A 56,034-nucleotide genomic window follows, 5' to 3' on the forward strand; every position below is an offset into this window, starting at 1 on the left:
CGAGAGCTTCGGCACCGACTGGTAACCGCCTTCCGTGATGGCGCGGGCGCCATAGGAAAGACGCTTGCCGCCCTCGAAGGTGCCCCGGATCGCCGGATGCTTGACCTTGCCCCGTTGAAATAATCCATTTTGAAGTAAGCTCTGGCCCATTGAGAGGACCAGAGAATGAAGCGCACACGTTTCCCGGACGAACAGATTATCGGCCTTCTGAAGGAGCACGAGGCCGGCACGCCGGTCTCGGAACTTTGCCGCAAGCACGGCGTCAGCGATGCCAGCATCTATAAATGGAAGGCCAAGTTCGGCGGCATGGACGTATCCGAAGCCAAGCGGCTGAAGACACTTGAAGACGAGAACACGAAGCTGAAGCGGCTCTTGGCGGACGCGATGCTCGACAATGCTGCTTTGAAAGACCTTTTGGAAAAGAAGTGGTGACGCCCGCAGCAAGGCGGAAAGCTGTTGCGCATCTGATGGGTCACCACGAGATGAGCGAACGGCAGGCGTGTAAAGCCATGGGCTTTTGCCGAATGACGATCCGCTACGAAACCAGACGCAGCGATGACCATGACCTTCGCGAGCGGATGAAGGGGCTGGCGCATGAGCGCCGTCGCTTTGGATATCGACGCCTTCATGTGCTGCTCAGGCGTGAAGGTCATCTTGTGAATCACAAGCGGCTCTTTCGGCTCTATCGAGAGGAGAGGCTGACAGTGCGCAAACGTGGTGGCCGGAAGCGAGCGATCGGCACACGCGCGCCGATGCTGATCCCAATGGCAGCCAATGATCGTTGGTCGCTGGACTTCGTCTCGGATCAATTGACCGATGGCCGCAGGTTCCGGATTTTGGCGGTCGTCGACGACTGCACCAGAGAATGCGTGGCACTCGTCGCCGATACCTCACTTTCCGGTCTGCAGGTTGCTCGTGAGCTGGAGCGGATCATCGAGGGGCGTGGCAAGCCGAAGATGATTGTCAGCGACAATGGCAGCGAGTTTACTAGCAACGCGATCCTGCAATGGACGGACCGGGCCAAGGTGGACTGGCACTACATCGCGCCGGGCAAGCCGATCCAGAACGCCTTCATCGAAAGCTTCAATGGGCGGCTGCGAGACGAGCTCCTGAATGAAACTCTCTTCTCGTCACTGACCCATGCTCGATCATCGCTTTCAAACCGGCGCAGCGATTACAACGATCGTCGACCACACTCAGGGCTCGGATGGCTGACACCTGCCGAGTTCGCTCAGACAATCAACGCGCGACGTGATGCGGTGCTGCGCAGCCGGAATGGCTCCGCACCGCAACACGCCGCTACTGCCGCGAATACAACAACCCAAAACCGCCGGAGCGAACTCAAAACTGGATGAAACTTGGGGGCAAGGTCAAGGATCATCCCCTTTTCGTCGGCCAAAGCCTTGCCCAGCTTGGTATCGATCATCTTGGCAGGCTCGGCTGCGAACGCCGACCCGCCCAGAGCAGATAGCAAGCCGATCGCAATCGACATCGTTCTCATGACATTCTCCAATTCGGGAGCGCCGGCGGAATGCCAGTAGCGCCCGATCTAACGAGGAGAAGCCCTCCTGAACGGAAGATGTTCCATTGGATATTACGCAATCGGAACGATCGAAGAAGCACCGGATGGTGAAGGGCGAACCGGCCCGGACGCCGTCACCTCGCAGCCGTCTCACGCCACGCCGCGATGCCAAAAAGGAAGATTGGCGCTCGCATGCCGAAGCTCGATCCACTCGAGAGCGAGGCCGAGCCCGGCATCCTGCTGGGTTTCCTGGACTTCGTAGAGGCCGGTTTGCGAACAAAACGCGTCGGGCACCGGAACAATATCGTCCATTCAACATTGCATTGATGTGGATTGACATCCGTCCTCAGCGTGCCACCCACGGTAAAGCGGCGAACCGGTTGCGAGCATCCACAGGAGCCTGCCATGAGTATTACAACCCTTCTCGTCATCGTCCTTATCGTTCTTCTGTTGGGCGGCGGCTTTTATGGCCGTGGGCGCTGGTATTAAGCCACACGTTCTCGTTGCTTGGCCAACGGCAAGCCGATCCCGGCAACCGTGACGTCCATCTCTACGGACCATTCGCAGCGTTTGACAGGAATGGCCGCAGCGTAACGCTACGGCCAAAAACTGACACGTGACAATGTCCGCGGCGTAGGAGGAACGGCCGACGGGCTTTGACGGGGACCAAGAATACAAAGCCATCTTCTGCTCAAAATGCAGCGGGGCCGCCTTCATCTGTTGTCCTATCCGACGCGTTCCGACACCAACGGGAGATGCGACCATGTTGTCCAAGACGTCATCGGTTTCGAAACGCCCGGCCGCAGCAATATCCGAGACCCCTTACTGGTCCCAGCCGGCATCTTCGCTTCTGACGAAGCTGAATGCCACCGCACAGGGCCTGTCGGCATGCGACGCCGCTGGACGGCTGGCGCGATCGGGCGCCAACAGCATTAGCGCTCAGGCGCGAACCACCGCTTTCGGGACATTTGCCCGGCAGTTCCGCAACCCGCTCGTCGTTATCCTGATTTTCGCGGCGGGCGTCTCGGCCCTGGTGGGAGACGGCAACGAGGCCGTGATCATCGGCCTGATCGTGCTGGCCAGCTGCATTCTCAGCTTCACCCAGGAATACGGCGCCTCCAAAGCGATGGACGGTCTGCGCAAGCAGATCTCGACACGGGTGACGCTTCTGCGAAACGGCGGCGAGACAAGCGTGCCTGCCGAGGAAATCGTGCCGGGCGACATCGTCAGGCTGTCCGCTGGCAATCTGATTCCTGCCGACGGGCTGATCCTCGAAGCGCGTGATTTCAACGTCAGCGAAGCTGCCCTGACGGGCGAAACATTCCCGGTCGTCAAGTCTCCCGGTCTTTCCGCTGCCGATGCCCCCCTCGCCCAACGCAACAATATGGTGTTCACGGGCACGTCCGTGCGCAGCGGAACGGCAACTGTCCTGATCGCCGGAACCGGAAGCCGGACGGAATTTGCCAGGATCGCCGACGCACTCGCCCGCCGCATTCCCGAAACAGGCTTCGCAAAGGGCATTCGCCGGTTCGGAACGCTGATGACAGAGATCATGCTGGCCATCGTCATCGTGGTCTTTGTGGCCAATCTGCTGTTGCACAGGCCGCTGATCGATTCTCTGCTGTTTTCGCTGGCGCTGGCGGTTGGACTGACGCCCGAACTCCTGCCGGCCATCATCAGTGTCACGCTCGCTCGCGGCGCACGCGCAATGGCTGCGAATGGCGTCATAGTGCGCCGCCTCGAGGCCATCGAAAACCTCGGCAGCATGAACATCCTGTGCACGGACAAGACCGGGACGCTCACGGAAGGCGTCATCCATCTGGACGGTTGCTTCGCCGCGGACGGAAAACCGTCCGTCGATATCTCCGTGTGGGCGCGACTGAATGCGACATTGCAGACGGGCCTCAGGAACCCGCTCGACGAGGCGATCACATCAGCATCTCCAAACGACGTTAGCCTTGCCTCATGGTCTAAGATCGATGAAATCCCCTACGACTTCATCCGCAAGCGCCTGACCGTCGTCGTGCGGGAAGCCGGCTCCTCATCCGACCTCATGATCTGCAAGGGTGCGGTCAGCAACGTCATGAGCGGATGCACCACCGTCCTCGTCGAAGGCGGCCCCGAAACGCTCGAAGACACGCACCGTCAGCGCCTTGAGGACATGTTCAAGGCGTGGAGCGCACAAGGGTTCCGGGTGCTGGGCCTCGCGATCCGGCTCATCGAGCGCAAGCCGGCCTCCAGCCGTGACGACGAAGTCCAGATGTGCTTCGCCGGTTTCCTGCTCTTTCTCGACCCACCTAAAACCGGTGTCACGGACGCACTCTCCAGTCTTTCCGAGCGGGGCGTCGCCATCAAGATGATCACCGGGGACAATCGCTATGTCGCGCGGCATCTGGCCGAAGCAGTCGGCCTGAAAAGCGAGCATGTCGTGACGGGCGAAGACCTGGATCGCATGACCAAGAGCGCACTGTTCGGTCGAGCACCGAAAACGGACCTGTTCGTCGAAATCGATCCCAACCAGAAGGAGCGGATCATCGCCGCACTGCGCTCGCATGGCCATGTGGTCGGCTATATGGGCGATGGCATCAATGACGCACCGGCGCTGCACGAAGCGGATATCGGCATTTCTGTTGACGGCGCCGTCGATGTCGCGCGCGAGGCCGCCGACATGATCTTGCTGAAACAGGATCTCGGCGTGCTCCAGCGCGGCATAGACGACGGTCGGCGGACTTTCGCCAACACTCTAAAATACGTGTCAATCACCACAAGCGCTAATTTCGGCAACATGATCAGCATGGCCTGCGCCTCGCTTTTTCTGCCGTTCCTGCCGCTGCTTGCCAAACAGATCCTGCTCAACAATCTCCTGTCCTCGATACCCTCGCTCGCCATCGCCGGCGACAATGTCGATCGGGAGCAAATTGAAACGCCGCGGCAATGGGATATCGGCGCGGTGCGACGGTTCATGATCAGCTTCGGCCTTGTCAGCACCGCCTTCGACTTCCTGACCTTCGGCTTTCTTCTCCTGGTCATGCACGCAACACCGGATACCTTCAGAACCGCCTGGTTCGTCGAATCCCTGATCACCCAGCTTGCCATCGTGCTGGTGGTGCGCACGCATGTTGCATTCTGGAAGAGCCGCCCGAGCTCCCTGCTGGCCGGCATTACACTGGCCATCGCCGTGCTGGCTGTCGCAATCCCCTATCTGCCCTATGCCGGCTGGTTCGGCTTCGTGCCGCTGCCCCTGTCGGTCATGCTGGGGCTGGTGGCGATTACGGGGGTGTATCTCGTCGTCTCGGAGGCAACGAAGCGCTGGTTCTTCGACCATGAGAAATACAGTTCCACCAGCGGGGGGAAGCCGAAACATCTACCGGCCACCGCCAAGATCATGCCTGGCTTGCGGCGCTGAAGAGCGAGGCATGCTATTCAGGCCGCGCGTAGGGCCATTTCCAATCTAGGATTTCCGGCATGTCCTCCCCGTACTCGCGCACATAGGCGTGGTGTTCGGCTAATTTACCCTTGAACACCGCGACGATATCCGAAGCATTCCCAGGCATAGCCGGCAGACGTTCGATCGCCTCGATGGCAAGATGATAGCGGTCCAACTCATTCATTACGGCCATGTCGAAGGGCGTGGTCGTCGTGCCCTCCTCAATGAAGCCACGGACGTGAAAGTTCGGATGGTTGGTGCGTTTGTAAACCAGCCGGTGAATGAGATAGGGGTAGCCGTGATGGGCAAAGACCACTGGCCGGTCGCGGGTGAAGATACGGTTGAAGGCCTCATCCTCTATGCCATGCGGATGGTTCCAGGGCGATTGCAATGCCATGAGGTCGATGACGTTGACGACGCGGATGCGCAGATGTGGCAACGCTTCGCGCAGGAGACCGACGGCGGCGAGCGTCTCGAGGGTCGGCACATCGCCGGCGCAGGCCATCACAATGTCGGGGCCAAGCCCGTCCTCCGTGCCCGCCCAGTCCCAGATGCCGAGCCCGGCCTCGCAATGGCGCGCCGCCTCCTCCATCGTCAGCCATTGCGGCGCTGGCTGTTTGCCGACGACGATGACGTTGATGCGGTTCCACGTCTTCAGGCAGTGATCACCAACCCAGAGCAGCGTGTTGGCATCCGGCGGCAGGTAAACGCGCACGATGTCCGCGCCCTTGTTGGCCACAAGGTCGATGAAGCCGGGGTCCTGATGGGAAAAACCGTTGTGGTCCTGCCGCCAGACATGGGAGGTCAGCAGGTAGTTGAGCGAAGAGACCGGCTTGCGCCAGGGCAATTCACTCGCCACCTTCAGCCACTTGGCATGCTGGTTGAACATCGAATCGACGATGTGGATAAAGGCCTCGTAGCAAGAAAAGAAGCCGTGGCGGCCGGTGAGCACGTAGCCCTCCAGCCAACCCTGGCAAAGATGCTCGCTCAACACTTCCATGACGCGGCCCTGTGGCGCGAGATGGTCATCCGTCGGCAGCGTTTCGGCCATCCACACCCGGTCGGTCGCCTCGAAGACGCTGCCGAGCCGGTTCGAGGCCGTCTCGTCCGGCCCGAAGAGGCGAAAATTGCTTTCAGCGGCATTCAGTCGGATCACGTCACGCAGATAATCGCCCAGAATTTTTGTCGCCTGCGCCTCGACGGCGCCGGGCACGCCGACCGCAACCGCATAATCGCGAATGCCCGGCGTGTGCAGGTCCTTGCGCAGTAACCCTCCATTGGCGTGCGGACTGGCGCCCATGCGGCGCGAGCCGGTGGGAGCTAGCGCGCTCAGCTCTGGCTTGAGGCAACCGTCCGCGTCAAAAAGGTCTCCCGGATCGTAGCTGCGCATCCAGGCTTCGAGGATGTCGCGGTGGGCAGCGTTGGAGCGGCATTCGGAGACGGGGACTTGGTGCGAGCGCCAAGAGTTCTCGACCATCTTGCCGTCCACCTCCTTCGGCCCCGTCCAGCCCTTGGGGCTGCGCAGCACGATCATCGGCCATCGTGGCCTGCGGGCGGGATCGTCCTTCGCCATGGCCCGGATGGCCGCGATGCGGTCGAAGGCCTTGTCGAGCGCGGCCGCCATGTCCCGGTGCATGGCCTGCGGCTCATTGCCTTCAACGAAGATCGGGTCGTAGCCGTAGCCGGTGAAGAGATGGCCAAGCTCCTCATCCGGCATGCGCGCCAGAATGGTCGGGTTGGCGATCTTGTAGCCGTTGAGATGCAGGATCGGCAGCACCGTGCCGTCGCTGACCGGGCTCAGGAACTTGTTGGAATGCCAGGCGGCGGCGAGCGGGCCGGTCTCGGCCTCACCATCGCCCACCACGCAGGCGACGACGAGGTCCGAATTGTCGAAGGCCGCGCCATAGGCGTGCACAAGCGCATAGCCGAGTTCGCCGCCCTCGTGGATCGAGCCGGGCGTTTCAGGGGCCGCATGGCTCGGAATGCCGCCGGGAAAGGAGAACTGCCGGAAGAGCTTTTTCAGACCCGCCTCGTTCTGGCCGATTTCCGGGTAGATTTCCGAATAGGTACCTTCCAGATAGGTATTGGCCACCATACCAGGCCCGCCATGACCCGGGCCGCAGATATAGAGGACGTTGATATCCCGTGCCCGGATGATGCGGTTGAGATGGGCATAGATGAAATTGAGCCCCGGCGTCGTGCCCCAGTGGCCGAGAAGGCGCGGCTTGACGTGCTCCGCCTTCAGCGGTTCGCGCAGCAGCGGGTTGTCCATCAGGTAGATTTGGCCGATGGACAGATAATTGGCCGCCCGCCAGTAGCGATCGACCAACGCCAGGTCCTCGGTATTCGGATCGTTCGCCATCTGATTTCTCCTTGGCCGTCTGTTCGAGGGGTCAACGTGCGCGCAGCCGGTTTGCTCCGAAGAACGGAAATCTATTGCGGCAGCGTCCGGTCCGTGGCTACGCCGATCTCGAACGGCATGCGGAAAGCGGGGCAGCAAAAGCCGAAGCTATCGGTCAGTGGAAGGCGGCGGGAACCCGCACATCCGTCACATTGCCACCGGTATCACAAACTCTCGCTCCACCGTTCGTGTTGGAGTTCACAGTAGGCGGTTTCGCGCAGTGAAACTTGATCTGCGTCAACGGACATCGAGTCTGCCTTCGGCGGGGTGTTTGTCTTTTGCACGGGCACGCTGTGGACGATTTTTTTCCGTTGCAGTCTCTTGGGCCAGTCTCTTGGGCCAATCGCAGCCGGACAGTGAAAAAGGTTGAGAGTAGCAGCAGTGAATTATGCGCGCCCCGAAAAACAGACTCAAAAGCGGGCCGGCCATATCAAAGCGCGCTTTGGGTGCTTTGATGTTTGACGAATGTCCTACCGACAGTCGACGTCACGTGACGTATCCGGGAAACGACCGTCTCGCGCGTATCAAAGGAGGAGCTTGCATGAACATTCAGGAAATGACGCATAACGAATGCGTCACGATGGTTGCCGAGCACCACATGGCTCGACTGGCGTGCGCGAAAGACAACGTGCCATACGTCGTGCCGATACACTATGCGCATTCGGGAACCCGGCTTTATGCGTTCTCGATGCCGGGAAAGAAGCTCGATATTCTGCGAGCCAATCCCCGCGCCTGCGTGCTGATCGAGGCTTTCGAAAACAAACATCGATGGAAGAGCGTGGTGGTGGATGCCGTATTTCACGAGCTTCCCGACACCGGTGAGCAACACAACGAGCGTTTGAAGGCCTGGTCGCTCCTTTCAGATGACTTCGACTGGTGGGAGCCGGGAGCGCTCAAGCCGCGGCCGCAACCCACCGTCGCGGTTTCGTCCCATGTCTTCTTCGCTCTTGAAATTGAAACGTTGAGCGGGCGTGAAGCCAAGGCCGATAAGTCGTAGGCCCCTTCAAGAGCCGTCCAAGCGCTGGCGTCCATCCCGACGAAGAGGTACTTCAGCGAAGCGCTCTGAGCGCATTGAGGATCACGGCAACGTCGATCACTTCCTGGAGGATCGCGCCTTCGACGGGCTGCAGATATCCGAACGCAGCCCCGATCATTGCCCCGATCGAAAGCGCCAGTCCGGCCGATACGCTCTGAAGCGCAATTCGACGGCTGCGTCGCGCGATCGCGACGGCTTTGGCGAGCGGGCCGAGCTCATCGACGAGAAGTACGACCCCGGCGGCCTCCGACGATGAAGCTGTACCGCGTGCGCCCATGGCAACGCCGATATCGGCTGCGGCAAGCGCCGGAGCGTCGTTGACGCCATCACCCACCATCATCACCGTGCCATTGCGCGCCTCCGCCCTGACGGCGGCCACCTTGCCTTCCGGCGTCAGGTCTCCAAGGACGGCGTCCATGCCAAGTTCTGCCCCGACAGCCTGAGCGATTTCCGCGCGATCGCCCGATGCCAGCACGATCTTCCGGATGCCGGCGGCCCGGAAGGCATTGAGAACGGATCTTGCGTCGGCGCGGACCTGATCCTGCAGAACGATCACGCCGGCGAGCTTTCCGTCAATCGCGACGGCCACAGTCAGGGATGTTCGCATGGCGGGCGTCACCAGGGATCGAGGATCGTCGCCGCCGGATGTTCGCCGCACGAAACCGCTACCACCCACGACGACCTTTTTTCCATCCACGCATCCCTCGATCCCGGTTCCAGGCGTTTCCGCCACCTTTTCCGGCTTCGAAAGCCGCAGACCCTTGCCGGTTGCAGCACGAACCAGCGCGGCGGCGACCACATGCCCGGAAGCCTGATCCAGGCTCGCAGCAGCCTCAAGAACCTCGTCCGCCGTGAAAGTCGCCGTGGTCCTGATGTCGATGACCGCTGCCTGGCCATGGGTCAGCGTACCGGTTTTATCCAGTATAGCCGTCTGCACGCGGGCCAGCGTTTCAAGCATCCCGCCGTTTTTCACGAGGACGCCGATCTTTGCCGCGCGTGACATTCCGGAAATGATGGCAACCGGCACGGCAAGGATAAGCGGACAGGGTGTGGCGACGACAAGGACCGCGAGCGCACGGATCGGATCGGCCGACAGATACCAGGCGCTACCGGCCATTGCGATCGTCAGGAGGAGAAAGCCCATGGCAAAGCGGTCGGCCATGCGGACCATCGGCGCCTTGCTGGCTTGCGCGGCCTCGACCAGACGTACGATGCCGGCATAGGTGCTCTCGGCTGCAATCCGGTTGGCGACAAGATCGAAGGCCGCCCCGATGCAGGTTGAACCGCTCAGGGCCTCGGCACCCGGCGAAACCGGCTGCGGCAGCGACTCTCCCGTCAATGCCGCCATATCGAGTGTTGCCGCATCGCCTGACACGATCCCGTCCACAGGCAGAACCTCGCCCTGCCGGATGAGCAGCCGGTCGCCGGGCCGTATCAGCGAGATCACGATCTCTTCCAGCCCCGATGCGTCGTAACGCATCGCAGAATGCGAGACGCGCCCCATCAGAGCTGTCATTTCCCGGCGCGCGCGCCCTTCTGCAAATGCCTCCAGGAGCTGGCCGCTGGCATACATCAAGCCGACGACGTTTCCGGCAAGGGGCTCGCCGAAAGCGATCGCCGCGGACATCGACAGGGCAGCGACGATATCGAGCCCGACATCGCCCCTGCGCAAGGCGCCGAAAACCTGAACGAGCAGGCTGCCAAGAACCGCAAGCGTTGCGACCGTCCAGACAAGACCGGAATAACGAGTATCCTGCCATAGCAGGACAAGCCCGATCAGAAGTCCACCCGATGCGACCGCGACCAGAATTATGCTGGAATGTCGCTGCCAGACTCCTAGCCTCGTTTGGGGCACTTTGTCGTCTCCGTTGGCAGAACGCCGGATGAAGGCATTTGATGTCATCGAAAGCGTCCTTGCACTCTACAGGAAGCAGGCCGCAGTTCCATTACATAAGCCATAAATGATCATGCACACGTTGCGCAGGATCAATTCCGTTAACGGCCCGTTGTTTACATTGGGTTCCGTCCCGCCAATCGCCCATTGCAAGCCGATGCGCTGCCGGATCAGCCCTTACGAAAGCCGCGATGGATACGATCATAGCCAGATTTGGAATTGCCCTTTCGATCGGCCTCCTGGTTGGGCTCGAACGCGGATGGCAGGAGCGTCAGGCGCCCGCCGGCAGCAGAACGGCCGGCATCCGCACATTCGGGATTTCGGGTCTTCTCGGCGGGGTGCTGGCAGCGATCGCCGATGCCCTGCAATATCCCATGGTGTTCCCGATCGCATTCCTCGCCTTCGCCGCCACATTGGGCGTGTTCAAACTGCGCGAGGCACGATCGGACTTGAACTATAGCGTTACCACCGTGATGGCCGGCCTCGGCGTTTTCGCGCTCGGCGGCCTGGCTGTAGCGGGCGATGCGCAGGCTGCCGCTGCGGGAGGGGCGGCCCTTGCAGCCACACTCGCGAGCCGGGAAGTGCTGCACGGCTTCCTGAAGCGCCTGACCTGGGTGGAGCTGCGCTCCGCACTGGTGCTGGCCGTCATGACGGCCGTGATCCTGCCGATCTTGCCAAACGAGGCCGTGGATCCGTGGGGCGGCCTCAATCCCTGGAAGGTGTGGTTCTTCACCGTCCTGACTGCAAGCCTCTCGTTCCTCGGCTACATTGCCGTCAGGATGCTCGGGGCAAGAAAGGGCCTCATCGTGAGCGCGATCGCCGGCTCATTGGTGTCGTCGACCGCCGTCACCATGGTTCTGGCACGAACCGCCAGATTGGCCGGCGGGTCGCTTCCTCTGGCCGGCGCAGCAGCACTCGGCGCAGCCGTATCCATCTTGCGTGTGATGGTGCTGATCCTTGTGATCGACCCTGGTGCGATCGTCCCCGTCGGGCCGGCGGGTTCCATGGCCGCGATCCTGTTCGCCGGATGTGGGCTCGCCATGTTCTATTGGCCGCAGGACAAGCCCCTCACGCAAGTGCCGGCGAGCAATCCGTTCGAGATCGGCCCACTCCTAATCTTCGCCGCCATTTTCGCGGCCGCGGCCGTGGCCAGTGCTGTCATGGTCTCGCAATTCGGCAGCGTCGGCTTTTTGGCAACGGTTGCCTTGACAGGTACGGTCGATGTGGATGTCGCGGTACTCAGCGCGCTGCAAACGCCGAGAGACGTGTTGCCGCTTGATGTCATCGCAAGAGCGATCCTGATCGCGGCGGCGGCGAACGCCCTGTGCCGCGCGGGAATCGCGGCAGCGGTCGGGCCTCTGTCTTACAGCATACCTCTCGCCGTCGTCACGGTCGTCGCTGTCGCCGCGGCGTATGCCGCCTACGCCACTACTGCGCTGCTCTGGTAGCGTTGCGCCATCGCCAGCCGTGCACAGACCAAAGGTCAACCAACCGTCATGCGCCGAAGCACGTTCGTCTTCCAGTAGAACTGGTGGGCGAGCGCACCGAGGACATGGGCCGCGACCACAACCCACAGAATAGCCTTGAGGACATCGGCATGGAGGCCGCCGGCTCCCTCATATCCGAGATAGTAGGCCGCCATGCCGGTAACTGGCATCGCGACAAGAAGAAAGTAGAGGGTTCCCTCGGCAATCTTCGCTGCGAGCCTCAGGAGCGCCGGCTCCTGCGGCGGGGCTTCCGGAACGCCGTGGACGAGCCGAAGGAGAAGACGGAGCGCGACAAGAACCAGGATCGCGATACCGGCATAGGCATGGATGTTGGCGCTTGCTACCTGGTCAGTGGTCGCTGCGCCGGTTTGCTTGATACTGCGGTTCCACGCATTCATTCCATCGGGAAACAGCAGATTGAAGAAGACGAGCGCTGCCGTCAGCCAATGCAGCACCCGTTGCGGGAGGGAAAACGAAGAGGGAGCGGTCGTTGCCAAGGGATTGTGCCTTCTGTCAAACGCCATGCGCGACGGCCACTGCGTCGTGGCCGTCGTAAGATCGGCGTCGTTATTTCGTAACCGTCAGCATGGCATGCATGCCGGCCTCGTAGTGCCCCTTGATATTGCAGAGCAAAAGATAGGCGCCGGGCACAAGCTTCGCCTTCAATTGGCCATCGGCGCCGGGCTTCAGCTCGGAGACCTCGCCGAGGCTCTTCAACTGCTTTTCATCGATCCGGTGTTTGGCGGCGACCACATCGATTTTCTGGTCGGCCGACTTCAGCTTGACCAGAACCATCTCATGCTCTTCCGTCATGGCATCGTTGTGAACGAGAAACGTCGTTTCGCCTGCCTTTATCTTGGATTGATCGAGCGTCAGTGTCATCGGCCCACCACCTTCACCGCCTTCCACCACCTTGACGGTAGTCGCGGCAGATGCGGACGATGCGAGTGCGATGAGGGCAAATGCGGTGATCGTGTTCCGAAAGAGCTGCATGTCGAGTTCCCTTTTGCTGGAGTTTCACAGCGGGGGTAGGCACGGGTACTGACAGTCAGCTGAACGAAGGCGTGTGCTTCGATGAAAACATTCGCCGTTCGCGAGTTGCGCGACCAAGCCTTGGCTTGCATGTCAGGACAAACAAACACGAAGTACATTTGGTCCGTGACGTTTCTTCATGCACGAGGTCAGGCTCGATCGTAGGTGAAGGATGTCAGCAAGGTCGTCACGAAATTGCTCGCCCTTTCCTTGACAAGCACCTCGGTCCATTCGTCGCTTTCTCGAAGTCTCAGATCGGTATAGATGCTGTCGACGGCGGCCTCTTCGATGCGTTTGATATGTGCCTTGAAATTTGCCTCGCCGCCAGCGTGGTACATGTCACGAATGACCATGCGCAGGATTTCCTGGATTGCGATTTGCCACGCCGTGTTGATCGCCTGGAGCTCGGTCGCATTCGGTGCCATTGAGGGCTCCTTTCTTTGAAGTGGAGCCCCCATAAGGGCGTCATGGATTAGGTCGGTACAAGCAAAGGCTAGGCTTGCCTTGCCTTGCGGTTGGCGTAGCGCCTGTCGCGTTCGGCCTTTCGCAGCGCCTCATCGTCGACCACCCTTGCTATGCGGGCTTTTTCGGCGCGCTCCCGCGCTTCGGTTTCAGCGGCCACCGCGGCCTCAGCGGCTGCCTGCCGCTCCGCCGCCTCGGTCTCGATACGCGTCTGCTCCTCAAGCTTAACGCGCTCGCGTTCAACACGTCGTTCTTCACGAGCGTTGGAAATGGCTGTGCGTTCCGCCTGTCTTGCGATTCTGGCAGGTTCTGCCGCGGTCTTTGCCGCACGGTAAGCATTGAGCAGAGCGGCTTTGGCCTCAGCGGATGAGGAGCGGCGGTCGGCGACTTCGTTGTTTCTGGCGTTCTTCATTCTTATCCCGATAGCGAGTGGTGTGGCGATCAGCACGACTTGGCGCGTTTGGCGATGAGATTGGATGTCGCCGACATGCGGTCGGCCAACTCCTTGGCAAGACGCGCCTCTCGCAGCCTGAGGGTCTTGGCATCCCGCGCCTGAGCAACGGAATCCAGTTCTTCCACCGCATTGTTTTTGGCAAAGAACTGCGTCTGCTCGTTGCTAAAGGCGATCTCGGCCTGCTGGCGGGATTTGCTGTGTGCTTGTGTCATGGAACCTCAATGAATTCGGTTGGCAACCGAAACGAAAAAGGCCAGGCAAAACGCCTGGCCTTGATGAAATAGCTTCCGGCAGTGCCAGTACATCCGTGGTCAAAGGGAAGCGAATCTCAATTATGCCGACTGCAGATTGGTCGCCGACATCTTGCCCGACTTGTTGTCGCGCTCGAGTTCGAAGCCGATCTTCTGGCCTTCGACGAGTTCGCGCATTCCGGCGCGTTCGACGGCCGAGATGTGAACGAACGCGTCAGCGCCGCCGTTGTCGGGCTGGATGAAGCCGAAGCCTTTGGTGGAATTAAACCATTTTACTGTGCCAGTGGTCATGATGAACCCTTTCAAAGCATAGAGTGAGGGTCCGCGGAAGCAATGCTTTGCGGACGGTGATACGACTATTTTTGAGAGAGAAGGTTCGAATAGAGCGCGGTGCCAATCGCGCGGTAGACAAAGCTCGGCAAGCAAAAGATCGATGACGCATCTATAGGGCACTGAGATCGTCGCGTCAACGGTTAGTTTTTGCCGGGTGCCGTTTCACCCATGGATTGCATCCGTCTGACGGCATGTAAGATGTGAAAAGAACGCGGGTGCCGGTTAAGCGTATCAAAGCGCCCGCGTTCTCACTGACGTTTGGGATTTGCGGTCTTTGATGGAAGCGAACACTTAGTTTGTATCCCTAAAAGGATACGAACCATCGTCGAAAACGCCTGCTGTAAGCACGGCAGCGAACAAGAGACCCACAGGGCATGCTCATCACCGATCAATCGCTCGAGATTGGGATGGTGGTCACACTGCTCGAATTGCGATGTCAAGTCTTCTGTTCGCCGGCAGAATGAATACGGCGGGCATTTCCGTCGCCACGGCGCATCGCCATTTGCGGGCTGTACTGGTCGAGATCGCGCTTCGCATCGGCGATGCCGCGTCGTGACGCGGCCTTGTGAAAAAAAACTGCCAGTAAATCGTCCCTACGCGCATAATTATTCGGCTAAAACCGGCTGTACGGTAGAGGGAGCCGGGGCACAGGTAGTATTTTGACCAGGGATGATACAGACAGGCGGCGCGCGATGGAGGAAGCCATGGACTGGCTTCTGCGCCTCAAGGACGAGCCGCAATGTCAGGACGCCGCGCGCGGCCTCCATGCATGGTTGGCGCATTCGGACGGCAATCGCGCGGCCTGGCAATCCGCCCTGCGCACCTGGGAGCTGCTCGGCGAGGTCACGCCGAAATACAGGGAGCTCTGGCCTGCAAAGTCTGACATCAACGTGGTGGCTCATCCGACGCTGCGCCGCCGCCGCTGGACTGTGGGGATTGCGCTTGCTGCGGCTGCGGCGATCGCTGCCGTGCTCGCCGGCCCTGCCCTGCTTCTCCGCCTTCAGGCGGATGTGATGACGGCGACCGGAGAAAGCCGCGTGGTGACGCTGGCGGATGGATCCCAGGTCAATCTTTCAGGCGGAAGCGCGATCGGCGTGGATATCACGGCCGAAGGGCGTCGGGTGCGCCTGCTCTCGGGAGAAGCCTTCTTCGACGTGGCACATGATGCTGCTCGTCCCTTCACGGTAGAGGCCGGTGGCGCCAAAGTGGTCGTGCTGGGCACGGCCTTCGACGTGGCGCTGGACCCCTCCACGACGACGGTGCAGCTTGCACGCGGCGTTGTCGGTGTTTCCGCCGCCAGCGCTGCCGCCATCACCGAAATGGCGCCGGGCGACATGGCGACGGTCGATCACGACAGCGGGGAAATCCTGCGCGAGACCGTGCCTCAAGGCGAAATCGGCGCCTGGCGCAACGGATTGCTCTTCGTCAACGACGTTCCGGTGGAAAACGTCATTGCGCGCCTGCAACGTTACCATTCCGCCTGGATCAGCCTGCCGGACGGGACGCTTGCCCGGCAGCGGGTGACGGGCCTCTATGATTTACGCGATCCCGACCGAGCTTTGCGAGCCCTCGTGCAGCCGCTCGGCGGCAAGGTCCGGACGGTCTCGGATTATGTGCGCGTCGTGTCGCGTTTCTAGGAAAAAGTGGGGGCCTGTTCCAGGCTTACGAAAAGTTTCCCGAAAAAATCAAGAAATTCATCCCGGAGGTGAAAAAGATTCCGGAGTCGGTCGTCCTTGCACCGGGAATGCGCGCCGGGGCGGCGCGTCTCAAGGCATGACACCGGGGGTAAAATGCGTTTGCATATCGATCGAATGAACGGAACGCGTGCAGGGGTGCGGGTTCGCAATGTCTTCTTCGCCAGACTGATGGTTTCCACGGCTGCGGCGCTTCTCTTCAGCCTGCCGCAGGCCGCATTTCAGCCGGCTGCCGCGCAGGAAAAGACCGACCGCGTCGGCGCCATGGCCTTCGACATTCCGGCCCAATCCCTGGCAAGCGCACTGAATGCATTCGGCCGCCAGTCGGGCTTGCAGGTTTCACTTGCCGCTGCCACCTCGCGCGGGGTCACCTCGACGGCGATCAAGGGGAGTTACACGCCGGAACAGGCGCTCGCCGCCCTGCTTCGGGGCACGGATGTGCGCCACTCGATCACGCCCGAGGGCACGGCGATCGTGACGCCGAAACATGTGTCGCCGCTCGTCACCGGCTCGGTCGAGGATGGCTCGACGACGCTGCAGCAGGTGACGGTGGAAGGCGACGGCGTTGGCCAGGGCGATGTCGGCGAGGTCAATATCACCGCCAAGGATCTCGAGCGCAAGAACCCGGCGAACCTTCAGGACGTCTTCCGCGAGGAGCCGAGCGTCAAGGTTGGTTCGTCCCTCCCGATGTCGCAGAAGGTCTACGTGAACGGCATCGAGGAAACCAACCTCGCCGTGACCATCGACGGCAGCCGGCAGAACAACAAGGTGTTTCACCACAATGCCACGACGCTCATCGATCCCGCCCTTCTGAAGGCCGTCAGCGTCGACGAGGGCGTCGCCCCAGCCGATGCCGGTCCGGGCGCGCTTGCCGGCGCCATCGCCTATGAGACCAAGGATGCGCGCGACCTGCTCGACGGCGATGGTTTCGGCGGCTTCGTCAACTCGACCTACAATTCGAATGGCGGCGTCTTCGGGACCGGCGTTTCCGCCTATGGCCTTCACCAGGGTTTCGAATATCTCGGCTACTTCAATTTCAGCAAGGGCAGCGAATTCTCCGACGGCAATGGCGACAAGATGCCGGGCACCCGTTCGAACCTCCTGAGCGGCCTGGGCAAGGTCGCCTATGAGTTCGAAAGCGGCGACCGTATCGAATTCAGCCATGAAAGCATCAAGGATGCCGCGCCGCGTCCTTTCCGCGCCAACATGCTCAACACCGACGGTGCCAAGCCCTGGGAGCCGGTGATCCGCGATTACCGCCTCGACCGGAACAACACCGTCTTCACCTATACGGACGAGACACCCGAGGGGTGGTGGGATCCGAAGCTCGTCCTGGCCTACGGCACGACCGACGTCATCACGACGGTTTACCCGAAGCCCGGCACCGGCCCGGTCTCCTACGAGATCGAAGGTGCGACCTCGACATTCAACGGCAAGTTCGAGAACCGTTTCCACACCGGCATCGGGACGGTGACCGCCGGCGTCGATTTCTACAGCGACCGCGCCGAACTCGACGATCTCTACGAGCCTTGCACGGAAAAGGCGCAGAATGTCGGTGCCTATGTGCAGGCCCGCCCCGAGCCGTTCGACCGTACGCGCCTGTCCTTTGGTGGCCGCGCGGACCAGCAGTGGTTCACCGGCACCGGCGGACAGGAATTCGACAATGCCGGCCTCAGCGGCAATGTCTCGGGCGAATATGACATCATCGAGAATTTCCTGATGGCCAAGGCAGGCTATTCGCATGTCTGGTCGGGCATTCCGCTTGCGGAAAACTTCATCATGAACCCGGCCTGGACCTATGATCCGAAGCCGGAGCCGACGACTTCCAACAATTACAATGTGGGTCTCGCAGCCACCTATAACGGCTTCACGCTGGAAGGTTCGCTCTTCCGCACGGACATGGAGAACGCGCACTACGCCCGTTACGCCAATGCCTACACGGCGCGCGAAGTGGAATCGGAAGGCTACTCGATCGCCGCCGGCTACGAGTGGACCGATGGCTTCGTCCGCGTGAAATATGTCGACATCGATACGCTGATCGACGGCCAGCCGGCCGATTCAGATACGGGTACCTATCTCACCACCCCGGTTGGCAAGATCATCACGCTCACCGCTGCCCACACCTTTGCCGACTATGGCCTGACCGTCGGCGGCGACATCGAGTTCGCGCCGAAATACGACAAGCTGCCGAAGGCGCCTGCCGGAGAGCCGGACTACAAGCCCTATGAGGCCTACAAGGTGGTCAACGCCTATGTCGAGTACAAGCCGGAAAGCCACAAGAACCTGACGCTGCGTGCCGACGTGAAGAACATCTTCAACGAGGTCTATTCGGATCGCGCGACCTACGGTCAGGAATTCGGCGTGGTCGATCCGCTTCACCAGCCCGGCCGCTCGTTCATCGTCAGCTTGCGTGCCACTTTCTAAAGCCATCGTTTCCGGCGGCGCGGTGCCGCCGGGAACGGACCATCGGAAAGAGGAGGACCCCCATGGAAGCCACCACCCGATTTGAAACCGAAAACAGCGCAAAGTATCTGCAACAGCTCTGCAAGCATTTCGCGCACAAGGTCGATGTCGCCCTTGGTGATACCAGCTGTGAATGCCGCTTCTCCTGCGGCACCGCGGTGCTGATCGTGAGCGACAACGGCCTCGACATCCATGTCGCGGCCGCAGATGCAGAAGGCCTTCGTGAGACCAAGGCTGTCATCGAAGATCACCTCCTGCGCTTCGCTTTCCGCGAAGCCCCGCCGCCCTTCACGTGGCGCGCCGTCACCTGAACGTATACTGACAAGCCAACGTCGCATGCTTCGCGGAGAGATTTCCTTCCGTTCTTTGCGGAGCGCTTCATTTCGGCAGGATACGGAGACGTCCGGCTGTCGCCCCGCAAGTGAATATCGTCGAGCGGATCAGCCGCTGCTCGGAACCGTGAGCTGAACACCTTGAACAATATGATGCCGCACGCCTTGCTGCCGAGAAAGATTTCCATGCGCAAACTCTTCGCCATTCTTGCCCTGCTTCTGTTTAGCGCGACTGCTGCTTCCGCCGCCGAGCTGGAGATTGCGACGGCCACCGGCCCGCAAAAGGTGACCATGCCGGTCCGCACGGTGGCCGTCTTCGACATCGCCGCCGTCGATACGCTCGACCGGCTGGGCGTCAGCATGGCAGGCCTGCCCGCCAATCTCTATCTGCCGGAGCTTGCCGGTTTGAACGGAAAATCCACTGTTGTCGGGGATATTTTCGAGCCGGATCTGGAGGCGCTGAGCGCGCTTACGCCGGATCTCGTCACTCTCGGCGGCCGTTCCTCCACGAAGGTCGACACCGCTGCACGGGTCGCCCCGACCATCGACATGACGATGGACGGCGACGATCTGCTCGAACAGGCCCGTGCACGCATCGAGACCTATGGAAAACTCTTCGCCAGGGAAGCCGCAGCGGCAGAGGCCCGCGCCGAGCTGGATAAGGCGGCGGGTGCGGCCCGCGCTGCGGTGGCCGGGAAGGGCAAGGCGCTGATCGTCATGACCAACGGCCCGAAGATTTCGGCCTATGGTCCGGGATCGCGCTTCGGCTGGCTGCACCGCTCGCTTGCTTTGCCCGCGGCCATCGCGGATGTCGAGGCTGCGACGCATGGCGAGGCCGTCTCCTTCGAATTCGTCCGAAAGGCCAATCCGGACTGGCTGATCGTGCTCGATCGTGCCGCGGCCATCGGCTAGGGCGAGCAGAACGCCAAGGTGACATTGGACAACGAACTCGTGGCTGCAACGACGGCCTGGCAGAAGGGACAGGTCGTTTATCTGCCCTCCGGTGATTTTTACATCGCTGTCGGCGGTGCGCAGGCTATGGTGCGGGTGTTCGAGGCGATCGCGAAGGCTTTTGGCGAGGCGGATTGACGCCGCGTTCTGTCATTTCCGCAGGCGACGGCTCTGAATTTTCTAGAGCGGGATTTCCAGCAATTTCTCAATGGAGCGAACCCCGAGCGCGATCAGCCGCTCCACGCCATCGGGGGACTGGCTGAGGCCGGCCTCGATCCAGAGACCGTCGAGCATCGCGTGAACGGTCACCGTGGTGTTCTCCACCTCCTCTGCGGAGAGCGGTCGCCCCTCGGCGGCGAGGACGGCGGCGATCAGCGGTTCGGTGGCGCGGCGCAGCGCCAGATAGCTCTCCTCACGCACGGCGGCGATTTGTGGATCGACCCGGCTCTGGCTGACGAAGGTCGCCCAGAGCGACAGCAGACGTGCATTCGAAGCGGGCGTGTCGAGTGTTGCGACGATGAAACGGCGCAGCCGCGTGTGTGGTGTTCCCTCGGTCGAGCCGAGTTCGTGCATCGAATTGGTGGTGATCAACGCGATGGTGCGGCGGTAGGCGGCGAGGATGAGGTTCGCCTTGGCATCGAAGTGGTGTCGGATGAGGCCGTTCGATACGCCCGCCTTTGCCGCGACGGCACGCACGGTCGTGCCCTGGATGCCCAGCTCGGCAATGCATTCCAGCGTCGCTTCGATCAGATCGCGCTGCTTTCCGCTATCGGGCATGTCGTCATTGCCTGTCATGTCCAAGCTCCCTGCATGGATGCTTCTATCCCGAACCCGCCAAGCTCGTGCAATTTTCTCGCTATACACTTGCATAGTGCCATGCAAGTGTATAGCCGAAATGCAGATGCAAGGGGAGGAAGACCATGCGCGATCCACGTTACGATATCCTGTTCGAGCCGGTCCGCATCGGCCCGCTTACCACGCGCAACCGCTTCTACCAGGTGCCGCACTGTAGCGGCATGGGTCACCGCTATCCCGAGGCGGACCTTGCGCTTCGCCGCATGAAGGCGGAGGGTGGCTGGGGCGTGGTCTCGACGCAGGAGACCGAAATCCACCCCTCTTCCGACATTTCGCCCTCCAACCAGCAGCGCATCTGGGACTATCACGATATCGGCCGGCTGACGCAGCTGACGGAGGCCGTACACGCGCATGGCAGCCTTGCGGCGATCCAGCTCGTGCACAACGGCATCCACACCGCCAACCGCCTGACCCGCATCGCGCCCTATGGCCCTTCGGACATGGTCGTGGATGTGGAGGACCCGGTGCAGGCACGCGCCATGGACAAGGCCGACATCGCCGCCTTCCGTAAGTGGCACCGCGATGCGGCGCTCCGGGCAAAGCGTGCCGGTTTCGATATCGTCTATGTCTATGCCGGCCACGACATGACGCTGCTCCAGCATTTCCTGCTGCAACGGCACAATTCCCGCACCGATGAATATGGCGGCAGTTTCGAAAACCGCCTGCGGCTGTTCCGCGAGGTTCTGGCGGACACGCGCGATGCCGTCGGCGACCGCTGCGCCATCGCCGTGCGTTTCGCCGTCGAGGAACTGCTGGGGGCCGATGGCCTCCAGCATGACGGCGAGGGTCGCGATGTCGTCGCGGCTTTGGCCGAAGAGCCCGACCTCTGGGACGTCAATCTCTCCAACTGGTCGAACGACAGCCAGACCGCCCGCTTCTCGCAGGAGGGGTTCCAGGAGGCCTATACCGCCTTCGTGAAGACGGTGACGACGAAGCCTGTCGTCGGCGTCGGCCGCTACACCTCGCCGGATGCCATGGTGCGGGCGATCCGCACCGGTGTGCTCGATCTCATCGGTGCCGCCCGCCCCTCGATTGCCGATCCCTTCCTGCCGAAGAAGATCGAAGAGGGCCGTATCGACGACATCAGGGAATGCATCGGCTGCAATATCTGTACGGCCGGCGACAACACGGTCGTGCCGATGCGCTGTACGCAGAACCCGACAGTGGGCGAAGAGGCCCGCAAGGGTTGGCATCCGGAGATCATCCCGTCGCTTGCAAAGCCGCAAGCCGTGCTCGTCATCGGCGGTGGCCCCGCGGGGCTCGAGGCCGCGCGCGCCCTTGCTCAGCGCGGCGCGGATGTCACCGTCGCGGAGGCCGGGCGCGAATGGGGCGGCCGGGTCACCAGAGAAGCGAGATTGCCGGGACTTGCGACCTGGGCGCGGGTGCGCGACTGGCGCATGACCCAGCTCCGCCAGGCCCCGAATGTCGAGCTCTATCTCGATAGCCCCCTCACCGCCGAGGATGTGCTGTCCTACGGCATCCAACATGTGGCGATCGCGACCGGCGCCCGCTGGCGCGCGGACGGCGTCGGCAGGACGCATCGAAAACCTCTGCCCTTCCTGGCGGATAAAGCCGTCGTCGGTGTCGATGCGCTTCTCGAGCGCGGGGTGGCGGCCCTCCCCAATGATGGTCCTGTCGTGGTCTTCGATGACGACCGCTACTACATGGCAAGCGTGCTCGCCGAAATGATCGCGCAGTCGGGCCGCAAGGTGACCTTTGTCACGCCGGCCGCCATCGTCGCGCCCTTTACGGATCACACGCTGGAGCAGCGCCGGGTGCACACCCTGCTGATCGAGCTTGGCATCGATATCGTTCTGCTGCACCAGCTCGGTGATTTCAGGCCGGATGTCCTGAGCGTCGAATGCGCCTATTCCGGCAAGCGGCGCGAGATTGCCTGTTCCACCCTGGTGCCGGTGACGGCGCGCCTGCCGGTCGCAACGCTCTGGCATGACCTGTCGGCTTCGGGCGCCTGGGCCGATCATGGCATCGAAAGCGTGGAACGGATCGGCGACTGTCTTGCGCCGGGCATTATCGCCGCCGCAAACTATGCCGGCCATTTCTACGCCCGCAAGCTCGCCGGCACGGAGGCTGACGATTACAGCGCCTATCGCTGATGGACCCGCCGCCCCATAAAAAAATCTGCGCCGCAGTCCATTTCGCGATTGCTAATCCTCGCTCCACTTAATATGTTGTTAAGTGAGGAGTGAGGCTATGGACGACATCGCGGTGTTGACGAAGAATCAGGCCGTCATCGGCGAGAAGGTCAAGGCTTTCCGCATGGCCCGGCGCATGTCGCTACGGGCGCTGGGCGATGCGACGGGCACGACCGCAAGCTTCCTCAGCCAGCTCGAGCGCGGTCTCAGCGGCGTCAATATCAGCACGCTGATGCGCATTGCCGGCGCGCTCGGCATCAGCCTTACCGACCTGTTCGACGACGGTTCGCCGCCGGTCGGCCGCGTGCTGCGCAAGGACGAGCGCCCGGCGCTGCCGCCGGCGGAGGGCTATCGCAAGATGCTTCTGTCGCGGCGCCCGATCCGCGACATGGAAGTCTATATCGGCGAGTTCGATCCGGGCGGCTCGACGGGTGAAAAGCCCTATAGTCACGGGGATTCGCAGGAACTCTTCTTCGTGATCCGCGGCGAGGTGGAACTCACCCTCGGCGAGGAGCGTCATGTGCTGTCATCCGGTGACAGCATCGAATATCCAAGCTCGGTTCCGCACAAGACCGTCAATATCGGCACGGAAACCGCTGAAGTCATCTGGATGATCGCGCCGCCCACCAGCGTCGCGGATGATCTCGACAAATACCTGCCTCGGCCCGGCTCGTAACCCCGGCAGGAACAACTGAACGCGAGCGCTACTGGGAGTATCAACATGAAGAAATTTGCGAGGGCTTTGGCCCTGACGATGACGTGCGCCCTGGCGTTGCCGGCATTCGCACAGGACAAGCCGGTCGCCGGCGAGGTGAAGGAGGGCTCGCTCAAGGGCAAGACGCTGACCTTCGTCTCCTATGGCGGCATCTATCAGGACGGCCAGGTCGCCGCCCTTAAGGAATTCGTCGACAAGTCCGGCGTGACGCTCCTGAACGACGGCCCGACCGAAATCGCCAAACTGAAGGCGCAGGTCGATGCCGGCAACGTCACCTGGGATGTCGTCGATACGGCCGACCTGCCGCCTTACGTGCATTGCGGCACGCTCTTCCAGAAGCTCGACCTTTCCAAGCTCGATGTTTCGAAAATCCCGCCCGGTCAGGTCGGCGAGTGCTCCGTGCCGGCGATGAACTACGGCGTCGTGCTGATGTACAAGAACGAGACCTACAAGGATAATCCGCCGAAGAACTGGGTCGATTTCTTCGATACGGAAAAGTTCCCCGGCTCGCGCGCCATCGATGGTTCGGGTGACCCGACCGGTGGCCTGATCGAGCAGGCCTTTAAGGCGACGGGCGGCGATCCGAAGGCGATGACGCCTGATGATATTGAGAAGGGCATCCAGAAGCTGCGCGATCTCGGCCCCGACACGATCTACTGGAAGACCGGCGCGGAAAGCCAGCAGCTCGCCGAATCCGGCGAAGCCGACATGATCATGATGTGGACCGGCCGCGCGATGACCGCCGTGAAGAACGGCGCCGCCTATACGCCGGTCTGGCAGGATTGGCTGGTCGTGATGGACCAGATGACGATTCCGGTCGGCGTCAAGGACACGGATGCGGCTTACGCGCTGCTCAATGCCTATCTCGGCGCGAACGCCCAGGCGGTGCTGACCGAAAAGACTTCCTACACGCCGATCAATTCGGACGCCAAGCCGAAGGTCGACGATGCGACGGCGGCCTTCCTCACCTCGACGCCTGAGCGGAATGCGCAGGGCTATCAGCAGAACATTCCGTTCTGGGTGAAGAACTTCGATCTAGCCGCCGAGAAGTGGAACGCGCTTCTCTCGGGCAACTGAGCCGTTGAGTGACCGCAGGCCCGGTCTCGGCCGGGTCTGCTTCAACCCAGGGAGATGTCCATGACCGCCACATCAGATGAAGGCACGCGGAGCGGCCCCGCTGCCGGCGCCGACCAGCCCGCCTTCCTGTCCAGTTTCCGGCCGCGCGGCGCGGTCTGGCTTGCCGCACCCGCCGTGCTGGTGCTGCTCGTCGTGCTCGCCTATCCGCTCGGCATCGTCGTGTGGCGTTCCTTCACCGATCCCGCCGTGGGCGTCGATAATTACGTCTGGTTCTTCCAGTCCGCCGTGAACCGCACGGTGCTGCAACGCACCTTCGTCGTCGCCGCCTGGGTCACGCTCGTCTCTCTCATCTGCGCCTACCCCTACGCCTATGCCATGACCATCGTCGGCAAGAATGTGCGCCTTGCGCTTATCCTCTGCGTGCTCGTGCCCTTCTGGCTGAGCGGAGTCGTGCGAACCCTTGCCTGGGTGATCCTGTTGCAGGATTCCGGTGTCATCAATTCCATCCTGCGTGGCCTTGGACTGTCGCCGGTCAAGCTCATCCGCACGCTGCCGGGCGTCGTCATCGGCATGACGCAGGTACTGCTGCCCTTCATGATCCTGCCGATCTATTCCGTGATGAAGGGCATCGACACGCGTCTGCTGCAAGCCGCCCGCAGCCTCGGCGCAAAGCCCTGGAAAGCCTTCCTGCAGATCTACGTGCCGCTGTCGCTGCCCGGCGTCTATGCCGGCGCGATCATCGTCTTCATCCTGTCGCTCGGCTTCTACATCACGCCGGCCCTGCTCGGCGGTCCGCGCAGCATCCTCTTGTCCTCGCTGGTGCAGAACCAGGTGCTGAGCCTGCTCAACTGGGGTCGTGGCGGCGCCATGGGCGTGGTGCTGCTCGTCGCAACCTTCGTGCTTCTCGCCATCGCCGCCCCGCTGATGCGCCAGAAGCACGCGGTCTCGCGCAGGGAGGCGTAACCGATGCCATCGTTCTCCCGCATTCTCCTCGGTCTCTTCTGTCTGCTCGTTGCGATCCTGCTTCTGGCGCCGACGCTGGTCGTGATCCCGATGTCGTTCAATGGCAACAAGTCGCTCGCCTTCCCGCCGGTCGGCTTCAGCTGGCAATGGTACGAGAACTTCTTCAGCAACCCGGATTGGACGACGAGCTTTTCCAACTCGCTGATCGTCGCGGTGATCGTCGCCGTGGTAGCGACTGTGGTCGGCACGCTTGCCGCCTTCGGCGTCAGCCGTGCGGCGGCGCGCACCGGCGGCCTGCTGCGCGCGCTGCTGATCACACCGATGGTCGTGCCGGGCGTGGTGCTGGCGATCGGCATCTATGCGGTCTATCTCGATACGCATCTCGTCGGCACGGTCACCGGCTTCGTGCTGGCCCACACGATGCTTGCCATCCCCTTCGTGCTGATCGCTGTGCAGGCGAGCCTCGAAGTCTTCGACCGCCGGCTGGAAACGGCGGCATCAAGCCTTGGCGCGGGCCGCCTGACGGTGTTCCGCACGGTGACGCTGCCGCTGATCCTGCCCGGCGTTCTCTCCGGCGCGCTCTTCGCCTTCATCACCTCGTTCGACGAGATCATTGTCGCGCTGTTCATCACCAGCCCCTATCTCAAGACGCTGCCGGTGCAGATCTACACGTCGATCACGCGCGATGCCGATCCGACCGTCGCGGCCGTCGGCACGCTGCTTTTCATCGCCACGTCGCTCATCATCATCGTCGGCCTGCTCCTGGGCATGCGCCGCGGAAGGACCTGACCATGCACGCTCCCCAACGTTCCGCCGGTGCTGCGATCGAAATCCGCAAGGCCTCCAAACGCTACGGCGCCTTCACGGCCCTCAACGACATCGACCTGCATATTCGCCCCGGCGAATTCATGACGCTGCTCGGCCCCTCGGGCTCGGGCAAGACGACGACGCTCAATCTGATCGCCGGTTTCACCGACATCAGCTCCGGCACTCTGGAAATCGGCGGCAAGAGCGTCACCGGCATGCCTTCGCACAAGCGCAATATCGGCGTCGTCTTCCAGCACTATGCCCTCTTCCCCCACATGACGGTCGGCAAGAACGTCGCCTATCCGCTGACGCTGCGCGGCATCACGGGCGATGATCGCGAGAAGCGGGTCAAGCGCGCGCTCGACATGGTGAAGATGGCGGACTTCGCCCATCGTTACCCGAACGAACTCTCCGGCGGCCAGCAGCAGCGCGTGGCGCTCGCCCGTGCGCTGGTCTTCGATCCGCCGCTGCTGCTGATGGACGAGCCGCTCGGCGCGCTCGACAAGAAGCTGCGCGAATGGCTGCAACTCGAGATCAAGCGCATCCATCGCGAGCTGGGAACCACCTTCGTCTATGTGACGCACGACCAGGAAGAGGCGCTCGTGCTCTCCGACCGCATCGCCGTCTTCAATGGCGGCCGTATCGAGCAGATTGGCACGGGGCGTGAACTCTACGATAGCCCGGCGACGCTCTTCGTCGGCCGTTTCATCGGTGAATCCACGGTGTTGCGCGGATCGGCTGAGATTTCGGGCGATGAAACGGTGATGACTATCGGCGGACAGAAGATCACCGCTCATGGCCGTCTTGCCGGCGATGCCCGTCCGGTCATTCTGCTACGCCCCGAGCGTGTGGCCTTGAAACGCCCCGGTACGGATGCGGCTCCAGGCGAAAACCGCCTCACCGGCACGATTGCGGAAGCAATCTATCTCGGTTCGGGTTCGAAATACGAGGTGCGGCTGACGGATGGCACGATCGCCGTCGTGCGAAGCCCGCTCGGTGCGGTCGATTTCGCGATCGGCGATGCCGTCGACATCGCCTTCCTGCCCTCCGATCTCATCCTCCTCCCTGATGATGCCAGCGCCGACGTGACGCTGACCTGAACCCGAAAGCCCCCTTGCCATGGACGTCAAGACCAACGGTAACATCTCCTTCTGGTATGCCGATATCGGCGGCGTGCCGCAGAAGCGCCCTGCGCTGCCCGGTGATCGCGAAGCTGATGTCTGCATCATTGGTGCCGGCTATACGGGCCTGTGGACGGCTTACTACCTGAAGAAGGCCGATCCCTCGCTCAACATCGTGATCGTCGAGCGTGAATTCGCCGGCTTCGGCGGTTCCGGCCGCAATGGCGGCTGGCTGTCGGGCGGTTTCAGCTGGTCGCGCGAAAAATATCTCAAGACCTCCAGCCGCGGCGCCGTCGTCGACATGCAGCGCGCCATGGCCGGCACCGTCGACGAGGTGATCCGCGTCACGGAGGCCGAAGGTATCGACGCGGATATCCTGCGCGTCGACAACATCACTTTCGCAACCAACAAGGCCCAGCTCGAGCGCGCCCGCGAGGAGTACCAGTTCTATCTCGACTGGGAGATGCCGTCGGAGCGCATCGAAATGTTGTCCGCCGAGGCGGCGGCGAAGCGTATCCGTGTCGCCAATGTTCTCGGTGCCTTCGTCATCCGCGACATGGCGCGCGTCCAGCCGGCCAAGCTGGTGCGCGGCCTTGCGAAAGTGGTGGAGGGGCTCGGCGTCTCGATCTTCGAGGGCACGGCCGTCACCCGCTTCGAAAAAGGCCGCGTCGAGACTGATCGCGGCACGGTGCGTGCACCTGTGATCATCCGCGCCACCGAAGGGTTCACCGCCGGCCTGCCCGGCCATGAGCGCACCTGGCTACCGCTCAACAGCGCACAGATCGTCACCGAGCCGGTGCCGGAGGCGTTGTGGAAGGAGATCGGCTGGGAAGGCCATGAACTGCTCGGCGATGCCGCGCATGCCTATTGCTACGCCCAGCGCACCCGCGAAGGCCGCATCACCATGGGTGGGCGTGGCGTGCCCTATCGCTTCGGCTCGGCGACCGACGTCAACGGCCGCACGCAGCAGGCGACCATCGATGCGCTCCACACCATCCTGACGCGGCTGTTGCCGCAGACGAAATCGCTGAAGATCGACCACGCCTGGTGCGGCGTGCTCGGCGTGCCGCGCGACTGGTGCACGACGGCGGGTTTCGACCGCGACAGCGGCATCGGCTGGGCCGGCGGCTATGTCGGGCTCGGCGTGTCCAGCACGAACCTCGCCGGCCGCACACTGGCCGATCTCGTGCTGCGCCGCGATACCGAGTTGACAGGTCTGCCCTGGGTCAACCGCACGGTGCGCAAATGGGAGCCGGAGCCGTTCCGCTGGCTCGGCGTGCATTCCATGTACCAGCTTTACCGCATGGCCGACGAACGCGAATTCGCCGGTCTCGACCATACCTCCAAACTCGCTGGCCTCGCGGACAGCATTACCGGCCACTGACCCCTTTCAAAGGATATTTCCATGATCAGTTTTGAGAATTTCGGCGACCTCCTGAAGCTCGATATCGGCGCCTTCTCGGCAAAGCCCACCTCCATCAAGGGCGACCAGAAGGAGGCGACGCGCGTGCTTTGGACGAGCGCGAACGAGAAGATGGAAACCGGCATCTGGGAATGCACGCCCGGCCGCTTCACCGCCGACCGTACGCAGAACGCCGAGGTCTGCCATCTGCTCACCGGTCGCGTGACGCTGCACAACAGCGACGGCACCTCGCAGGATATCGGTGCGGGCGAGATGTTCGCGCTGCCGCTTGGCTGGCGCGGCGAATGGACGATCCACGAACAGACGCGAAAAATCTACACGATGGTCGCCACCGGCGTCTGACGCTGCCTGATGGGTTTGGGAGGAGGATCCCGATGACACAAGCCGAACGTTCCGACGGCGCTGTGGCGGCGGCGCCATCGGCGTTTCCGCACCTGTTCCAGCCGCTGAAAATTCGCGGCGTGGTGCTGAAAAACCGCATCATGTCGACCGGCCATGACACGACGCTGCCGACGGACGGTCTCGTCAACGAGGCGCTGCTTGCCTATCACGCCGCCCGCGCCAAGGGCGGCGTCGGCCTCATCGTCAGCCAGGTGGCGGGCGTGCATGAGACGGCGCGCTACACCTCGCATATGCTGATGGCGACGGAAGACGACTGCATCGACGGTTATCGCCGTCTTGCCCAGCTCTGTCATGCCGAGGGTTGCGTGCTGTTCTCGCAGCTCTTTCATCCCGGACGCGAGATCATGGAGGGCGGTGACGGGCTTTTGACCGTCGCCTATGCACCGTCGGTTTCGCCCAACGAGCGTTTCCGCGTCATGCCGCGCGCTCTCGACAAGCGTATGATCGACGAGATCGTCGCCGGTTATGCGTCGGCGGCCGGGCGCATGCATGCGGCGGGCGTCGATGGCGCGGAATTCGTCGCAAGCCACGGCTATCTGCCGGCGCAGTTCTTCAATCCGCGCGTCAATCGCCGGGAGGACGACTACGGCGGCTCGCTGGAAAACCGGCTGCGCTTTGCCGAGGAAGCGCTTGCGGCGATGCGGGCCGCGACCTCGGAGGATTTCGTCATCGGCATGCGCATCAGTGCCGGCGAGCGCGACGAAGAGGGATTGGCCAATGACGAAGCGCTGGAAATCTGTCGCCGGCTGGAGCCGATGCTGGATTATGTGAGCATCACGACGGGTACCTCCGCCTCGCTCGGCGGCGCCGTGCATATCGTGCCGCCGATGGCCTACCGCGCGGCCTATCTGGCCGGCGACGCGGCGCGGTTTCGCAAGGCGCTCGGCATTCCCGTCTTCGTGACGGGCCGCATCAACCAGCCGCAGGAGGCCGAGGCGGTGGTCGCCAATGGTTCGGCGGATGTCTGCGGCATGACGCGGGCGATGATCTGCGACCCAGAAATGCCCGGCAAGGCGATGAAGGGACGCATGGACGATATCCGTGCCTGCATCGCCTGCAACCAGGCGTGCATCGGCCACTTCCATCGCGGCGTGCCGATCTCCTGTATTCAGCATCCCGAAACCGGCCGCGAGTTGAAATTCGGAACTCTAGAACCAGCCGCCAAGCCGAAATCCGTGATGGTCGTCGGCGGTGGGCCGGCCGGCCTGAAGGCGGCCTCCGTCGCCGCGGCGCGCGGCCACAAGGTGACGCTCTATGAGGCCGCAAGCCAGTTGGGCGGGCAGGCGCAGCTTGCGCAGCTTCTGCCCCGTCGCTCGGAGTTCGGCGGCATCGTCACCAATCTTTCGAGAGAGGTAGAACTTGCCAATGTGCGCGTGCAGCGCGGCGTGCGGGTCGACAGGGCGCTTGTCGAAGCGGAACGGCCGGATGCCGTCATTCTCGCCACCGGTGCAAAGCCCTATCGGCCGGACCTGCCGCTCGACGACAGCATTCAGGTCGTCGATGCCTGGCAGGTGCTGCGCAAGGAGGTGAAGACCGGCAGCCGCGTCGTCGTGGTCGACTGGCGGTGCGACTGGATTGGCCCCGGCATCGCCGAGCGCCTCGTCGCCGACGGCTGCAGCGTCGATCTCGCCGTCAACGGCACGCATCCCGGCGAACTGCTGCCGCTCTATGTACGCGACAATATTGCCGCCGAACTGCATCGCATCGGCGTGCGTGTGACGCCCTATGCGCGTCTCTACGGCTGCGATGGCGGCACGGTCTATATGCAGCACACGACGAGCGACCAGCCGATTCTCTTCGAGGGCGTGGACACGCTGGTTCTCTGTCTCGGCCACGCGCCGGTCGATGATCTCTCAGGCGTCCTGCACGATCTCGTGCCGGAAGTGCATGTCATCGGCGACAGTCTCGCGCCGCGCACGGCGGAAGAGGCCGTTTACGAGGGCCTGAAAGTGGCCGCGACGCTATGAAGGCGCTTACAGGCTTGCCGGTGCGACGAACTGATAATAGGCCCAGACAAGGGCGATCACGACGACAACGGCGAGCCAGACCAGTCCCTTTTTCGGTCCCGGCGCGACAGGCTTGTTTTCCTGCTTCGGTTTGCGGGGTTCGAATTTCAGAACATTGTTGTCGTTCAAGGCGTCCTCCGTCGCGCTGCTGTTCGGCAAGAGACTTAGCGGTGATGCGGGGCCGACTGCAAGCATTCGGCCACCGAAAAGATCGTTCAGCCCGGATTGCCGAGCGCCCCGATCCGTTCGAAATGACCGCGGCCCAGATGGCCGGTGCCGTCCCGGATATCGGCGGCGATCGCAGCCTTGAGCGCTTCGGCATCGCGCTTGACGATGGCGACAAGCGCCTCGGCGTGGCGGTCGACCTGATAGGTCTGCGACAGGGTCTCTCCCGCGCGCCGCATGAAAGGGGCAAGCCGCAGCCAGAGGCTTTCGATGAGCGGCAGCATGATAGTGCCGGGCCGCGCTTCGTAGAGACAGCGGTGGAAGTCGAAATTTGCTTCCACCAGCCGCTTGAAATTGCCGACCGCAAGCGCCTGATCGGCCTGCTGGTCGAAGGCCTTGAGGCGGGCCAGCCTGACCTCGTCGATGAAGGGCATGGCGCGTTCGGCCGCGCGGGTCTCCAACGCGATACGAGCCTCCAGCACCTCCTCGAAGCGCTGTGGATCGAGATCCGGCACGCGGACGCGGCGGTTGTCGAGAAGCTCCAGCGCGCCATCGGCGACGAGCCGGTGCAGCGCCTCGCGCACCGGCATGGCGCTGACGCCGAGCGCGTCGGCGAGGCCGTTGATCGTCACCGGCTCCCCCGGCTCGAACTGCCCCGTCATGATGTTCCGCCGCAGCACGCGGTAGACCCATTGTTTGGCGGATTCGGACGCTTCCCTCCCGGCTGCGACCAGCATGCTGATATCCTCCCGTCTGTCGGACCCGGCAGCGCCGGTTATCGTCTCTGGGCTGAATTCTCTGGGCTTTGCACGCAAAACTGATAATCTCGCAAAGCTCAAAATGACCCTTTACAGATTTGATCAAATTATGGTTTGTTGTGATCATAAGCAAGACAAGCCTATCACATAAGAGCCGTTATTAGCGGCCGGACAGAGGACAGCCGGCGGTTTGGGCAGAGGACGCTCGGGGACGCCGGTTCACAAACGGGGAACCGATGACTGACACCCGAACGACCGCAGCCCATGGCGGCGCCATAGGCCTGCATGGCATCAAGAAATGGTTCGGCACCTTCCAGGCCGTCGACAATGTGTCGCTGGATATTCGCTCGAACGAATTCTTCACTCTTCTCGGCCCCTCGGGCTGCGGGAAGACCACGCTCCTTCGCATGATCGCCGGCTTCGAGCTGCCGACCGAAGGTCAGGTCCTGCTCGACGGCGTGGACATTTCCCGCCTGCTGCCGAACCAGCGGCCGGTCAACACCGTCTTCCAGAACTACGCGCTGTTCCCGCATCTGACGGTGGCCGAAAACATCGGTTTCGGCCTCAAGATGCTCGGCAAGCCGAAATCGGAAGTCGACAGCGTCGTCAAGGACATGCTGAAGCTCGTCCATCTCGAGGGGCGTGGCAACAATCCCGTCACGCAGCTTTCCGGCGGCCAGCAGCAGCGCGTGGCGCTGGCCCGCGCTCTGGCGCCGCGGCCGAAGGTGCTTCTGCTCGACGAGCCGCTTTCGGCACTCGATCTCAAGCTGCGCAAGTCCATGCAGATGGAACTGAAGCGCCTTCAGCTGGAAACCGGCATCACCTTCGTCTTCGTTACGCACGACCAGGAAGAAGCGCTGACCATGTCCGACCGCATCGCCGTCATGTCGACGGGCACGGTCCGCCAGGTCGGCTCACCCTGGGATATCTACGATCGCCCTGCCGAACGCTTCGTCGCCGACTTCATCGGCGAGACCAATTTCCTCGAAGCGGAGGTCATCTCGGTCTCCGGCGAGAAGGCCCGCGTGCGCCTTTCCTCCGGCGCGGAAATCAATGCGACCTACCCGGAAGGCATCACGCCGAAGGGTAAGGTCACCATCGTCGTGCGCCCGGAACATGCGCGCCTCGGTCCGTCCGGTTCGGGCATGCTGGAAGGCGTGCTGGACGATATCGTCTATCTCGGCACGGACAACCATTTCCACGTCAAGGTCGATGGCGGCAGCACGTTCATCGTGCGCCAGCAGAATGCCAAGAGCGGTCATTGCGGCTTCTCCGAGCAGGAACGCGTCAGCATCGCCATCAATGACGACGTCGCCCAGATCTTGAGGGATTAGCCATGACGGTCAGCCCCCAAGAGGTCAGCGAACAGCGACAAAACAAAGAAATCCGGGATCGCTGGTTCCTCAGCGCCCCTGCCCTCATTCTCATCTTGGCGGCCAGTGTCGGCCCCCTTGTCATCGTGTTGCTCTATTCCTTCCTTGCGCCCGGCAGCTATGGTGACGTGAAGTGGGAATTCTCGACGGAGGGCTGGTTCAACGTCCTCTTCACCCGCGATATCTTCGACGACACGGTGTCGCTCGCGGATGCGCATTTCTCGATCTTCTGGCGCAGCGTCAAGCTTGCCTTCGCCACGACAGTCTTCTGCCTGATCTTCGGTTTCCCGACAGCCTATTTCATCGCCACGCGTGCGCCGCATAATCGGTCTCTCTGGCTCTTCCTGATCACCATCCCCTTCTGGACGAATATGCTCATCCGCACCTTCGCCATCCAGGAAGTGATCCGCTCGGAAGGCATCATCAACACGCTGCTGATGAAGATCGGCATCATCTCGGCACCGATCCAGATGATGTTCACCGACTTCGCCATCATGCTCGGCATGACCTATGTCTTCTTGCCGCTGATGGTTCTGCCGCTTTATGCGAGCCTTGAAAAGCTGGATTTCCGGCTGATCGAGGCGGGCTACGACCTCTATGCCTCGCGCTTTGGCGTGCTCTGGCGGATCGTCATTCCGCTGGTGAAGCCGGGCATCATCGCCGGCTCCATCCTCGTCTTCGTGCCGGCGCTGTCATCCTATGTGGTGCCGCGCGTTCTCGGCGGCGGCAAGAACCTGATGGTCGGCAACCTGATCGAACTGCAATTCGGGCAGGGACGAAACTGGCCGCTCGGGGCGTCACTGTCCGTCACGCTCGTGATTATCGTACTCTTTGCGATGCTCTACTACGTCCGCAATGCATCGAAGTCCGGAGGCAGCGCCCATGGCTAAATCCTTCTCGATCAAGCGCCAGCCAGGCTTCGCGACCATTGCGATGTTCTGCTTCTTCCTGCTCTACCTGCCGATCGCGACGCTCGTCGTCTATTCCTTCAATTCCGGCATGTCGATCGCCACCTGGGAGGGGTTTTCGTTCCGGTGGTTCGAAAGCGCCTGGAACAACCAGCAGGTCGTCGAAGCCTCGTGGCGTTCGTTGCAGATCGCAGCCGTCGCTGCGGTCATCGCCACGGCTTGCGCGACGCTGGCGGCCATCGCCACGACGCGCACCGCGCCCTATCGCGGCCTGACGTTCAAGTATTCCGTCATCAACATGCCGCTGCTGGTGCCGGAAATCGTGACGGCGGTCGCGCTGCTCATCCTCTTCTCGCGCATCAAGGTTTGGACGGGCTATTCCGGTCTCGGCTATCTCATCATCGCGCATTCGGCCTTCTGCGTGCCCTTCGCCTATATGCCGATCCGGGCGCGTCTCGAGAGCATGGACCTGTCGCTGGAGAAGGCGGCCGCCGATCTCTACGCCTCGTCCTTCCAGACCTTCCGCTATGTCACGCTGCCGTTGCTCTGGCCGGGCATTCTCGCCGGCATGATGCTCGCCTTCGTCATCTCGCTTGACGATGTCGTGATCACGGAATTTGTGAAATCCGGCGGACAGGACACGCTGCCGACCTATATGCTGGGCCAGTTGCGGCGTGTCGTGACACCGGAGATGAACGCCATATCGACAGTCTTCCTTGTGCTGTCATTGGCGATCGTCACCCTCTTCTTCTTCCTGAGCCGTGAGCCTCAGAAGAACAACGAATAGAAAAAGGAGAACAGCTGATGAAAATGAAACTGGGTTTGATGGCGCTTGCCGCCGGCATGATGGCCTCCACCGCCATTGCGCATGCCGAAGGCGAACTGAACATCTTCAACTGGGGCAACTATACCAGCCCCGAAATGATCAAGAAGTTCGAGGAGAAGTTCAAGGTCAAGGTGACGATCACCGACTATGACTCGAACGACACCGCGCTTGCCAAGGTCCGCCAGGGCGGCCATGGCTTCGACATCGTCGTTCCCTCGGCCAGCGTTATGCCGATCTGGATCTCGGAAGGCCTGCTTCTGCAGTCCGAGCCGAACCAGATGGAGAACTTCAAGAACGTCGACGAGCAGTGGGTGAAGGTTCCCTTCGATGAAGGCCGCCACTATTCTGTTCCGTGGCTGTGGGGCACGACGGGCGTAACCGTCAACAAGGGCGTCTATGCCGGCGACATCAACACATCGGCGATCTTCCTTGACCCGCCGGCCGAACTCGTTGGCAAGGTCAACGTCATCCCGGAAATGTCTGACGTCATGCACATGGTCGTGACCTATGCGGGTGGCGAGCCCTGCACGGGCGACCTGACGATCCTGAAGAAAGCCCGCGACATCCTCACGGCCGCAAAGCCGAAGTGGATCTCCATGGACTACGGCAATATCGAGAAATACTCGAAGGAAGACTTGGCTGCCGGTGTGAACTGGAATGGCGCCTCCTTCCGTGCGCGCCTGCAGAACGACAAGGTCACCTACGGCTATCCGAAGGAAGGCTACCCGGTCTGGATGGACAACGCGGCTATCCTGAAGGACGCAAAGAACGTCGAGAACGCTAAGCTGTTCCTGAACTTCATCATGGATCCGGAAAACGCTGCCATGCTCTCGGCCTTCGGCCGCTATGCGAACGGCATCAAGGGCTCCGAGCCGTTCATGCCGGCCGACATGAAGGATGCGCCGGAAATCAAGATCCCGGATGAACTGAAGGCTGCCGGCAAGTTCAACCTCGCCTGCCCGCCGGACGTGCAGGAACTCTACACCAAGATCTGGACCGAACTGCAGAAGTAAGCGGTTTTACCGCACAACGAGGACAGTCCAAGCGGGAAGGCCGAGCGCCTTCCCGCGCCTTGGCTGGGTTTTTCATGATCAAGACATTTCAAGACAGGCACGGCTTTGCCCGTGCCGATGTTACGCTCGCCAATTGGCGCTCATCCCCCTACAGCCGCTGGACCTTTCAGAACGTACGCGATTTCGTGCCGACGGCCGCGATCGCGGCCGAAACGGTGGTCTCAGAACGACCGCTCGCCAGCGACACGTTTCTGGACGCGCCGATGGAAACCGGACTCGCCGGCACAGAGACCGCCCGTGCCTTTCTGGAATTCGCTCACACGGACGCCTTCGTGATGATGCGCAAGGGCGAAATCGTTGCGGAATACTATGCCGCGCACGCCAATCCCGATGCACCGCATCTCGTCTTTTCCATTTCCAAGTCGCTGACGGCTGTTATCTCCGGCATTCTGGAGGCGGACGGCATTCTCGATCCCGATCGTCCGGTGACGGATTATCTGCCGGAGGCCAAAGGCAGCGTCTACGGCGACTGCACTTATCGCGACGTGCTCGACATGCGCGTCAGTCTGGATTTCGAGGAGGCCTATCTCGATCCTTATGGCGCCTTTGCGCGCTATCGTCGTTCGATGCTTTGGAACCCGCCGATGGCGGGCGCCGAGCCTGAAAACCTCGCCGCTTTCCTCATGACCTTGCAGAAGGCCGAACGCCCGCATGGCGGCCCGTTCTACTACGCCTCGCCGAATGCCGATCTGCTCGGCGTGATCATCGAGCGCGTGACCGGAGCGCGTTTCGCCGACCTCACCTCCGATCTGCTCTGGAAGCCTATGGGCGCCAAGGGGCTTGCCGATATCACGGTCGATGCGATCGGCACGCCGCGCACCGCCGGCGGCGTTTCCATGACGGCGCGCGATCTCGCCCGTCTCGGCGAGCTCCTGCGCAATGACGGCGCGCGCGACGGCAGGCAGATCATCCCCGTCGCCTGGATCCGCGACATGCAGGAAAACGGCGACCGTGAAGCCTGGCAGCAGGGCCGCAATGTCGACCTGCCGAATGGCCGCTACCGCAGCCAGTGGTACCAGTCCGGCGAGGCCGACCAAGCCTTTTGTGCTATCGGCATCCATGGCCAATGGCTCTATGTCGATCCAAGCACGGAAACGGTCATCGTCAAATTCTCCTCCCATCCGGAGCCGCTGGGCGACGAGGAGAACCAGGACATCTTTACCTTCTTCCGGGCGCTTTGCCGCCGGGCAATTTAGAGCATTTCCAACCGAAGCGAGATTGCTTCGGCGTTGGACAATGCGGCAATCCAAAAACCTCGGAGCATTTCCGGCGAGCCGGAAATGCTCCGGAAAATATCGAGGGAACACACCATGCAGACCGAAGCGAGCTTTATCATCCGCAATGCGCGGGTGCTGACCATGGACGAGGCCAATCCGCGTGCGAGCGCCGTCGCCGTTGCCGGCAACCGCATTCTGGCCGTCGGCTCCGAAGCGCAGATCGATGCCTTTTCCGGCCCCGATACGCACGTGATCGACGCCAAGGGCGCGACGGTCCTGCCGGGCTTCAACGAGGCGCATATGCACATTTTCGGCGGTTCGGCCGAACTGCGCGAGCTCTCGCTCTACGGCATGAAGGGCTTTGACGCGCTCGACAAGGCGCTGAAGGCCTATGCCGCAGACTATCCGGAGCGCCAGCTGCTGATTGCCCAGCACGCCGACTACACGATCCTGTCCGACGACGAGCGCGTGACGCGCCATCACCTCGACCGCATCCTGCCGGATCGCGCCGTGCTGATCTTCGCGCCCGACCATCACACCGCCTGGGCCAACACGCTGGCTCTCAAGATGGGCGGCATTCTGGAAGGTCGCGATGTCGGCGTCGGCAACGAGATCGTCATGGGCGACGACGGCCTCGCCAATGGCGAACTGCGTGAAAGCAACGCCATCCGCCCGGTCTCCGCGCTGAGCGAAACGGGCGGCCGCGAAATGCTCGGCGTGGGTACGGGCGGCGATCCGGAGCATGTGACGGCCGAACAGCGCGCCGGCGATATCGCGATCCTCAAGGAAGGTCTCGCCTATGTCGCCTCGCTCGGCATCACCTCGGTGCAGAACATGGACGGCAGCCTCTACCAGCTGGAAATGCTCGACGAGATCGAGAAGACCGTCGGCCTGCCGGTTCGCATGCGTATGCCCTTCCACATGAAAAACTTCATGCCGCTCTCCGATATCGAGACCAAGGCTGCCGCGTGGCGCGACCGCTTCAACTCGGATCGTCTGCGCTCGGACTTCGTCAAGCTGTTCATGGATGGCGTCACCGAATCCGGCACCGCAGTTTTCGTTGATGATTATTGTCATCAGCCCGGCCTGAAGGGCGACCCGCTGTTCTCGCAGGAGCATTTCAACGATGTCGCCATCACGGCGGACAAACTCGGACTGCCGGTCGCCGTGCATGCCATCGGCGACGGCGCGGTGCGCATGGTGCTGAACGGCTACGAGGCGGCCATCAAGGCCAACGGCAAGCGCGACAGCCGCAACCGCATCGAGCATATCGAAGTGGTGCATCCCGACGATATCAAGCGCTTCAAGGAACTCGGCACCGTCGCCTCCATGCAGCCGACGCATCCGCCGGGCAGTGCCGGCCTGCCGCTGGAGCCGTACCTCTCCTATATCGGCGAAGATCGCTGGCCCTATGCCTTCGCCTGGCGCACGCTGGTTGACGCCGGTGCGGAGATCGTGTTCGCAACCGACTGGCCGGTCTCGCCGCTCGATCCGATGAACTGCATTCAGTGCGCCATGTCGCGCGAGGTTTGGAAAGAGGGCATGAAGGACGAGCGTCTTTCGCTGCACGAGACGCTCGCCGCCTATACGAAGAACGGCGCATGGGTCGAATATATGGAAGACCGCAAGGGTGTGCTGAAGCCGGGTTATCTCGCCGATATCGTCGTGCTCAACGCCGATGTCGAGGCGACGGACTTCACCAAGCTTGCCACGGTTCGCCCGGTCACCACCATCTGCGATGGCAAGGTCACCTATCAGGCGTAATCCTGAAACCGGCCCTATCGTCCAGGGCCGATCTGTGCGATAGGCCGGGCAGTCAACTGCCCGGCCTTTCCATGTATATCGCTGAAATCCTCGCTCTATCCGCCGCCGTCTGCATTGCGATGAGCGGCATGCTCGTCAGCGAATTGCAGGGCCGCCTGCCGCTCCTCGATCTCGCCCGCTTGCAGATGATCGCGGCCTTTCTGATGACCGCGGCCGTGTCTGTCATTCTCGGCGGCTGGCGCACGATGGAACTCTGGCAGTTCGGCTATCTCGCCGTCTCCAGCCTGTTCGGCATCGTCATCGCGAGCACCACCTATTTCGCGACGATCTATACGGCCGGCCCCCGCACCACGGCTCTGCTCTTTTCGCTCGCCTCGCCCTTCGCGGTCGTACTCGGCTATGTCTTTCTCGGGGAAACCCTGTCGGGTCAGCAGGGCATCGGCATCGCCTGCGTGCTGGCGGGTATTCTTCTGGCCATCAGCGCCCGTTCGTCCTCGAAGGCCGGGGGTGATCAGGCAAAGACACCATGGCTGGGCATCGTTCTCGGCGTGGTCACCGCCTTCGGTCAAGCGCTCGGCAGCCTTGCCGCCCGGCCGGCGATGGCGGGTGGCGTTGAGCCATTTACCGCAATGGCGGTGCGTTCGGGGCTCGCGGCGCTGTTCTTCATGCTTCTGATGGCTGTGCCGCATCCGGCGTTGAAACCGGCGCCCACCATAACGAAGCGATCGGTAGGGTTTGCCGTCGGCTCCGCCTTCTTCGGCGTCGGCCTCGGCATGTCGCTGCTGATGGCGGCTTTGGCGCATGGCAATGTCGGGGTCGTCTCGACGCTGTCGTCGATGACGCCCATCGTCATTCTTCCGATGGTCTGGGCAAGAACCGGCACGGTGCCGCCGGCACCCGCCTGGTTCGGCGCCGCACTCGCGGTCATCGGAACGGCACTAATCAGCCTTTAGATGGGTCGGCCGAGATCGACGAGATAGGTGTTTTCCCCGCGCGATTTGGCGTAGTCCTCGGGGCGCACTTCCGCAAACAGCAGCATCTCGCCTTCCGCCGGTGCCTCGGCAAGCAGTTTGCCATCGGGTGCTGCGATGCGCGACAGGCCCGCATAGGTGAAATTGTCGTCAGCGCCGCAATGGTTGATATAGGCGACGAAGACCTGGTTTTCGAAGGCGCGGACCTGGATCATGTGGCTGGCGATGAAGGTGCCGGAGGAGCCCTTGGGCAGCGCGGTCGGCACGACGACGAGGTCCGCCCCTGCCAGCGCCAGCCGGCGGACGTTTTCCGGGAATTCGACGTCGTAGCAGATCAGCATGCCGAGCCTGATGCCGCCGAGTTCCACCATGATGGAGTTCGGCACGCCGGGCTTGAAGACGTCACGCTCGTAGTCGCCGTAGAGGTGGGACTTGCGATAGACGGCATTGGTGCCGATACCATCGGTGAAGAGCGCGCTGTTATAGATCAGCATGCCCTCCTGTTCGGCAAAGCCGGCGACGACGGCGATCCGGTTTTCCCGCGCAATCGTGTTGAGGCGTTCTGCCACCGCGCCCGTGGCGGGCGAGGCGAGTTTTTCGAAAGCGGCCTGCCCTGCCCCGTAGCCAGTGACGGCAAGCTCCGGCACGATCAGCAGCCTGGCGCCGCCTGCTGCCGCATCGGCGGCGGCTGCCGCGATGCGCTCCATATTCGCCTCGCTGTCGCCGGCGATCGCATGCATCTGAAGGGCGGCGATCCGCATGGTCTCAGTCCTTTGACGACATGGCGCCGAGCAGTTTCGGCAGATCGCCGAAGCGCGCGACGAGGCCAAAGATGGTGGCCGCGATCGCCACGAACAGGATCGTCACCGAGGCCATGGTCGGCGTATAGCCGTATCGCAGGGCGTTGAAGATCTTGATCGGCAGCGTCTCCATGGTGAAGCCGATCGTCATGTAGGCAACGATATATTCGTTGAGCGACAGCACGAAGGCGAAGGCATAGCCGGAGATGAGGTAAGGCAGGATCAGCGGCAGGACAACCGTGCGGAAGATCGTGCGGTCATCCGCGCCCATCGTCGCGGCGGCCTCCACCAGCGAGCGGTCGATGGAGGAGAAGCCGAGCGACAACGTCACCAGCGGCAGCGTCACGAAGAAGATGGCGTGGCTGATGACGGCGGTGGCCGGCTGGCCGTAGAAGCCGGTCGCCGCCCAGAAGGTGAGCAGGCCAAGGGCCGTGATGACAGGCGGCAGCGTGAACGGCGCGATGCCGAGCAGCTGAAAGATGTTCGCCCAGGGCGCATGGCGCCGCCAGAGGAACCAGGCGAGCGGCAGCGCGATCAGCAGCGCCACGGCGGCGGAAAGGGCCGCCAGCGTGACCGAGGCGAAAAGCGCGTTGCGCCATTCGACATTGGCGAAGATTTCGCCGTACCAGCCAAGCGAGAACCCCTTGGGCGGGAAGGCGAGGTCCTGCTTTTCGTTCACCGAAACGCCGGCGACGACGATGATCGGCAGCGACAGGAAGAGGCCGATGAGGCCGAAATAGACCTTTTGCAGAAACCCGGTCATGCGGCTTCTCCCTTGCGGCCGGCAATGACCGTGAGTGCGACGAGGCCGAGCGTGACGAGCACGAGGAACACGGCCATGGCGGCGGCGAACGGCATGTTGGACTGGTAGATCGCCTGGTCGGTGATGAGCACCGAGAGCGTCCAGTGCTGCGGCCGGCCGAGGATCTGCGGCAAGAGGTAGGAGCCGAGCGCGAAGATGAAGACCATGATCAGCGTGGCGACGATGGTGTTCCTGAGCGCCGGCACGACGACCGTGAAGAAGGACTTGATCGGCGACGCTCCAAGCGTGCGCGCGGCCTCCGTCAGCGTCGGATCGAGCCGCACGAGCGCGGGATAGAGCACGAGCACGGTATAGGGCAGCGCCTGATAGGTCATGGCCGTCAACACTGCGCCGAAACTCGGGTTCAGCGCCACCGGTTCGCTCATGATGCCGAGCATCACGAGAAGATTGGTGATGCCGGCGGTGCGCGAAAACAGCGTCGACCAGGCAAAGCCGATGATGACTTCCGACAGCGACAGGATCGACAAGAGCGCGACCAGCCAGAGCACCTGCGTCCTGCGTCTGGCGCGCGACAGCAGATAGGTGAAGGGCACGGCGAGCACGACGCAGCAGATGGCGACGGTAACGGCGAGGAACAGCGAGAAGCCGAGCACCTTGCCGAAGAACAGACTGAGGAACCGGGCGTAATTCTCGAAGACGAAATCCGGCGTGTAGAAGCCGGAGGGATTGCGCTTGAAGAACGAGACCGCGATCATCGTCGCGAAAGGCACGACGAAGAAAGTGATCAGCATGCCCGCGGGAAAGAAGAGCGGGCCGTAGTCCGAGAGTTTTTGCGGGGCTTCGCGTCTCATGACTTGAGCACCACGCAGTCGCCGGGGTTGAGCTGAACGCCGACCGACTGGCCGACGGACACATCAGGCCGGGCGTTCGGCATGGAGACAGCGACGATCTGCTTGCCGCCGGCCTCTACGAAGGTTTCGATCGTGCCGCCGAGGTCGCGCACAAAGGTGACGGTTCCGGTGACCGGGGCGTTGCCGGCTGCCACGAGATGCACGTCTTCCGGGCGCACCGAGATGATGCCGGATTTCAGGCCGGCGGGAACGGCAAGGCCGGGAATCGACGCGCCGAGCACGCTGGCGCCGGTGCCATCGGCGGTGAAATCGATGAGGTTCGTCATGCCGATGAAGTCGGCGACGAAGGTGTCGGCCGGGCGGCGGTAGATTTCCACCGGCGGTGCTGCCTGGCGGATTTCGCCGCCGCTCATCACGACGACGGTGTCGGCCATGGTCATGGCTTCGCGCTGATCGTGCGTGACGACGATGGTGGTGATGCCGAGGCGCTGCTGGAGCTGGCGCAGTTCCACCTGCATGGCCTCGCGCAGCTTGGCGTCGAGCGCCGAAAGCGGCTCGTCGAGCAAGAAGAGTTTCGGCGAGATGGCGAGTGCGCGGGCAATCGCCACGCGCTGGCGCTGGCCGCCGGAGAGTTTGGCGACCGGGCGGTCGGCATAGCCGGTAAGATGGATCATCGCGAGAAGCTCGTCGACGCGCTTCTTCTGCTCCTCCTTGCCGACGCCGCGGATGCGCAGGGAATAGGCGATGTTCTCACCGACCGTCAGGTGCGGGAAGAGCGCCAGCGACTGGAAGACCATGCCGAGGTCGCGCTTGTGGGTCGGGACATTCGTGATGTCCTTGCCGTCGAGCTTGATGGCGCCGCTGGTCGGCAGGTCGAGGCCGGCGACCATGCGCATCAGCGTGGTCTTGCCGCAGCCGGACGGACCGAGAAGGCAGACGAAGGTGCCATGCGGCACCGTCAGTTCGACATTTTTCACGGCCGTGAACGTGCCGAACTGCTTGACGATATTCTGGAGGGTCAATCCGGACATTGGGGCTCCGCTCGGCGCTGACGGTTCTGGGGCCGGCCGGCTAGGATAGCCGGCCGGTCGTTTTCAGGAGAAGGCAGGGATCAGCCTGCGATCATTTCGGTCCACTTCTGGTTCAGCCAGTCGGCCTTGGTGGTGTAGAGGTCGTAGCGCGGGATGATCGGATCGATATCCGAGGACACGGCTGCGAACTCTTCGGCCGTGAGGTCGAGCAGGTCGCGCTTGACGGTCGGCGCGGTGCCGACCTTGCGCGACAGCAGCGACTGGATTTTCGGCTGGCTCATGTAGTTGATGAAGGTGTGGGCTTCCTCGACCTTGCTCGAGGCGCGCGACAGCGCCCAGCAACCGCTGTCCATGATGCCGCCTTCCTTCGGGAAGGTGGAGCGGACCGGCTGGCCATCCTTGGCGGCAAGGCCCGTCACGTCGTGGTAGTACTGGCCCATCGGGATTTCGCCCGACTTCAGCGACTGCTCGAACTGGGCTTCGTCGCGATACCACAGGCGCACGTTCGGCTTCACTTCGGCGAGCTTTTCGAAGGCCTTCAGCAGGCCTTCCTCGGTGTCGAGCGCATTCGTGCCGCCGAAATGGGTCTTGGCGGTCACTTCGAGCAGGAACGAGTTGGAAACGAGCGCGAGCAGGCCGAGCTTGTCGGCATTTGCCGGATCCCAGAGCGCCGACCAGGACGTCGGGGCTTCCTTGAAGACATCCGTGTTGGTGACGAGCGTGATGTACCAGGCGACGGCGCCGATGCCGGCGACGCGGCCATCGGGATATTTGTTGACGAAATGGTCGATGAGGTTCGACGCGTTCGGGATTTTCGCGGTGTCGAGCGTTGCCCAGAGGTCCGTCGACTGACCCTTCAGCATCGCGACCTGCGACATCATGGAGACATCGGCCGGTGCCTGACCTGCCTTGGCGGCCTGTTCGAGCTGGACGAGCCAGGCTTCACCGGTCGGCTCGGCGACCGATTCGACGGCAATGCCCGTCTCCTTGGTGAAGTCCGCAAAGATGTTCTTGTCGAAGGAATCCTTGAAATAGCCGCCGTAGACGCCGACCTTCAACGACTTGTCCTGCGCGCGCAGCACGGCCGGCATGGCAAGCATCGAGGCACCGGCGACGCCGGCGCCCAGCACGGCACGGCGACTGACATTGGTCTTGAGGATGTCACGCATAGTGGTCTTTCTCCTGTTAGGCCGACCGGTTGATCCGGCCGGAGCGTTCCCGTTGTTGCTATTCTATGTCAGGCCGTCCGCGACACGGAAGGGCTGAAAACCATCAGGCTGAGAATTTCGAACAGAACCTGTGCGCCCGCATGCGCGCTGTTGGTCGTGGCGTCATATTGCGGGGCGACTTCCACCACGTCGCCGCCAACGAGATTGATGCCCTTGAGGCCGCGGATGAGTTCGAGCACTTCGCGCGTGGTGAGGCCGCCGATCTCCGGCGTGCCGGTGCCGGGTGCGAAACTCGGATCGAGGCTGTCGATATCGAAGGAGAGATAGGTCGGCCCGTCGCCGACAATGGCCTTCGCTTTTTCGATGATGGCGGGAATGCCGAGCCCACTCACCTCTTCCGCGTGGATGACGGTCATGCCGGACTCGTAGGAGAACTCCCAGAGATATTCCGAAGAACCGCGGATGCCGATCTGGATGGTGCGGGTTGGGTCCAGCACGCCGTCGAGCACCGCGTTGCGGAACGGGCCGCCATGGTGGAACTTTGTCTGGTCGAACATGCCGCCGGTGTCGCAATGGGCATCGATATGGATCATGCCGACCGGCTGCTTTTTGCCGACAGCCTTCATGATCGGATGAGTGATCGAATGGTCGCCGCCGACGGCGAGCGGGATCACGCCGGCATCGACGATCTGGTTGAAGCGCTTCTCGATATCGTCATGGCTGAGTTCGAGGCGATAGCGGCTCTGGAAGGGCACGTCGCCAATATCGGCCACGCGCAGTTCCTGTACCGGTGCGCAGTCAAGCACGTGGTTGTAGGGGCCGATACGCTCGATGGTGCGCATGGCGCGGGGTCCAAAGCGCGAGCCGGGGCGGTTGGTGACGCCGAGATCCATCGGCACGCCGGTGATGGCGACCTGCAGGTTGCCGAAATCGGGCTCGACGGCATCGACCTGCATATAGGGCGCGGAAAGGAAGGTCGGGACGCCCGCATAGGGCGCGAGGCGGGTGCCGTTCTTGGTAAAGATCTTGTCGGCGACCTTGCGGAAGGCGGGGTCGAACATCTCGCCGCCATGGCTTGCGCCGTATTTCGCCTTGAGTTCATCCAGCTTGCTGCCGCTCATCGTGCCTACCTCATCGCAAATGAAAAATGAGGGCAGACCGGGGGCCGGATCAAAGCGTTTCGATATGTTCCCCCGGGGTCTTTGCCCTCGTTCTTCATAGTATCGTAATAAAACGGCTGGAAAAGCAATTGACATTGTTATAGCGATTGGCGTGAGAAAAATTCACATATCCGGTTTTCCGCTCCATGACTGCGCGCCTCCCGCCGCTCAATCCGCTCCGCGCCTTCGAGGCGACCGCCCGTCGTGGCGCCGTGTCGGCCGCCGCGCGGGAATTGAACGTGACGCACGGTGCCGTCAGCCACCAGATCAAGGCGCTTGAGGAGTCGCTCGGGACCGCACTTTTCGAACGTGGCGGCAAGCGGCTGAAGCTGACGCCGCAAGGCGCGCTGCTGCTGCCGGCCGTCACCAATGCCTTCGGCGAGATCGCGGCGGCGACCGCCCTGATGAAGCAGCCGGAAACGAGCGGCGATCTCACCATCACCTGCGTGCCGGCCCTGCTTTCGCTCTGGCTCATTCCGCGCCTTAACACCTTCACCGACCAGTTTCCCGGCGTGCGTGTCACGCTGATCGCCTCCAATGATCCGGAAAACCTGCGCTCGCTCGATACAGATGTCAGCGTGCTCTATGGCGACGGCAACTGGCCGGACCACTGGACGCGTCTCTGGTCACGGCTGGAACTTTTCCCGGTCGCCAGCCCTACCCTGTTGAACAGCCGGCCGTTGCGGTCGCTGCGCGACCTTTCCCACCATACGATATTCCACGGTGACGACGGGCGCGAATGGAGCACCTGGCTTTCGGCAGCGGATGCGACCGACATCGTGCGCGGCCGGCAGCATTTCATGAGCGATGCCCGTCTTTCCACCGAGGCCGCCCTGCATGGCCAAGGCATCGCGCTCGGCGACACGATCACCGCCGGCCATCTGATCGCGCGCGGCGAACTGGTCGTGCCGTTCGATCTCACCGTGCCGGCCGCCGACGCGTTCTATGTCGCCTGCCGGCAATCCATGCGGCAGGCGCCGATCGTCAAGGTCTTCATCGACTGGCTGTTTGCTTCGCTCGAAGAAAGCTTACCCGAGCCGCAGACCTCCGCCCGCATGCTGCTGCGCGGCCGCGGCACGCGGGCGGCCGAACCTTTTCGTCCGATCCCGGCTCCGGTCAAGCGCCGGACCGCGTCCACCCCCCAGCGCAAGACCCGCGCGTGATACTCACGGAACTGACCATGCCCCGCTTCAACCCGCTCGTCGAAACCCTTGCCGCCCCGCCGATCCCGCATGTCTTCGCCTGGGGCGATGCTTATGATGGCCGCAGCGGCCCGATGATCGATTTTTCGCAGGCTGTGCCCGGCTATCCGCCGCATCCCGACATGCTGCGCCTGCTCGGTGAATATGCCGCCTCGCGCGCCTATACCGGCTATGGCCCGATCGAGGGCGAGGACAGCCTGCGCAAGGCCTATGCCGAGCATCTTTCCGAAACCTACGGCCTGCCGCTCGCCGCCGGTAATGTCCACGTGACGGCCGGCTGCAACCAGGCCTTCATCTGCGCCGCCATGGCGATCGCCGGTGCGGGCGATGCCGTTTTGATGACGGATCCCTATTATTTCAACCAGGAAACCACGCTGGCGATGCTCGGCATCAAGACGCGGTTCGCCGCCTGCGATGCCGCCAACGGTTTCCTGCCCGATGTCGCAGCACTTGCCGCCGCGATCACGCCGGATGTGCGGGCGCTGGCGCTCGTCTCGCCGAACAACCCGACCGGCGCCGTCTATCCGCCGGCTTTGCTCGCCGAAATCTACGATCTCTGCGTTTCGCGCGGCATCTGGCTCATCCTCGACGAGACCTATCGCGATTTTCTGCCGGCCGGTGCCGGTCGTCCACATGATCTCTTCAGGCGTGCCGGCTGGGAGAACACGCTCATAAGCCTCTACAGCTTCTCCAAGTCCTTCTGCATTCCCGGCCATCGCCTCGGCGCCATCACCTCCGGTGCCGACGTGGTCGAGCAGGTGGCGAAGATCATGGACAATCTGCAAATCTGCCCGCCGCGGTCCGCGCAGGCCGCGGTCGCCACCGCGCTGCCGCTGCTGGCGGACTGGCGCGAGGGGAACCGGCTGGAGATCGCGCACCGCGTCGAGGCGCTGTTGTCGACCATGGCCGGCGCACCGGCCTGGAAGGTCGGTGCGGTCGGTGCCTATTTCGCCTTCATCGGCCATCCCTTCGAGGGCGTGCCGTCCGCTCGCGTCGCGGAAAAACTTGCCAAGGAAGCCGGAATTCTCTGCCTGCCCGGAAGCTATTTCGGTGCCGGCCAAGAGGGGTATCTGCGCTTTGCCTTCGCCAATGCCGACAGCCAGACGATCGCCTTGCTGAGGGGCCGCCTAAATCGATTCGCAATCGATTGAATGCGGAAATTTACCGCTGGTTGAGTTATGGCGCCCTGAAATAAACTCAGGGCGTCGCGTTGGGTTTGAAAAAACGCAAAATCATTCCTCGCCTCTTGATTGCGTGTAGAAAATTGCTGCAATCACGCATGCCGCGCCTTGCGCCATCCGTGCGGGCACCTATGGTCGTGTGCAGGCCGCACGCCGGAATTCCTCCGGCACCGGGGAAAGGTGGCCAAAGCATGGAAAAGATAAGCAAAACTTACGATGTTCCTCCAACGGAGGCTCTGGATTCCTCCGCAATCTCTCAAAGTGTGGCGCATCAGCTCCGCCGGGCACATGGCCAGTTCATACAGCGGTTCCTGCACTATTTCTCCGTGGTGAACCTGCGTCCGACGGAATACAGCGTGCTGGCTATGATCGCCGAAAATCCGGGCCGGAAACAATCTGAAATTGCGGCTGTTCTTGGTATTCAGCGGGCGAATTTCGTGTCGCTGATGAATGATCTGGAAGAGCGCTGTCTGACGGAGCGGCGGAACGTGCCCAACGACCGTCGCTCCTATGCGCTCCATCTGACGCCATCGGAAGAAAACCTGCTGAGCGACGCGCGGCGGGCCGAGGCCGATTTCGAGGCGGACTGCCTGGAGCGATTGGGTGGAATGCGGGCGCGAGACCAGTTCCTGTCGCTGCTTGCCCGTCTTTTCGGCTGAACGGATGTCTTCGGCAGGGCTTGACCTTGCCACGGGGGAAGGCTTCAGCGTGCATGGACAAATCAGGAGCCTGCCCATGAGCGACACCCTTTCCTTCATCATATCCGACATGACCTGCGGCCACTGCGCCAAGACCATCACAAGCGCTCTGCTTGCCGCCTATCCGTCCGCGAAAGTCGATATCGATCTTTCGACCAAGCGCGTCGCGATTGAAAATGCCGGCGACCGCAGCGCCGTTGCCTCCATCATCGAGGCCGAGGGCTATTCGCCCGTCGCCGTGGACTGAACGGCAAAAAGCCGCTTGACCTTGACATGATGGGAAGGCGCACGATCTATCCAAAATGAAGCGATCTTCTCTGGTCCATACCGGATCAAGGAGAGCTTCTGGATGAAGGTGCACCATGCTCACCCTTGTGCCGCCGGCAGAGCGGCAGACGATCAAGCTTTCCATCTCCGATATGACCTGTGCGTCCTGCGTACGCCGGGTCGAAAAGGCCATCGAGAAGGTGCCGGGTGTCTCCGGCGCCGTCGTCAACCTGGCGACCGAGAAGGCGGACGTGACCTTTGACGGCGTGGCCGATGCCGCTGCCGTTGCCGAAGCGGTGCGAAAGGCCGGTTACGGCGTCGCCGAGGACGTGCTCGAGTTTCCCGTCGAGGGCATGACCTGCGCATCCTGCATCGGCCGCGTCGAAAAGGCGCTGAAGGCTATTCCGGGCGTTCTCGATGCGACCGCGAACCTCGCACAGGAGCGTGCCCGCGTCCGTTTCCTCAAGGGCGCCGTTTCCTTCGAGAACATCGCGGCCGCCGTTGCGCGCACCGGCTACAAGGCCATTCGCGAAACGGCAACGGCTCCCGCCGAAGAGGACCGTAGGGCGATCGAAGCCGGGACCTTGCGGCGCGATCTCGTGATTGCCGCCCTTCTGACGGCGCCACTCTTCGTGATGGAAATGGGCGCGCACGCCTTCCCGTCCTTCGGCCATTTCATTCATGAAACCCTCGGCATGCAGACGAGCCGCGTCATCAAATTCGTTCTGGCGACGCTCGTGCTTGCCGGGCCGGGCCTGCGCTTTTTCCGCAAGGGCATTCCGAGCTTGCTGCGTCTTGCGCCGGATATGAATTCCCTGGTGGTGATCGGAACGCTCGCCGCCTGGAGTTTTTCGACGGTCGCCACCTTCGCGCCGGCTTTGCTGCCGGGAGGCACAGCGAATGTCTATTTCGAAGCCGCCGCCGTCATCGTCACGCTGATCCTCGCCGGCCGCTACCTCGAGGCGCGCGCCAAGGGCCGCACAGGCGAGGCGATCCGCCATCTCGCCGGCCTGCGTGCCAAATCCGCCCGCGTGCTGCGGGATGGCAAGGCGGAGGACGTGCCGCTGGAAAACGTGGTGCCCGGAGATATCGTGCTGGTGCGGCCCGGCGAAAAGGTGCCCGTCGATGGCGAAGTAACGGAGGGCAGTTCCTATATCGACGAATCCATGATCTCGGGCGAGCCGATGCCTGTCGCGCGCAAGGCCGGCGATGTGGTCACCGGCGGCACCGTCAACACGACGGGTTCCCTCACCTTCCGCGCCACCCGCGTCGGCGCCGATACGGTGCTCTCTCAGATCATCCGCATGGTCGAGGATGCACAGGCGGCGAAACTGCCGATCCAGGCGCTGGTCGATCGCGTCACGCAATGGTTCGTGCCCGCCGTCATGGCCGTCGCGCTCATAACCTTCGGCATCTGGTTCGTCTTCGGGCCGAGCCCGGCCCTGGCCCATGCCCTGGTCAACGCGGTCGCCGTGCTCATCATCGCCTGCCCCTGCGCCATGGGGCTCGCGACGCCGACCTCCATTATAACAGGCACGGGCCGCGCCGCCGAACTCGGCGTGCTCTTCCGCCAGGGCACGGCGCTGCAAACGCTCGAGGCGACCGACATCGTCGCCGTCGACAAGACCGGCACGCTGACGCTCGGCCATCCCACCCTTACGGAAATCGTCCCGGCGGATGGTTTTTTGCGAGACGAGGTACTGTCTCTCGTGGCTGCTGCGGAGGTGCATTCCGAACATCCGATTGCCGCCGCCATCCACGAGGCCGCCGTGAACGAGGGGATCGAGCTTCCCGCCGCCAGCGATTTCGCGGCGATCTCCGGTCAGGGCATCTCGGCCATCGTCGCCGGGCGAAAGGTGCAGGCGGGCTCCGCAGGCTTTCTGGGCTCCCTCGGTCTAGATCCCTCCATCTTCGCAGGTGATGCCGAGCGGCTGGCGGCCGAGGGTGCCTCGCCGCTTTATGCCGCCATCGACGATAGGCTTGCGGCCCTCTTCGCCGTCACCGATCCGGTCAAGCCGACGACGCAGGAGGCCGTGGCCGCCCTTAGGGCGCTTGGCATCGAGGTCGCAATGATCACGGGCGACAACCGCCGCACAGCCGAGGCCGTGGCCGCAAAGCTCGGCATCACCAGGGTGATGGCCGAGGTCCTGCCCGATGGCAAGGTTGCGGCCGTGAAGGCGCTCTCCGCCGATGGCACAAAAAAAGTCGCCTTCGTCGGCGACGGCATCAATGACGCACCGGCGCTGGCGGCGGCCGATACGGGGATTGCCATCGGTACGGGCACGGATGTCGCCATCGAAAGCGCCGATATCGTGCTGATGGCCGGCGATATGCGCGGCGTCGCCATCGGTATTGCGCTATCGCGCGCGACCATGCGCAATATCCGCCAGAACCTGTTCTGGGCCTTCGGCTACAATGTCGCCCTGATCCCGGTCGCCGCAGGCTTCCTCTATCCGACGCTCGGCATCCAGCTGTCGCCGGCGCTGGCGGCGGGCGCCATGGCGCTGTCGAGCGTCTTCGTCGTTTCGAATGCGCTGCGTCTCAAGCGCTTCAAGCTGCCGTTCCACAAGGGAGATCAGGCATGAATATCGGCGAAGCGGCTGAGACGACGGGTGTGACGCCCAAGATGATCCGGCACTACGAGCAGATCGGCCTCATTCGCGCGGCAGGCCGCACCGGCTCCGGCTACCGGACCTATGGCCCGAAGGACCTCTCGACCTTGTCCTTCATCCGCCGGTCACGCGATCTCGGCTTCTCCATCGCGCAGATCCGCGATCTGCTGGCGCTCTGGCAGGATCGCGCCCGCGCCTCCGGCGACGTCAAACGCATCGCCAGCGCCCATATCGATGAAATGAAGGAGAAGATGCGCCTGCTGCAGGAGATGGTGCACACGCTGGAGCACCTCTCCGCCCATTGTCACGGCGACGATCGGCCGGACTGTCCGATCCTGGAGCAGCTTTCGACCGGTCGGGCCGAGGACGGCTGCTGCTAGATCAGGCAGCGGCTGAAAGGTGCTCGTGGACCGCAAGCCAGCGGCCGGCGGCATTGCGCGCAAAGACGATCGTCTCCCGCTCGTTGTTCGTCACGGTTTCACCACCGACGGAGACGTCGGTCTCGACCGCGTGGGTGAAGATCGCGACCTCGCCGACGAGCTGGACCTTGCGGTTCGTCGAGCGGCAGGCCAGCACGCAAAAACCGTCCCGCGCCTCCCAGAGCGCCCATTCCGCTTCATAGGCGGCGCGGCCGTCGAGCGTGCGGTCGAGATTGTAGAAGACAAAAGTCGCTTCCGGCGCGAAGGCGGCGAAATAGGCGTCTCGGTCATGCCGGGAGAAGGCACCGACGAGCGCATCGGCGGCGGCGAGGACGCTGGATTCCTGTTCGGTCATAGAGGTCTCAGACGATCTTGATGGTGCTGATGAGGGCGGCGAGCGGTTCGTGCTGGGCGTTGACGCGGGCCTTCAGGTCCTCGATCGGCATGGCCTCGACCTTGCAGAACTCCATGAACATCAGGTTGAGGTTGTTGAAGAGCACCTCGCCGATCGCCTGGACGTCGATGCTGGCATTGACGACGCCGCGAACCTGCAGCGTGCGCACCAGCTGCACGACCTGGGCGCAAAGCTGGCCGTCGAGTTCGGTGTAGCGCCGGGAGAGCGGCGTTTCCGGCTGCTGGATGGAGATCGCCATCGCCGTGCGCCACATCTCCTTGGAGAGATAGAACAGCGAATGGTCGTAATATTGCTCGATCAGCGTGCGCAGCGCCTCGGCGACGTTGAGCGGCGGATTGGCAACGATGCGCGCACCCGCTTCCAGCACTTCCGTCACTTCCATGGCGACGGTTGCAACGAGGATGTCACCCTTGTTCTGGTAATAGTTGTAGAGCGTGCCGACGGAGACTTCCGCCATCTCGGCGATATCCTCGATGCGGGCGCTGTCATAGCCCTGCTCGCGGAACAGCGTCGTCGCGGATTCGAGAATGCGGCGGGTCTTGTCCGCCTTCTGTTTCGCACGCAATCCAGCCATCAGAACCTCCGTTGGAATCTCCTCAAAAATGAGATTGACTTAAAAAATGAACTCGTTCAATCTTTTTCTCAAGGCGTCGTGATGAACGCCATTCGCCAAGGCCGAAAGCCTATACTCAGAGGGAACGAAAATGACGAAAACCGTTTTGGGCGGGTTCTCCCGCCGCATGCTCCTTACCACCGCAGCCGCCCTTTCGCTCGCGCCCGTCGCGGCAAACGCGCAGGACGAGCTGAATGCGCTCGTCTGGTGCGACCACACCGATCCGGCGCTGGTCGAGCCCTTCGAGAAGGCCAACAACGTCAAGGTCAACCTCAAGGAATATGAGGGCACGGGTGCCGCGATCTCGATCATCGAGCAGTCGCGGCCCGGCGATTGGGACGTGCTGGTCATCGACGCCGTCGACGTACCGCGCGCCATCGACATGGACATTCTCGGCGAAATGCCGGCCGACAAGCTGCCGCTCGCCGACCTCTTCCCGGAAGTCCGCATGGACGCGACGACCACCAAGGACGGCAAGGTCTACGCGGTTACGGAAAAGTTCGGCTACAACACGATTTCCTACGACAAGACCAAGGTCGATCCGGCCGATATGGAAGACCTCACGGTCGTCTGGTCGGACAAGTACAAGGGCCGCATCGCGCTCTATGACTATTACCTTCCGATGGTCGGCCTGACAGCTGTCGGCATCGGCAAGAAGACCGCCGACCTCAAGCGGGACGACCTGCCGGCCATCAAGGAAAAGCTCTTCGAGATGAAGAAGGTCGCCCGCCAGGTGAGCGACGTCGTCGCCTCGCAAACGGCGCTGGCGACCGGCGAAGTCGATATCGTGGTGGGCGGCGGCGAGTGGCTGACGGCCGGCCTCTCGGCGGAAAAGCCCAACCTCGACTGGACGATCCCCAAGCAGGGCGCGCTGCGCTGGGCGCAGTCGATCGGCGTTTTCAAGGATAGCGAAAAGCAGGATCTGGCGCTGAAATTCGTGCAGTACATCGTCAGCCCCGAGGGCCAGGCGCGGCTTGCCACTTCCTCCTGCTACTGGGCGATGCCGGCCAATGCCAAAGCGGGCGAACACCTGAGCGATCAGCAGAAGGCGGCGCTGCGCTGGGACAAGCAGCCGGAATATCTGAAGAATTCGCAGCTCTACCCGGTGGCTGATGCCGACATGGATGCGGCGATGCAGGACATCTGGACGGAAACGCTTCAGCAGTAAGGTTGGTGCGGATGGGTGGATCCCCGGGTCAAGCCCGAGGATGACGGTGGGGAGGTGTTGGCGCCTCCTCCTCGAACCGTTTGTCATGCACTGCTACTGCTTTATCATCGCACATCTCCTCTCTCGTCATCCTCGGGCTGACCCGAGGATCCACGCTCCCGGCACTCACGTTTAAGGATTGCCTCATGGCCGCCACTGCCTTCGAACGCGCGGAGCGCCGCAAGGCCTGGGCCTTTGCCCTGCCGGCGCTCCTCTGGACGGGGTTCTTCTTCCTCGTGCCCTTCGCCTATATGGCGGCGATCAGCTTCTGGACGCGGCAGGGGCGCGAGATCGTCGCGACCTGGACGCTCGACAACTACATCGCCTTCTTCGGCAAGGCGCATTTCTTCAAGGGTTTGGTCGTTTCTCTGGAGATCACGGCGACGGTGACGGTCATCTCCATCCTGCTGGCATACCCGCTTGCCTGGATCATCGCCGAGCGCGTGCCGAAGAAATGGCAGCGTTTCGCGCTCATCATGGCGATCCTGCCGTTCTGGACCTCCTATGTGGTGCGTTCCTATTCCTGGCTGCTGGTGCTCTCCAAGGGCGGCGTGGTCAACCAGGCGCTGCTCTGGCTGGGCGTGATCGCCGAACCGCTGGAACTCTCGGCAAACCGCACCGGCACGGTCATCGGCTTCGTGCATTTCTTCGTCATGCTGTTGACGCTGACGATCTATGCCAACCTCATTCAGCTCTCGCCGAATTATCGCCGCGCCGCGGCGGACCTCGGGGCGAACGCCTTCCAGACCTTCTGGTTCGTCGTTTTGCCGCTGACGCTGCCCGGCATCATGGTCGGCGCGTTCTTGACCTTCGTGTTGTGCATCGGCGACTACATCACGCCGCAGATCCTCGGCGGCAACAACGAGCTGGTGCTGCCGCAGGTCATCATGCTGCAACTTGGCCGGCGGGCGGATTTCCCGATGGCGGCCGCGCTTTCGCTGGTGCTGATGGTCGTCGTCACGCTTGCCTATATTGCCTGCGCACGCTGGCTGAAGATGGAGAGGACCTGATCATGCGCCATCTTTCCACCGCCCTTGTCGCGCTCTATGCCGGCCTCATCTATCTCTTCATCTTCCTGCCGGTCGTCGTGCTGGTGCTGTTCTCCTTCCAGGACGGCTCCCTGCCGGTGCCACCGTTGAACGGCCTGACGTTGCGCTGGTACGAGGCGATTTTCGCCGACGGAAAGCTGATGGCGGCACTCGGAAATTCGCTGCTGGTTGCAATGGTCTCGTCGGCCGTCGCCTGTTTACTCGGTTTTCTCGCCGCCTATGCCTTCGCCCGCTACACTCTGCCGGCCTCGGGCCTGCTGCGCGGCCTGATCGTCGCGCCG

The 56,034-nt window shown here is 62.5% G+C and carries 55 protein-coding genes (1 of these 55 only partly in view); 35 read left to right on the plus strand and 20 right to left on the minus strand.

Going from position 1 to position 56,034, the window contains the following annotated elements:
• Nucleotides 1-165: 165 nt before the first annotated feature.
• A protein-coding gene (locus tag AC27VQ_RS00005) for an IS3 family transposase (RefSeq protein WP_488714661.1) occupies nt 166-1,355 on the plus strand; the annotation gives its coding sequence in 2 pieces (ribosomal slippage) (nt 166-415 and nt 415-1,355; 1,191 coding nt in all).
• A gap of 317 nt (nt 1,356-1,672) precedes the next feature.
• Here the strand turns inward: AC27VQ_RS00005 and AC27VQ_RS00010 are convergent.
• A complete protein-coding gene (locus AC27VQ_RS00010; RefSeq protein ID WP_488714662.1) occupies nt 1,673-1,834 on the minus strand; it encodes a hypothetical protein in 162 nt (53 codons plus the stop codon).
• Nucleotides 1,835-2,285: 451 nt separating this feature from the next.
• On the opposite strand from AC27VQ_RS00010, the gene mgtA reads away from it, so the two are divergent.
• A complete protein-coding gene (gene mgtA / locus AC27VQ_RS00015) occupies nt 2,286-4,928 on the plus strand; it encodes a magnesium-translocating P-type ATPase (protein ID WP_488714663.1) in 2,643 nt (880 codons plus the stop codon).
• A gap of 13 nt (nt 4,929-4,941) precedes the next feature.
• Here mgtA and AC27VQ_RS00020 read toward each other — a convergent pair whose 3' ends face one another.
• Nucleotides 4,942-7,311: a phosphoketolase family protein gene (locus AC27VQ_RS00020; protein ID WP_488714664.1), complete on the minus strand. Its 2,370-nt coding sequence runs from the start codon at nt 7,309-7,311 to the stop codon at nt 4,942-4,944.
• A 580-nt stretch (nt 7,312-7,891) separates the two neighbouring features.
• Between AC27VQ_RS00020 and AC27VQ_RS00025 the strand changes: the two genes are divergently transcribed.
• Entirely contained in the window at nt 7,892-8,347 is a 456-nt protein-coding gene (locus AC27VQ_RS00025) for a pyridoxamine 5'-phosphate oxidase family protein (protein ID WP_488714665.1), read from the plus strand.
• A 52-nt stretch (nt 8,348-8,399) separates the two neighbouring features.
• On the opposite strand, the gene AC27VQ_RS00030 is transcribed toward AC27VQ_RS00025, so the two are convergent.
• Nucleotides 8,400-10,289 (minus strand): heavy metal translocating P-type ATPase, encoded by a 1,890-nt coding sequence (locus AC27VQ_RS00030; RefSeq protein WP_488714666.1) that lies wholly within the window; start codon nt 10,287-10,289, stop codon nt 8,400-8,402.
• Between the two features lie 182 nt (nt 10,290-10,471).
• Between AC27VQ_RS00030 and AC27VQ_RS00035 the strand changes: the two genes are divergently transcribed.
• On the plus strand, nt 10,472-11,728 hold the full coding sequence (locus AC27VQ_RS00035) for an MgtC/SapB family protein (RefSeq protein ID WP_488714667.1): 1,257 nt from the start codon (nt 10,472-10,474) through the stop codon (nt 11,726-11,728).
• A 35-nt stretch (nt 11,729-11,763) separates the two neighbouring features.
• Here the strand turns inward: AC27VQ_RS00035 and AC27VQ_RS00040 are convergent, their stop codons facing one another.
• The 6 genes from AC27VQ_RS00040 to AC27VQ_RS00065 all read right to left on the minus strand — a co-directional run bounded on the left by AC27VQ_RS00040 (nt 11,764) and on the right by AC27VQ_RS00065 (nt 14,257).
• Nucleotides 11,764-12,264, minus strand: a complete 501-nt coding sequence (locus AC27VQ_RS00040; RefSeq protein ID WP_488714668.1) for a cytochrome b — start codon at nt 12,262-12,264, stop codon at nt 11,764-11,766.
• 70 nt (nt 12,265-12,334) lie between these two features.
• Nucleotides 12,335-12,760, minus strand: a complete 426-nt coding sequence (locus tag AC27VQ_RS00045) for a plastocyanin/azurin family copper-binding protein (protein ID WP_488714669.1) — start codon at nt 12,758-12,760, stop codon at nt 12,335-12,337.
• A 188-nt stretch (nt 12,761-12,948) separates the two neighbouring features.
• The gene (locus AC27VQ_RS00050) at nt 12,949-13,257 is read right to left on the minus strand and encodes a hypothetical protein (protein ID WP_421591361.1); all 309 of its coding nucleotides are present in this window, start codon (nt 13,255-13,257) and stop codon (nt 12,949-12,951) included.
• A gap of 35 nt (nt 13,258-13,292) precedes the next feature.
• Entirely contained in the window at nt 13,293-13,673 is a 381-nt protein-coding gene (locus AC27VQ_RS00055; protein ID WP_488714670.1) for a DUF6481 family protein, read from the minus strand.
• A 29-nt stretch (nt 13,674-13,702) separates the two neighbouring features.
• A complete protein-coding gene (locus AC27VQ_RS00060; protein WP_488714671.1) occupies nt 13,703-13,927 on the minus strand; it encodes a hypothetical protein in 225 nt (74 codons plus the stop codon).
• Between the two features lie 120 nt (nt 13,928-14,047).
• On the minus strand, nt 14,048-14,257 hold the full coding sequence (locus tag AC27VQ_RS00065) for a cold-shock protein (RefSeq protein WP_034806062.1): 210 nt from the start codon (nt 14,255-14,257) through the stop codon (nt 14,048-14,050).
• Nucleotides 14,258-14,732: 475 nt separating this feature from the next.
• Here AC27VQ_RS00065 and AC27VQ_RS00070 point away from each other — a divergent pair, with 475 nt between their 5' ends.
• The 6 genes from AC27VQ_RS00070 (at nt 14,733) to AC27VQ_RS00095 (ending at nt 19,877) form a co-directional block, all read left to right on the plus strand.
• Nucleotides 14,733-14,855, plus strand: a complete 123-nt coding sequence (locus tag AC27VQ_RS00070) for a hypothetical protein (protein ID WP_488714672.1) — start codon at nt 14,733-14,735, stop codon at nt 14,853-14,855.
• A gap of 148 nt (nt 14,856-15,003) precedes the next feature.
• Nucleotides 15,004-15,936 (plus strand): FecR family protein, encoded by a 933-nt coding sequence (locus AC27VQ_RS00075; RefSeq protein ID WP_488714673.1) that lies wholly within the window; start codon nt 15,004-15,006, stop codon nt 15,934-15,936.
• A 174-nt stretch (nt 15,937-16,110) separates the two neighbouring features.
• Nucleotides 16,111-18,417, plus strand: a complete 2,307-nt coding sequence (locus tag AC27VQ_RS00080; RefSeq protein ID WP_488714674.1) for a TonB-dependent receptor — start codon at nt 16,111-16,113, stop codon at nt 18,415-18,417.
• Nucleotides 18,418-18,479: 62 nt separating this feature from the next.
• On the plus strand, nt 18,480-18,767 hold the full coding sequence (locus AC27VQ_RS00085) for a DUF2218 domain-containing protein (protein WP_488714675.1): 288 nt from the start codon (nt 18,480-18,482) through the stop codon (nt 18,765-18,767).
• Nucleotides 18,768-18,974: 207 nt separating this feature from the next.
• Complete coding sequence (locus AC27VQ_RS00090; protein WP_488714676.1) at nt 18,975-19,700, plus strand: ABC transporter substrate-binding protein; 726 nt, start codon at nt 18,975-18,977, stop codon at nt 19,698-19,700.
• A gap of 18 nt (nt 19,701-19,718) precedes the next feature.
• Nucleotides 19,719-19,877, plus strand: coding sequence for a hypothetical protein (locus tag AC27VQ_RS00095; protein WP_488714677.1), 159 nt, complete (start codon nt 19,719-19,721; stop codon nt 19,875-19,877).
• A gap of 42 nt (nt 19,878-19,919) precedes the next feature.
• Here AC27VQ_RS00095 and AC27VQ_RS00100 read toward each other — a convergent pair whose 3' ends face one another.
• Entirely contained in the window at nt 19,920-20,534 is a 615-nt protein-coding gene (locus tag AC27VQ_RS00100; RefSeq protein ID WP_488714678.1) for a TetR family transcriptional regulator C-terminal domain-containing protein, read from the minus strand.
• A 125-nt stretch (nt 20,535-20,659) separates the two neighbouring features.
• Between AC27VQ_RS00100 and AC27VQ_RS00105 the strand changes: the two genes are divergently transcribed.
• The 9 genes from AC27VQ_RS00105 (at nt 20,660) to AC27VQ_RS00145 (ending at nt 31,222) form a co-directional block, all read left to right on the plus strand.
• Nucleotides 20,660-22,708 carry an oxidoreductase gene (locus AC27VQ_RS00105; protein WP_488714679.1) on the plus strand — a complete coding sequence of 683 codons (2,049 nt, stop codon included), beginning with the start codon at nt 20,660-20,662 and terminating at the stop codon, nt 22,706-22,708.
• Nucleotides 22,709-22,805: 97 nt separating this feature from the next.
• Complete coding sequence (locus AC27VQ_RS00110; RefSeq protein ID WP_488714680.1) at nt 22,806-23,423, plus strand: helix-turn-helix domain-containing protein; 618 nt, start codon at nt 22,806-22,808, stop codon at nt 23,421-23,423.
• Between the two features lie 45 nt (nt 23,424-23,468).
• Nucleotides 23,469-24,539, plus strand: coding sequence for an extracellular solute-binding protein (locus tag AC27VQ_RS00115; RefSeq protein ID WP_488714681.1), 1,071 nt, complete (start codon nt 23,469-23,471; stop codon nt 24,537-24,539).
• Nucleotides 24,540-24,599: 60 nt separating this feature from the next.
• Nucleotides 24,600-25,502 (plus strand): ABC transporter permease, encoded by a 903-nt coding sequence (locus AC27VQ_RS00120; RefSeq protein WP_488714682.1) that lies wholly within the window; start codon nt 24,600-24,602, stop codon nt 25,500-25,502.
• 3 nt (nt 25,503-25,505) lie between these two features.
• Nucleotides 25,506-26,291, plus strand: coding sequence for an ABC transporter permease (locus AC27VQ_RS00125; protein ID WP_488714683.1), 786 nt, complete (start codon nt 25,506-25,508; stop codon nt 26,289-26,291).
• A gap of 2 nt (nt 26,292-26,293) precedes the next feature.
• A complete protein-coding gene (locus AC27VQ_RS00130; protein ID WP_488714684.1) occupies nt 26,294-27,409 on the plus strand; it encodes an ABC transporter ATP-binding protein in 1,116 nt (371 codons plus the stop codon).
• A 19-nt stretch (nt 27,410-27,428) separates the two neighbouring features.
• Nucleotides 27,429-28,814: an NAD(P)/FAD-dependent oxidoreductase gene (locus AC27VQ_RS00135; RefSeq protein ID WP_488714685.1), complete on the plus strand. Its 1,386-nt coding sequence runs from the start codon at nt 27,429-27,431 to the stop codon at nt 28,812-28,814.
• Between the two features lie 21 nt (nt 28,815-28,835).
• Entirely contained in the window at nt 28,836-29,195 is a 360-nt protein-coding gene (locus AC27VQ_RS00140; protein WP_488714686.1) for a cupin domain-containing protein, read from the plus strand.
• Nucleotides 29,196-29,227: 32 nt separating this feature from the next.
• Complete coding sequence (locus AC27VQ_RS00145; RefSeq protein ID WP_488714687.1) at nt 29,228-31,222, plus strand: oxidoreductase; 1,995 nt, start codon at nt 29,228-29,230, stop codon at nt 31,220-31,222.
• Nucleotides 31,223-31,228: 6 nt separating this feature from the next.
• Here the strand turns inward: AC27VQ_RS00145 and AC27VQ_RS00150 are convergent, their stop codons facing one another.
• The gene (locus AC27VQ_RS00150) at nt 31,229-31,390 is read right to left on the minus strand and encodes a hypothetical protein (protein WP_313523166.1); all 162 of its coding nucleotides are present in this window, start codon (nt 31,388-31,390) and stop codon (nt 31,229-31,231) included.
• A gap of 86 nt (nt 31,391-31,476) precedes the next feature.
• A complete protein-coding gene (locus AC27VQ_RS00155; RefSeq protein WP_313523167.1) occupies nt 31,477-32,163 on the minus strand; it encodes a GntR family transcriptional regulator in 687 nt (228 codons plus the stop codon).
• A gap of 257 nt (nt 32,164-32,420) precedes the next feature.
• Between AC27VQ_RS00155 and AC27VQ_RS00160 the strand changes: the two genes are divergently transcribed.
• The 7 genes from AC27VQ_RS00160 to AC27VQ_RS00190 all read left to right on the plus strand — a co-directional run bounded on the left by AC27VQ_RS00160 (nt 32,421) and on the right by AC27VQ_RS00190 (nt 40,298).
• The gene (locus AC27VQ_RS00160; protein ID WP_488714688.1) at nt 32,421-33,518 is read left to right on the plus strand and encodes an ABC transporter ATP-binding protein; all 1,098 of its coding nucleotides are present in this window, start codon (nt 32,421-32,423) and stop codon (nt 33,516-33,518) included.
• A gap of 2 nt (nt 33,519-33,520) precedes the next feature.
• The gene (locus tag AC27VQ_RS00165) at nt 33,521-34,447 is read left to right on the plus strand and encodes an ABC transporter permease (protein WP_313523171.1); all 927 of its coding nucleotides are present in this window, start codon (nt 33,521-33,523) and stop codon (nt 34,445-34,447) included.
• On the plus strand, nt 34,440-35,252 hold the full coding sequence (locus tag AC27VQ_RS00170) for an ABC transporter permease (RefSeq protein ID WP_313523172.1): 813 nt from the start codon (nt 34,440-34,442) through the stop codon (nt 35,250-35,252). Before AC27VQ_RS00165 ends, AC27VQ_RS00170 begins: the two co-directional genes overlap by 8 nt.
• 17 nt (nt 35,253-35,269) lie before the next feature.
• The gene (locus AC27VQ_RS00175) at nt 35,270-36,304 is read left to right on the plus strand and encodes an extracellular solute-binding protein (RefSeq protein ID WP_421591615.1); all 1,035 of its coding nucleotides are present in this window, start codon (nt 35,270-35,272) and stop codon (nt 36,302-36,304) included.
• 74 nt (nt 36,305-36,378) lie between these two features.
• The gene (locus AC27VQ_RS00180; protein ID WP_488714689.1) at nt 36,379-37,560 is read left to right on the plus strand and encodes a serine hydrolase domain-containing protein; all 1,182 of its coding nucleotides are present in this window, start codon (nt 36,379-36,381) and stop codon (nt 37,558-37,560) included.
• A gap of 114 nt (nt 37,561-37,674) precedes the next feature.
• Nucleotides 37,675-39,345, plus strand: a complete 1,671-nt coding sequence (locus AC27VQ_RS00185; RefSeq protein ID WP_488714690.1) for an amidohydrolase — start codon at nt 37,675-37,677, stop codon at nt 39,343-39,345.
• 71 nt (nt 39,346-39,416) lie between these two features.
• Nucleotides 39,417-40,298, plus strand: coding sequence for a DMT family transporter (locus tag AC27VQ_RS00190; protein WP_488714691.1), 882 nt, complete (start codon nt 39,417-39,419; stop codon nt 40,296-40,298).
• On the opposite strand, the gene AC27VQ_RS00195 is transcribed toward AC27VQ_RS00190, so the two are convergent.
• The 6 genes from AC27VQ_RS00195 to speB all read right to left on the minus strand — a co-directional run bounded on the left by AC27VQ_RS00195 (nt 40,295) and on the right by speB (nt 46,051).
• The gene (locus AC27VQ_RS00195; protein WP_488714692.1) at nt 40,295-41,077 is read right to left on the minus strand and encodes a carbon-nitrogen hydrolase family protein; all 783 of its coding nucleotides are present in this window, start codon (nt 41,075-41,077) and stop codon (nt 40,295-40,297) included. The two genes, AC27VQ_RS00190 and AC27VQ_RS00195, sit on opposite strands and share 4 nt — an antisense overlap.
• 4 nt (nt 41,078-41,081) lie before the next feature.
• Nucleotides 41,082-41,879 (minus strand): ABC transporter permease, encoded by a 798-nt coding sequence (locus tag AC27VQ_RS00200; RefSeq protein WP_488714693.1) that lies wholly within the window; start codon nt 41,877-41,879, stop codon nt 41,082-41,084.
• Nucleotides 41,876-42,730, minus strand: a complete 855-nt coding sequence (locus tag AC27VQ_RS00205; protein WP_488714694.1) for an ABC transporter permease — start codon at nt 42,728-42,730, stop codon at nt 41,876-41,878. Before AC27VQ_RS00205 ends, AC27VQ_RS00200 begins: the two co-directional genes overlap by 4 nt.
• Entirely contained in the window at nt 42,727-43,761 is a 1,035-nt protein-coding gene (locus tag AC27VQ_RS00210; RefSeq protein ID WP_313523186.1) for an ABC transporter ATP-binding protein, read from the minus strand. The genes AC27VQ_RS00205 and AC27VQ_RS00210 overlap by 4 nt, the downstream gene beginning before the upstream one ends.
• Before the next feature lie 80 nt (nt 43,762-43,841).
• On the minus strand, nt 43,842-44,930 hold the full coding sequence (locus tag AC27VQ_RS00215; RefSeq protein ID WP_421591622.1) for an ABC transporter substrate-binding protein: 1,089 nt from the start codon (nt 44,928-44,930) through the stop codon (nt 43,842-43,844).
• 68 nt (nt 44,931-44,998) lie between these two features.
• Nucleotides 44,999-46,051: an agmatinase gene (gene speB / locus AC27VQ_RS00220; RefSeq protein ID WP_313523188.1), complete on the minus strand. Its 1,053-nt coding sequence runs from the start codon at nt 46,049-46,051 to the stop codon at nt 44,999-45,001.
• Nucleotides 46,052-46,236: 185 nt separating this feature from the next.
• Here speB and AC27VQ_RS00225 point away from each other — a divergent pair, with 185 nt between their 5' ends.
• The 6 genes from AC27VQ_RS00225 (at nt 46,237) to cueR (ending at nt 52,430) form a co-directional block, all read left to right on the plus strand.
• Nucleotides 46,237-47,253: a LysR substrate-binding domain-containing protein gene (locus AC27VQ_RS00225; protein WP_488714695.1), complete on the plus strand. Its 1,017-nt coding sequence runs from the start codon at nt 46,237-46,239 to the stop codon at nt 47,251-47,253.
• A gap of 17 nt (nt 47,254-47,270) precedes the next feature.
• Complete coding sequence (locus AC27VQ_RS00230) at nt 47,271-48,443, plus strand: aminotransferase (RefSeq protein WP_421591624.1); 1,173 nt, start codon at nt 47,271-47,273, stop codon at nt 48,441-48,443.
• 221 nt (nt 48,444-48,664) lie between these two features.
• Complete coding sequence (locus AC27VQ_RS00235) at nt 48,665-49,132, plus strand: MarR family winged helix-turn-helix transcriptional regulator (RefSeq protein WP_488714696.1); 468 nt, start codon at nt 48,665-48,667, stop codon at nt 49,130-49,132.
• A 76-nt stretch (nt 49,133-49,208) separates the two neighbouring features.
• A complete protein-coding gene (locus AC27VQ_RS00240) occupies nt 49,209-49,418 on the plus strand; it encodes a heavy-metal-associated domain-containing protein (RefSeq protein WP_488714697.1) in 210 nt (69 codons plus the stop codon).
• Nucleotides 49,419-49,533: 115 nt separating this feature from the next.
• Nucleotides 49,534-52,023 carry a heavy metal translocating P-type ATPase gene (locus tag AC27VQ_RS00245; RefSeq protein ID WP_488714698.1) on the plus strand — a complete coding sequence of 830 codons (2,490 nt, stop codon included), beginning with the start codon at nt 49,534-49,536 and terminating at the stop codon, nt 52,021-52,023.
• Nucleotides 52,020-52,430: a Cu(I)-responsive transcriptional regulator gene (gene cueR, locus AC27VQ_RS00250; protein ID WP_488714699.1), complete on the plus strand. Its 411-nt coding sequence runs from the start codon at nt 52,020-52,022 to the stop codon at nt 52,428-52,430. The genes AC27VQ_RS00245 and cueR overlap by 4 nt, the downstream gene beginning before the upstream one ends.
• A 1-nt stretch (nt 52,431) precedes the next feature.
• Here the strand turns inward: cueR and AC27VQ_RS00255 are convergent, their stop codons facing one another.
• On the minus strand, nt 52,432-52,824 hold the full coding sequence (locus AC27VQ_RS00255; protein WP_488714700.1) for a YybH family protein: 393 nt from the start codon (nt 52,822-52,824) through the stop codon (nt 52,432-52,434).
• Between the two features lie 7 nt (nt 52,825-52,831).
• Nucleotides 52,832-53,458 (minus strand): TetR/AcrR family transcriptional regulator, encoded by a 627-nt coding sequence (locus AC27VQ_RS00260; protein ID WP_488714701.1) that lies wholly within the window; start codon nt 53,456-53,458, stop codon nt 52,832-52,834.
• 130 nt (nt 53,459-53,588) lie between these two features.
• On the opposite strand from AC27VQ_RS00260, the gene AC27VQ_RS00265 reads away from it, so the two are divergent.
• The 3 genes from AC27VQ_RS00265 to AC27VQ_RS00275 form a co-directional block, all read left to right on the plus strand.
• Nucleotides 53,589-54,665, plus strand: a complete 1,077-nt coding sequence (locus tag AC27VQ_RS00265) for an ABC transporter substrate-binding protein (RefSeq protein WP_488714702.1) — start codon at nt 53,589-53,591, stop codon at nt 54,663-54,665.
• Nucleotides 54,666-54,850: 185 nt separating this feature from the next.
• Complete coding sequence (locus AC27VQ_RS00270; protein ID WP_488714703.1) at nt 54,851-55,714, plus strand: ABC transporter permease; 864 nt, start codon at nt 54,851-54,853, stop codon at nt 55,712-55,714.
• Between the two features lie 2 nt (nt 55,715-55,716).
• Nucleotides 55,717-56,034, plus strand: the start of a protein-coding gene (locus AC27VQ_RS00275; RefSeq protein ID WP_488714704.1) for an ABC transporter permease. 471 nt of this gene lie beyond the right edge of the window; 318 of the gene's 789 nt are visible here — the first part of the coding sequence; it begins with the start codon at nt 55,717-55,719; the stop codon falls past the right edge of the window.

The sequence above is a fragment of the Shinella sp. 20P9.1.1 genome, from assembly GCF_057798995.1.

Excerpts from the sequence above, each read along its gene's own strand:
- AC27VQ_RS00010 (WP_488714662.1), bottom strand. The coding sequence starts at position 1,834 with ATGGACGATATTGTTCCGGTGCCCGACGCGTTTTGTTCGCAAACCGGC.
- mgtA (WP_488714663.1), top strand. The coding sequence starts at position 2,286 with ATGTTGTCCAAGACGTCATCGGTTTCGAAACGCCCGGCCGCAGCAATA.
- AC27VQ_RS00020 (WP_488714664.1), bottom strand. The coding sequence starts at position 7,311 with ATGGCGAACGATCCGAATACCGAGGACCTGGCGTTGGTCGATCGCTAC.
- AC27VQ_RS00025 (WP_488714665.1), top strand. The coding sequence starts at position 7,892 with ATGAACATTCAGGAAATGACGCATAACGAATGCGTCACGATGGTTGCC.
- AC27VQ_RS00030 (WP_488714666.1), bottom strand. The coding sequence starts at position 10,289 with ATGACATCAAATGCCTTCATCCGGCGTTCTGCCAACGGAGACGACAAA.
- AC27VQ_RS00035 (WP_488714667.1), top strand. The coding sequence starts at position 10,472 with ATGGATACGATCATAGCCAGATTTGGAATTGCCCTTTCGATCGGCCTC.
- AC27VQ_RS00045 (WP_488714669.1), bottom strand. The coding sequence starts at position 12,760 with ATGCAGCTCTTTCGGAACACGATCACCGCATTTGCCCTCATCGCACTC.
- AC27VQ_RS00050 (WP_421591361.1), bottom strand. The coding sequence starts at position 13,257 with ATGGGGGCTCCACTTCAAAGAAAGGAGCCCTCAATGGCACCGAATGCG.
- AC27VQ_RS00055 (WP_488714670.1), bottom strand. The coding sequence starts at position 13,673 with ATGAAGAACGCCAGAAACAACGAAGTCGCCGACCGCCGCTCCTCATCC.
- AC27VQ_RS00060 (WP_488714671.1), bottom strand. The coding sequence starts at position 13,927 with ATGACACAAGCACACAGCAAATCCCGCCAGCAGGCCGAGATCGCCTTT.
- AC27VQ_RS00065 (WP_034806062.1), bottom strand. The coding sequence starts at position 14,257 with ATGACCACTGGCACAGTAAAATGGTTTAATTCCACCAAAGGCTTCGGC.
- AC27VQ_RS00070 (WP_488714672.1), top strand. The coding sequence starts at position 14,733 with ATGTCAAGTCTTCTGTTCGCCGGCAGAATGAATACGGCGGGCATTTCC.
- AC27VQ_RS00075 (WP_488714673.1), top strand. The coding sequence starts at position 15,004 with ATGGACTGGCTTCTGCGCCTCAAGGACGAGCCGCAATGTCAGGACGCC.
- AC27VQ_RS00080 (WP_488714674.1), top strand. The coding sequence starts at position 16,111 with ATGAACGGAACGCGTGCAGGGGTGCGGGTTCGCAATGTCTTCTTCGCC.
- AC27VQ_RS00085 (WP_488714675.1), top strand. The coding sequence starts at position 18,480 with ATGGAAGCCACCACCCGATTTGAAACCGAAAACAGCGCAAAGTATCTG.
- AC27VQ_RS00090 (WP_488714676.1), top strand. The coding sequence starts at position 18,975 with ATGCGCAAACTCTTCGCCATTCTTGCCCTGCTTCTGTTTAGCGCGACT.
- AC27VQ_RS00100 (WP_488714678.1), bottom strand. The coding sequence starts at position 20,534 with ATGACAGGCAATGACGACATGCCCGATAGCGGAAAGCAGCGCGATCTG.
- AC27VQ_RS00105 (WP_488714679.1), top strand. The coding sequence starts at position 20,660 with ATGCGCGATCCACGTTACGATATCCTGTTCGAGCCGGTCCGCATCGGC.
- AC27VQ_RS00110 (WP_488714680.1), top strand. The coding sequence starts at position 22,806 with ATGGACGACATCGCGGTGTTGACGAAGAATCAGGCCGTCATCGGCGAG.
- AC27VQ_RS00115 (WP_488714681.1), top strand. The coding sequence starts at position 23,469 with ATGAAGAAATTTGCGAGGGCTTTGGCCCTGACGATGACGTGCGCCCTG.
- AC27VQ_RS00120 (WP_488714682.1), top strand. The coding sequence starts at position 24,600 with ATGACCGCCACATCAGATGAAGGCACGCGGAGCGGCCCCGCTGCCGGC.
- AC27VQ_RS00125 (WP_488714683.1), top strand. The coding sequence starts at position 25,506 with ATGCCATCGTTCTCCCGCATTCTCCTCGGTCTCTTCTGTCTGCTCGTT.
- AC27VQ_RS00130 (WP_488714684.1), top strand. The coding sequence starts at position 26,294 with ATGCACGCTCCCCAACGTTCCGCCGGTGCTGCGATCGAAATCCGCAAG.
- AC27VQ_RS00135 (WP_488714685.1), top strand. The coding sequence starts at position 27,429 with ATGGACGTCAAGACCAACGGTAACATCTCCTTCTGGTATGCCGATATC.
- AC27VQ_RS00140 (WP_488714686.1), top strand. The coding sequence starts at position 28,836 with ATGATCAGTTTTGAGAATTTCGGCGACCTCCTGAAGCTCGATATCGGC.
- AC27VQ_RS00145 (WP_488714687.1), top strand. The coding sequence starts at position 29,228 with ATGACACAAGCCGAACGTTCCGACGGCGCTGTGGCGGCGGCGCCATCG.
- AC27VQ_RS00155 (WP_313523167.1), bottom strand. The coding sequence starts at position 32,163 with ATGCTGGTCGCAGCCGGGAGGGAAGCGTCCGAATCCGCCAAACAATGG.
- AC27VQ_RS00160 (WP_488714688.1), top strand. The coding sequence starts at position 32,421 with ATGACTGACACCCGAACGACCGCAGCCCATGGCGGCGCCATAGGCCTG.
- AC27VQ_RS00165 (WP_313523171.1), top strand. The coding sequence starts at position 33,521 with ATGACGGTCAGCCCCCAAGAGGTCAGCGAACAGCGACAAAACAAAGAA.
- AC27VQ_RS00170 (WP_313523172.1), top strand. The coding sequence starts at position 34,440 with ATGGCTAAATCCTTCTCGATCAAGCGCCAGCCAGGCTTCGCGACCATT.
- AC27VQ_RS00175 (WP_421591615.1), top strand. The coding sequence starts at position 35,270 with ATGAAAATGAAACTGGGTTTGATGGCGCTTGCCGCCGGCATGATGGCC.
- AC27VQ_RS00180 (WP_488714689.1), top strand. The coding sequence starts at position 36,379 with ATGATCAAGACATTTCAAGACAGGCACGGCTTTGCCCGTGCCGATGTT.
- AC27VQ_RS00185 (WP_488714690.1), top strand. The coding sequence starts at position 37,675 with ATGCAGACCGAAGCGAGCTTTATCATCCGCAATGCGCGGGTGCTGACC.
- AC27VQ_RS00190 (WP_488714691.1), top strand. The coding sequence starts at position 39,417 with ATGTATATCGCTGAAATCCTCGCTCTATCCGCCGCCGTCTGCATTGCG.
- AC27VQ_RS00195 (WP_488714692.1), bottom strand. The coding sequence starts at position 41,077 with ATGCGGATCGCCGCCCTTCAGATGCATGCGATCGCCGGCGACAGCGAG.
- AC27VQ_RS00200 (WP_488714693.1), bottom strand. The coding sequence starts at position 41,879 with ATGACCGGGTTTCTGCAAAAGGTCTATTTCGGCCTCATCGGCCTCTTC.
- AC27VQ_RS00205 (WP_488714694.1), bottom strand. The coding sequence starts at position 42,730 with ATGAGACGCGAAGCCCCGCAAAAACTCTCGGACTACGGCCCGCTCTTC.
- AC27VQ_RS00210 (WP_313523186.1), bottom strand. The coding sequence starts at position 43,761 with ATGTCCGGATTGACCCTCCAGAATATCGTCAAGCAGTTCGGCACGTTC.
- AC27VQ_RS00215 (WP_421591622.1), bottom strand. The coding sequence starts at position 44,930 with ATGCGTGACATCCTCAAGACCAATGTCAGTCGCCGTGCCGTGCTGGGC.
- speB (WP_313523188.1), bottom strand. The coding sequence starts at position 46,051 with ATGAGCGGCAGCAAGCTGGATGAACTCAAGGCGAAATACGGCGCAAGC.
- AC27VQ_RS00225 (WP_488714695.1), top strand. The coding sequence starts at position 46,237 with ATGACTGCGCGCCTCCCGCCGCTCAATCCGCTCCGCGCCTTCGAGGCG.
- AC27VQ_RS00230 (WP_421591624.1), top strand. The coding sequence starts at position 47,271 with ATGCCCCGCTTCAACCCGCTCGTCGAAACCCTTGCCGCCCCGCCGATC.
- AC27VQ_RS00235 (WP_488714696.1), top strand. The coding sequence starts at position 48,665 with ATGGAAAAGATAAGCAAAACTTACGATGTTCCTCCAACGGAGGCTCTG.
- AC27VQ_RS00240 (WP_488714697.1), top strand. The coding sequence starts at position 49,209 with ATGAGCGACACCCTTTCCTTCATCATATCCGACATGACCTGCGGCCAC.
- AC27VQ_RS00245 (WP_488714698.1), top strand. The coding sequence starts at position 49,534 with ATGCTCACCCTTGTGCCGCCGGCAGAGCGGCAGACGATCAAGCTTTCC.
- cueR (WP_488714699.1), top strand. The coding sequence starts at position 52,020 with ATGAATATCGGCGAAGCGGCTGAGACGACGGGTGTGACGCCCAAGATG.
- AC27VQ_RS00255 (WP_488714700.1), bottom strand. The coding sequence starts at position 52,824 with ATGACCGAACAGGAATCCAGCGTCCTCGCCGCCGCCGATGCGCTCGTC.
- AC27VQ_RS00260 (WP_488714701.1), bottom strand. The coding sequence starts at position 53,458 with ATGGCTGGATTGCGTGCGAAACAGAAGGCGGACAAGACCCGCCGCATT.
- AC27VQ_RS00265 (WP_488714702.1), top strand. The coding sequence starts at position 53,589 with ATGACGAAAACCGTTTTGGGCGGGTTCTCCCGCCGCATGCTCCTTACC.
- AC27VQ_RS00270 (WP_488714703.1), top strand. The coding sequence starts at position 54,851 with ATGGCCGCCACTGCCTTCGAACGCGCGGAGCGCCGCAAGGCCTGGGCC.